The organism is Enterobacter cloacae complex sp. IR5458, assembly GCF_049238025.1.
GTDB classification, from domain to species: Bacteria; Pseudomonadota; Gammaproteobacteria; order Enterobacterales; family Enterobacteriaceae; genus Enterobacter; species Enterobacter kobei.
Map to the genome: position 1 here is coordinate 57,672 of NZ_JBMKIF010000005.1, position 56,252 is coordinate 113,923.

Sequence of the window (56,252 nt, forward strand, 5' to 3'; positions counted from 1 at the left end):
ATATCCAGTCTCGTCTGGGTAACAGCTTCCGTATTACCGGTATTAGCAACCCGAACGAAGCGCGTCAGCTCTCTCTGCTGCTGCGTGCCGGTGCGCTGATTGCGCCAATTCAGATTGTTGAAGAACGTACCATTGGTCCAACGCTGGGCATGCAGAACATCCAACAGGGTCTGGAAGCGTGTCTGGCCGGTCTGGTGGTCTCTATCCTCTTCATGATCTTCTTCTATAAGAAGTTTGGTCTGATTGCGACCAGTGCGCTGGTCGCCAACCTGGTGCTGATCATCGGCATTATGTCCCTGCTGCCAGGGGCGACGCTGACCATGCCGGGGATTGCGGGTATCGTTCTGACCCTTGCGGTGGCGGTCGACGCCAACGTACTGATTAACGAACGTATCAAAGAAGAGTTGAGCAACGGTCGCTCTGTTCAGCAGGCGATTGACGAAGGTTATAAAGGCGCGTTCAGCTCTATTTTCGATGCGAACGTAACAACACTGATTAAGGTTCTTATCCTGTATGCAGTGGGTACTGGCGCGATCAAAGGCTTTGCGATTACTACCGGTATCGGTGTCGCAACGTCAATGTTTACCGCTATTGTCGGCACCCGTGCCATCGTGAACCTGCTGTACGGCGGCAAGCGCGTCAAAAAGCTGTCTATCTGAGGAGTGCGTTGTGGCACAGGAATATACTGTTGAACAATTGAACCATGGCCGTAAAGTCTGGGACTTTATGCGCTGGGACTACTGGGCCTTCGGCATTTCAGGTTTACTGCTGATTCTGTCCATCGTCGTTATGGGCGTGAAAGGCTTTAACTGGGGTCTGGATTTCACCGGTGGTACGGTTATCGAGATCTCCCTGGAAAAACCGGTCGATATGGACCAGATGCGTCTGTCTCTGCAGAAAGCGGGCTTTGAAGAGCCGCTGCTCCAGAACTTCGGCAGCAGCCGTGACATCATGGTGCGTATGCCGCCGGTACACGATGCTAACGGCAGCCAGGAGCTGGGCAGCAAGGTTGTTAACGTGATTAACGAAACAACCAGCCAGAACGCGGCGGTCAAGCGTATTGAGTTTGTCGGCCCGAGCGTGGGTGCGGACCTGGCGCAGACCGGTGCAATGGCGCTGCTGGTGGCGCTGATCTCCATCCTGGTGTACGTCGGTTTCCGCTTCGAGTGGCGACTGGCGGCCGGGGTGGTTATCGCCCTGGCGCACGACGTGGTGATCACCATGGGGGTTCTGTCGCTGTTCCACATTGAGGTTGACCTGACCATCGTGGCATCCCTGATGTCCGTTATCGGTTACTCACTGAACGACAGTATCGTGGTATCTGACCGTATCCGTGAAAACTTCCGTAAGATCCGTCGCGGTACGCCGTACGAAATCTTTAACGTGTCGTTGACCCAGACGCTGCACCGTACCCTGATCACCTCCGGTACCACTTTGATGGTGATCCTGATGCTGTTCCTGTTCGGTGGCCCGGTACTGGAAGGCTTCTCGCTGACCATGCTGATTGGTGTCTCCATTGGTACGGCGTCGTCTATCTACGTCGCATCCGCACTGGCACTGAAACTCGGCATGAAGCGCGAGCACCTGCTCCAGCAGAAGGTTGAGAAAGAAGGGGCGGATCAGCCGTCCATTCTGCCGTAAGGCGTCGAATAGCGTGTTATCGAAATCCCGGTCGGTTGACCGGGATTTTTTTTATCTGCTCCTGACAAACACTCCTGACAGTATGCTGTCAGGAGCCCTGTCGTAGACTCTTTTCGAACCCCAACAACAGTCAGGAGGATGTATGAAAAGTGTGATTAACTGGTTTGAAATTCCCGTGGTAGATATGGATCGCGCCATCAAATTTTATGAGCCAGTCATGCAGGTACAGCTGAGACGTGAGAAAATGGACATGGCAGAGCTCGCGGTATTCCCGCATGACGATCCGGCCACCGGCGGCGCGCTGGCAAAATTTGAGGGTGTTTCGCCGTCGCAGCAGGGCGCTATTATCTATCTGCATACGGATAACCTGGCAGCTACGCTCGATCGCATTGCCTCCGCGGGCGGCGAGTGCGTGTTTGGCCCGCTGGAACTGCCGGATGGGATTGGCACCATTGCTTTGTTTATCGACAGCGAAGGTAACCGCGTCGGCCTCCATCAACCTGCCTGAGAGCGTAATACGATATGACCCGACGCGCTGACCGTTTGTTTCAGATTGTGCAGATCCTGCGGGGCAGGCGTCTGACGACGGCAGCGCATCTGGCGGACAGGCTTGGCGTCTCCGAGCGCACGGTCTACCGCGATATCCGCGATCTGTCGCTCTCCGGCGTGCCGGTGGAAGGCGAAGCGGGAAGCGGATACCGGCTGATGTCGGGTTTTGATCTGCCGCCTCTGATGCTGACAAATAAGGAGTCTGAGGCGCTGATCGTCGCAATTCGCCTGCTCAAGACCTGGGGAGGAGAATCGCTGTCGCGCGAGCTGGAGTCGGCCCAGGAGAAAGTGCTGGCGATCCTGCCTGAGGAGAGTCGTCGAAAGGCGGAGCAGACGCGGATTTATGCCCCGGATTTCTGCATGCAAAGCCACTCCCGCAGCGATTTTGACATGATTCATCAGGCAATTTCCGCCCAGCACGTGCTGGCGTTGCATTACCGTGATGAAGCCGGGCAGCTTTCAAAGCGTGAGGTTCAGCCGCTGGGCTTGTTCTTCTGGGGAGAGCGTTGGCTGCTGGCGGCGTGGTGTGAACGGCGCGATGACTATCGCTGTTTCCGGCTCGACAGATGTCTCAATATCGTGCAGACGGAGAGACGGTTTAGCGAAAGTGCGGACAGGTCTCTGGCGGATTTTTTGCGCAAGGTTAAGCAATAAAAAGCCAGCTCTTGAGCTGGCTTTTTTGCCCGGCGGCGAGGTAAAAGCAAAACGGCAACGTATGTTGCCGTTTTTAGTATTTGTTCCCTCTCCCTGTGGGAGAGGGGCAGGGTGAGGGCATCAGCCCGCACAGTCCCGCACGGGTTAGAAGTTGTAACCCACGACCAGGTAACCACCCCAACCGGTAGAACGAACGCTGAAATCGCCGTTGCCGAAGTTCAGGCTGGCATCGTCGTTCCACTGACCACCGTTGTGCCAGTAACGCGCAACCACGGAATAGTGCCAGTGATCGTAGTTCAGCGCCAGGATGTGGCTGGACGCGATAGAATCATTGGTACGTGCTTTCTTACCGTTCAGATCGCGGAAGTCGTTATCGCCCAGGTCTGAGCCCCAGTCAAAGTTGGTGAAGCCGATATAGCTCAGGTTGCCGCCCCACAGCTGAGTGATTGGCACAAAGTATTTCACTTTGAAACGGTAGCCGTCCCACTCGTTTTCGTTTGCCGCACCGTAGTTCTGCCACTGGTACTTAGCATATACGTTCAGGGACAGGCTCATTGGCAGGCCAGTATCGATGTCCGTACCCAGACCCATGTACCAGGTGCTCTGACGACCGGACTTGTTGCGGCCCATATCGTAGATGTAGTTGTTTGCGAAGTACCACTCTTTGAACGGACCAAAGCTCAGATCGGTACCGGTCAGCTTGTCGATAGAGAAGCGTGGTTCGATTTCCATAAACAGCGGAGAACCGTGGTTCCAGATACCTTTTGCATCGGTGTTACCGCCGAAGAAGACCGGAGCATCCATGTAGCCGTAGAAATCAAACCAGTCTTTCTTGGCGAATGCTTCGTATTCCAGGTAGGTATCGTTGCGGATCTGTGGTCCGAAACGGGTGTGATAGCTACCAACCACGTTAACGCTCTGGTGCCACCAGTCGGAGAGATATTGTGGTTTGTCGTTTTCCGCTGCGTTAACAGTGAAAGAGGAGGACAGTGCCAGCACGGCGCCAGCTGCGAGTAATGTTTTTTTCATAATCATGCCACTGATTGAAATTCCCTTCCGGGAGTGAAAAATGCGCGAATTGCGTTTCTAAATATTTCGTGTTTCTGCGGAGCCTATTATAGGAATCCTTGCTCACAAAAATATGTGTTGTTTCACATATCTCTCACACGCGTAATCGATTGCGTTCACGTTTGCGTACTTTAAACGGCCGGGATTGTAGCGGCAATCATTTATGTTGCCAATCCATACGAAATGTAAATGTTAGCGGAGTGACATTTCACTCCGCTCAGAAGGAAGGGTTTACTGCGCGGCGGGTTGGATGTCGTGAATGCGGATAAAGCCTAACTGTTCTGGCGTAAGGCCGCTTAACTGCAGCGGAATATCCACATCACTGGGCGCTAAAACGCTGGCCGGGGCGGTGAAGAGCTGGTTCTTCACGTTCACTTCCTGGTAATTGTCCGTCGTGCCCTGGATCTGTCCCCACTCAACGGTGCCGCTAAAAGCGGGCAGCGGATCGTTGGATTCTCCCTGAATGCGCAATGTTGCGCGCGTACCATCTGCATTCGCTGCCACATTGACCAGCGACATTTTCAGCGTGCCAATCTGGCTATTCAGCCGCGCAGGTGTGTTCGCGCCAGGCAGCAGGTATACCCCGCTGCTGGATTTGGCGTTCAGCGCGTTTTGCTGGGTGATCTTCACCGTTTCTTTGTTCAGTTTGTCCATCGCCGTATTAAGTGTATTCACACTCTGTTTCATCTGACGGACTTCGGTTTGCTGTGCACAGGCACTGAGGGTGAAGAGGCTCCCCACCAGTAAAATTCTCAGGTAACGTCTTGTCATAGCGTTTATTTCCTTGAAATAACGGATCTCCCTAATGGTAGCCAGCAACGTGCCGTCAGACATAGATCCTTTGTCTCAAAAAGCTCTTCCTTTGTTGTCAGGCCAGATCAGGGTAAAATGAAACTCAGTTAACCGGATAACAGGGATACCGTATGCATTGCCCATTCTGCTCCGCTGTGGATACCAAAGTCATCGACTCGCGTCTTGTAGGCGAAGGGTCATCCGTACGCCGTCGTCGGCAGTGTCTGGTGTGCAACGAGCGTTTTACGACCTTTGAGGTTGCTGAGCTGGTAATGCCGCGCGTGGTAAAAAGTAACGATGTGCGCGAGCCGTTTAACGAAGAGAAGCTGCGTAGCGGGATGCTGAAGGCCCTGGAAAAACGTCCCGTCAGCGCGGATGACGTCGAAATGGCGTTAAACCACATAAAATCTTATCTTCGTGGTCTGGGCGAGCGCGAGGTGCCAAGCAAGATGATCGGCAACCTGGTGATGGAGCAGCTGAAAAAGCTCGATAAGGTCGCCTATATCCGCTTCGCCTCTGTCTACCGCAGTTTCGAAGATATCAAAGAGTTTGGCGAAGAGATCGCCCGCTTACAGGATTAAGCTCATGCAGGATGAGATTTACATGGCGCGAGCCATGAAGCTGGCGCAGCGCGGGCGTTTTACTACCCATCCCAATCCGAACGTCGGGTGCGTGATCGTTAAAGATGGCGAGATCGTGGGGGAGGGGTTCCACTATCGTGCCGGCGAGCCGCACGCCGAGGTCCATGCGTTGCGGATGGCAGGCGAGAAGGCACGCGGTGCCACCGCCTACGTGACGCTGGAGCCCTGCAGCCACCACGGGCGTACCCCACCGTGCTGCGACGCGCTGATTGCTGCGGGGGTTTCCCGCGTGGTGGCATCGATGCAGGATCCGAATCCGCAGGTGGCGGGACGCGGTCTGTATCGCCTGCAGCAGGAAGGCATTGACGTCAGTCATGGGCTGATGATGCAGGACGCCGAAGCGATCAACAAAGGCTTTCTGAAGCGCATGCGCACCGGGTTCCCGTATATCCAGCTTAAGCTGGGCGCTTCGCTGGACGGTCGTACGGCGATGGCAAACGGTGAAAGCCAGTGGATCACCTCGCCCCAGGCAAGGCGCGATGTGCAACGTCTTCGCGCGCAAAGCCATGCTATCCTCACCAGCAGTGAAACCGTTCTGGCTGACGATCCGGCTATGACCGTGCGCTGGGACGAACTGAATGCCGATACTCAGGCGCTTTACCCGCAGGAGAACCTGCGTCAGCCGCTGCGTATTGTCATTGATAGCCAGAACCGCATAACGCCGGAACATCGCATCGTGCAGCAGCCGGGTGAAACCTGGATTGCCCGTACCAAAGAAGATACGCGCGAATGGCCAGAGGGCGTGCGTAGCATTATGGTACCTGAGCACAACGGTCGCCTCGACTTAGTGGTGCTGATGATGCTGCTCGGCAAGCAGCAGGTGAACAGCATCTGGGTAGAAGCGGGACCCACGCTCGCGGGTGCGCTGTTGCAGGCCGGGCTGGTGGATGAACTGATTGTATACGTTGCGCCTAAACTGTTAGGCCACGACGCGCGCGGCCTGTTTGTGCTGCCTGGTCTTGAAAAACTGGCCGACGCACCGCAACTCACATTCAGCGAGATTCGTCCTGTAGGCCCGGATGTCTGCCTCCATTTAACGACAGCGTAATTGCTCCTGAAATAGGGAAGCAGTGCGCAAAGTATTATGATAAAATCCGCCCCCCTGCGGGGCCAAATGAACCCGTAAAGGAAGAGTATGAACATTATTGAAGCTGCTGTAGCTACCCCGGACGCTCGCGTCGCCATCACCATTGCGCGTTTCAACAACTTCATCAACGACAGCCTGCTGGAAGGTGCGATTGACGCCCTGAAACGTATCGGTCAGGTGAAAGATGAGAACATTACCGTTGTTTGGGTTCCAGGCGCTTACGAGCTGCCACTGGCAGCGGGCGCGCTGGCGAAAACCGGTAAATACGACGCGGTGATCGCGCTGGGTACTGTTATTCGTGGCGGCACTGCGCACTTCGAATACGTTGCGGGCGGTGCAAGCAATGGTCTGGCACACGTTGCGCAGGATGCTGAAATTCCTGTCGCGTTCGGCGTGCTGACCACCGAAAGTATTGAACAAGCCATCGAACGTGCTGGCACCAAAGCCGGTAACAAAGGTGCAGAAGCTGCACTGACCGCGCTTGAAATGATCAATGTATTGAAAGCCATCAAGGCCTGATTTTTTTGTAAGGGGAATTCCGTGAAACCTGCTGCTCGTCGCCGCGCCCGTGAATGTGCCGTTCAGGCACTTTACTCCTGGCAGTTGTCCCACAACGACATCGCCGATGTTGAGTACCAGTTCCTGTCAGAACAGGACGTGAAAGACGTCGATGTTCTGTACTTCCGTGAACTGCTGTCGGGAGTGGCGACTAATAGCGCGTATCTCGATGGTCTGATGAAGCCATACCTGTCCCGTCTGCTCGAAGAGCTGGGTCAGGTGGAAAAAGCAGTGTTGCGTATCGCGCTGTTTGAGCTGTCTAAACGTGATGATGTGCCGTACAAAGTGGCCATCAACGAAGCGATCGAACTGGCAAAAACCTTCGGCGCTGAAGACAGCCACAAATTTGTTAACGGCGTTCTTGATAAAGCTGCACCTGCGATCCGTCCCCACAAAAAGTGATCCGCAAACCGGAGTCCTGCATTGCCTGACGGGCAGTGCGGCTCCGGTTTTTTCTTTTATTTGCTGAGGCATAACGTATGGCATGCGGCGAATTCTCCCTGATTGCCCGTTATTTCGACCGTGTCAGAACCTCTCGTCTTGATGTTGAAACCGGCATTGGCGATGACTGTGCACTTCTCAATATTCCTGAAAAACAGACGCTGGCAATCAGCACCGACACCTTAGTGTGCGGACGTCATTTTTTACCCGATATCGATCCTGCCGATCTGGCGTATAAAGCGCTGGCGGTCAACGTCAGCGATCTGGCCGCGATGGGTGCCGATCCGGCATGGCTAACGCTGGCCCTGACGCTGCCCGAGGTCGATGAAACCTGGCTTGAAGCCTTTAGCGATGCGCTGTTTGAACAGCTGAACTACTACGATATGCAGCTGATTGGCGGTGACACTACTGCCGGGCCGCTGTCGATGACGCTGGCGATCCATGGCTATGTGCCCCTCGGTCGGGCGCTCAAACGCTCGGGCGCAAAACCAGGTGACTGGATCTACGTGACCGGTACACCGGGAGACAGCGCTGCGGGGCTTGCTATTCTTCAGGATCGCTTGACCGTGAAGGATGCTGACGACGCGGCGTATCTGGTGAAACGCCATCTGCGACCCACCCCGCGTATTCTGCATGGGCAGGCGCTACGGGAACGGGCAAGCTCGGCTATCGATCTCTCCGACGGGCTGATCTCCGATCTTGGCCATATTCTGAAGGCCAGCGGCGTGGGCGCGCGCATCGACCTGGATCTGTTCCCGCTATCAGAGCAACTGCTTCGCCACGTGAAGCCTGAGCAGGCCCTGCGTTGGGCGCTTTCCGGTGGTGAGGATTACGAACTGTGCTTCACGGTACCTGAGCTGAACCGTGGCACGCTGGACGTGGCGTTAGCGCATCTCGGCGCGAAATTTACCTGCATCGGGCAGATCATGCCGGAGAGCGAAGGGCTGAAGTTTGTGCAGGACGGTGCCCCGGTCACGCTCGACTGGAAAGGGTACGATCACTTCGGTTAATTTTGTGCGATCTGTATTGCCGGGTGGCGGCTCCGCCTTACCCGGCCTACGGATTTCGTTCCCTCTCCCATTTTTAAGCAGCAATAAGGTTATTTAAGAACGATGTAAGGCTTTCAGCGATGCTCTGGTCCGGCTGTAAATCGCTGAGGCGTTTCCGTAAGGCCGGGGCGAGGCGCATGGATGCGCCGAGAGGGCGGGCTTTACAGGGACGTTACCTCCGCCCGTACCCGATAAGCCGGAAGGAATAAGCCGAAGGCACCGCGAAGCGGCGATTTACCGCCGGGAGCCCGGGTTGCCAGGGTGGTGGCGATTGAGCCACCCTGGCACGTTCACTGGTCATGTCGTTACAGAGTAGCAAGGAACATAAAGTGAACGGAATGACCACCACAGCCGTATGTTCCCCCTCACCCCAGCCCTTTGGGACAGGGTTAGAATGAGGGCTTATTTAAACCCCACCACCGGATGCTGCTGATACGGCGTTTCGAGCTCGGCAATCTGCTCCGGCGTCAGGGATAAATCCACTGCACTCAGCAGTTCATCCAGCTGTTCTTCCCTGGACGTCCCGATAATCGGTGCCGCGACCCCGCGCTTACTCAGCAGCCACGCCAGCGCCACCTGTGCGCGGGTGGCACCCGTATCGTCGGCAATCCCGGCTAAGCGTTCGGCAATTAACGCATCGCTGGCTTCTGTACCGTCATAGAGATTTTTTCCGACTTCATCTGAGACCAGACGAGCCGTGGTTTCCCCCCATGGACGGGTTAAACGTCCGCGCGCCAGCGGGCTCCACGGGATCACCGCCACGCCCTCCTGATAGCACAGTGGCAGCATTTCGCGCTCTTCTTCACGGTAGATCAGGTTGTAGTGATCCTGCATGGTGACAAAACGCGCCCAGCCATGCTGTGCCTGGAGATCCAGCGCCTGTGCAAACTGCGACGCATGCATAGACGACGCGCCGATATAGCGCGCTTTACCGGCTTTCACCACCTCGTTGAGCGCTTCAAGCGTCTCCTCGATCGGCGTGTTGTAATCCCAGCGGTGAATTTGCAGCAGGTCGACGTAATCCATGTTCAGGCGTCTAAGGCTGTCATCAATAGAGCGCAGGATCTGCGCGCGAGAAAGGCCCTGAGTCAGGTCACCTGACGGGTAGTACACCTTGGTGGCGACCACAATGTCATCCCGACGCGCAAAGTCACGCAGGGCACGACCGACAATCTCCTCGCTGCTGCCGTCGGAGTAGCTGTTGGCGGTGTCGAAGAAATTAATGCCGCCCTCGATAGCGCGTTTAATAATCGGACGGCTACTCTCTTCCGGCAACGTCCAGGCGTGGTTCCCTCGTTCGGGCTCGCCAAAAGTCATACAGCCCAGGCAAAGCCGGGAAACCTTAAGGTCGGTTTTTCCTAATGTGGTGTATTGCATGGTTCCGCTCCTGCTGTTTAAACAATACGTTTAAGCATAGCAGGAGCGAAAAAGGGGAGGGATTAGTCCAGCCAGGCGCGGATTTTGGCTTCAATACCGGCGGCGTCCAGGCCAATAGCCGCACGGGCTTCATCCTGGGTACCCTGAGGAATGAAATGATCCGGCAGGCCGAGGTTCAATACCGGCACGACTTTGCGGTTTGCCATCAGCACCTCGTTCACGCCGCTTCCCGCACCGCCCATGATGGCGTTTTCTTCCAGGGTGACCAGCACGTCATGCGTCTCGGCCAAATTCAAAATCAGAGATTCGTCGAGCGGCTTCACGAAGCGCATATCCACCAGGGTAGCGTTCAGCGTTTCAGCGACCTTCGCAGCTTCTGGCATCAGCGTACCGAAGTTCAGGATCGCCACTTTCTCACCGCGACGTTTCACCAGACCTTTACCGATCGCCAGTTTTTCCAGGGGTTGCAGCTCAACGCCCACCGCATTGCCGCGTGGGTAGCGAACCGCACTAGGGCCATCCTGATAGTGATAGCCGGTAAACAGCATCTGACGACATTCGTTTTCGTCGCTTGGCGTCATGATGACCATATCCGGAATACAGCGCAGGAACGACAGATCGAATGCGCCCTGGTGCGTCTGACCGTCAGCGCCGACGATGCCCGCACGGTCTATCGCAAACAGTACCGGCAGCTTCTGGATGGCCACGTCATGGATCACCTGATCGTAGGCGCGCTGCAGGAAGGTAGAATAGATAGCGACCACCGGCTTGTAGCCGCCAATGGCCAGGCCCGCTGCGAACGTCACCGCATGCTGCTCGGCAATCGCCACGTCAAAATACTGGTCAGGGTATTTTCTGGAGAACTCCACCATGCCGGAGCCTTCACGCATGGCCGGGGTGATCGCCATCAGCTTGTTGTCTTTCGCGGCGGTTTCACACAGCCAGTCGCCGAAGATTTTGGAATAGCTCGGCATACCGCCGCTGCTTTTTGGCAGACAGCCGCTGGACGGGTCGAATTTTGGTACCGCGTGGAAGGTGATCGGATCTTTTTCCGCCGGTTCGTAGCCACGCCCTTTTTTGGTCATGATGTGCAGGAACTGCGGGCCTTTCAGGTCACGCATGTTCTTGAGGGTGGTGACCAGGCCCAGCACGTCATGGCCGTCAACCGGGCCAATATAGTTAAAGCCCAGCTCTTCAAACAGCGTACCCGGCACGACCATGCCTTTGATGTGTTCTTCGGTGCGCTTGAGCAGCTCTTTAATCGGCGGTACGCCGGAAAAGACTTTTTTACCGCCTTCACGCAGCGAGGAGTAAAGCTTGCCGGAAAGCAGCTGCGCCAGATGGTTGTTCAGCGCACCGACGTTCTCGGAAATCGACATTTCGTTATCGTTGAGGATAACCAGCATGTCCGGTTTGATATCACCCGCATGGTTCATGGCCTCAAAGGCCATCCCGGCGGTGATAGCACCGTCACCAATCACGCAGACGGTGCGGCGCTGTTTATTCTCTTTTTCGGCGGCAACGGCAATACCGATGCCCGCAGAAATGGAGGTGGAGGAGTGGCCGACGCTCAGCACGTCATACTCGCTCTCACCGCGCCACGGGAACGGATGCAGGCCACCTTTCTGACGAATGGTGCCAATTTTATCGCGACGTCCGGTCAGAATTTTGTGCGGATAGGCCTGGTGGCCCACGTCCCAGATAAGCTGATCGAACGGCGTGTTATAGACATAGTGCAGCGCCACGGTCAGTTCTACCGTGCCAAGCCCGGAGGCGAAATGGCCGCTTGAGCGGCTTACGCTGTCGAGCAGGTAGCGACGCAGCTCGTCGCAAAGCTTCGGCAGGCTCTCTTTCGGCAACAGACGCAACTCCTGGGTGGAGTCAACTAACGCCAGTGTCGGGTATTTGGCAATATCAAAACTCATCAAAGGCTCATCGAGATATATAGTTTATTTATCACGCTGGATTATATAGTCCGCTAGCGCTTCCAGTGCCGAGGTATCCAGCGATTGTGCGGCCAGTACATTTAGCGACTGGCGGGCATCGTCAATCAGATCCCGGGCTTTACGTTGGGCTTGCTCAAGACCCAGCAGGGCGGGGTAGGTACTTTTGCCAAGCTGCTGGTCCGCACCCTGACGTTTACCCAATGTTGCAGTATCGCCCACCACATCCAGAATGTCATCCTGAACCTGGAATGCCAGACCGATACTTTCTGCGTATCTGTCCAGCGTCGGCAAGGCTTTGCGCCCTTGTTCACCCGCGCTCAGCGCGCCCAGGCGAACGGCAGAACGAATCAATGCCCCGGTTTTGTGGCGATGAATACGCTCCAGCTGTTCCAGATTAACCTGACGTCCTTCCGCTTCAAGATCCAGCGCTTGTCCGCCGCACATGCCGGCCACGCCGCTGGCCATCGCCAGTTCGGAAATCATTGCCAGGCGGTCACGGTCAGCCACTTCCGCCATCGGCGCATCGCTCAAAATAGAGAACGCCAGCGTTTGCAGGGCATCGCCCGCCAGAATGGCATTCGCTTCGCCAAACTTGATATGGCAGGTAGGTTGACCGCGACGCAGGTCGTCGTCGTCCATCGCCGGTAAATCATCGTGGATCAGCGAATAGGCATGGATGCACTCAACGGCGGCAGCCGGGGCGTCCAGCGTGTTATCGCTGATACCAAACATATTGCCTGTGGCGTACACCAGGAACGGGCGCAGGCGCTTTCCACCCAAGAGTGCGCCATAGTGCATAGCCTCAACCAGAGGAGTGTTCTGAAAAGGCTGTGGTGCAATAAAACGGCGCAGGGCGTCGTTGGCGCGAACTACACGCGCCTGAAGCTCGTTGGCAAAATCCATTTACTCGGCGTCCGGTGTGAAAGGCGTAGTTTTCGCGTCTTCGCTGTCGGAAAGCAGGATCTGCACGCGCTGCTCGGCCTGCTGCAGTTTGACCTGCCCCTGTCGCGCCAGCTGCACGCCACGTTCGAATTCGTTGAGCGCCTCTTCCAGCGGGAGATCGCCGCTCTCAAGACGGGTAACGATTTGCTCCAGTTCACTCAGCGCAGTTTCGAAACTGGCCGGTGCGTCGTTCTTCTTCGGCATAGTGAATTGACTCTTATATTCTTCGCCCCGACATGGTAACGGACTCGGGCGGATAAGCAAATAACGCGCAATGTGCACAGGAGCGGCGCGATGGTGGTATACTTGCGCGCCTGGATGCAGCCACGGGTGTGGGCTGCTGTACTCTTTTCCATTACAAGCCTTAATACGCTTGCCTAAGAAACATTGCCGCCATGAAGTTTATCATTAAATTGTTCCCTGAAATCACCATCAAAAGCCAATCTGTGCGTTTGCGCTTTATTAAAATTCTCACCGGGAACATTCGTAACGTATTAAAGCACTACGACGAAACGCTCGCCGTGGTGCGCCACTGGGACCACGTTGAAGTCCGTGCGAAAGACGAAAACAAACGTCAGGATATTCGCGACGCGCTGACCCGTATTCCGGGGATCCACCATATTCTGGAAGTGGAAGACGTCCCGTTCAGCGATATGCACGATATCTTCGAGAAAGCGCTGGTTCAGTACCGCGATCAGATCGAAGGCAAAACCTTCTGCGTACGCGTGAAACGTCGCGGTAAGCACGAATTCAGCTCCATTGAAGTGGAACGTTACGTTGGCGGCGGTTTGAACCAGCACGTCGAGTCTGCGCGCGTGCGTCTGACGCACCCGGACGTGACGGTTAACCTGGAGATCGAAAACGATCGCCTGCTGCTGGTGAAAGGGCGTTATGAAGGTATCGGCGGTTTCCCGATCGGCACCCAGGAAGATGTCTTGTCTCTGATCTCCGGCGGCTTCGACTCCGGCGTTTCCAGCTATATGCTGATGCGCCGCGGCTGTCGCGTCCATTACTGCTTCTTTAACCTGGGCGGTGCGGCGCATGAAATCGGCGTTCGCCAGGTCGCGCACTACCTGTGGAACCGTTTCGGCAGCTCCCACCGCGTGCGTTTTGTGGCGATCAACTTCGAGCCGGTGGTGGGCGAAATTCTTGAGAAAGTGGACGACGGCCAGATGGGCGTTATCCTGAAGCGCATGATGGTACGTGCGGCATCCAAAGTGGCTGAGCGCTACGGCGTGCAGGCGCTGGTCACCGGCGAAGCGCTGGGGCAGGTCTCCAGCCAGACGCTGACCAACCTGCGTCTGATCGACAACGTCTCTGATACGCTGATCCTGCGTCCGCTGATCTCCCACGATAAAGAGCACATCATCGATCTGGCACGTGAAATCGGCACCGAAGATTTTGCCCGTACCATGCCGGAATACTGCGGTGTGATCTCAAAAAGCCCGACCGTCAAAGCGGTGAAGGCGAAGATCGAAGCCGAAGAAGAGCACTTCGATTTCAGCATCCTGGATAAAGTGGTGGCGGAAGCGTCCAATATTGATATCCGCGAAATCGCCCAGCAGACCGAGCAGGACGTCGTCGAAGTGGAAACCGTAAGCGGTTTCGGCGCTAACGATGCGATTCTGGATATCCGCTCTATTGATGAGCAGGACGACAAGCCGCTGCAGGTGGAAGGCGTTGAAGTGGTGTCGCTGCCGTTCTACAAGCTGAGCACCAAATTTGGCGATCTCGACCAGAGCAAAACGTATCTGCTGTGGTGTGAGCGTGGGGTGATGAGCCGCCTGCAGGCACTGTATCTGCGCGAGCAGGGCTTTGCGAATGTGAAGGTGTATCGCCCGTAGTTTTTTGCCCGGGAATGCGGCCTGATGCCCTCACCCCGGCCCTCTCCCGCGGGGAGAGGGAGAAAACATAAAAAACGGCAACCTTTGGTTGCCGTTTTGCTTTAACCTGGCGCCACCCGGCTTTTTTACGCACTACTCTTCATAGTAGTTATAAATTCCCGCCGGCATCACCAGCGATGATGCCACCTCGTACGCTTTTTCGCGCCCGACCAGCAGGTCAATAATCTTCAAACCAAAATCAATCGCGGTGCCGGGGCCCTGGCTGGTCAGCAGGTTGACGCGTGGATCCCACACGACGCGTTTGTCCACCCACTGGTCTTCCGGGATGGTCTGCTTCAGACCGGGGTAGCCGGTCATATTGCCGATAGGGAAAATATCGTGCGGAACCAGCACTGTTCCGGCGGCGGCACAGATGGCGGCGACGATACGACCCGATAAGTGGAACTGACGCACGGTCTCGACCAGCAGCGGGCTGTCGCGAAAATATTCCGCACCCTTCAGGCCACCGGGCAGGACGATGATGTCGTAATCCCCGTCGGCCACCTGCACAAGCGGCGCATCCGCAAGCAGTTTCACGCCGCGCGAGCAGGTCACCGCCAGACTGCCATCGCTGGCAACGCTGGCGACCGTCACCTCAATACCGCCGCGCACCATCAAATCAATCGTGGTGACCGCTTCTATCTCTTCGCTACCAGGGGCGAGGCAGATCAGTGCCGACGCGCTCATATTCACTCTCCTTACGTTTAACCAGGTCATACAAACGGGCGTTTTCCGGCACGGCGATGCCATGTGCACGGGCACGTTTTAGCAGATAGCCGGTAATGTAGTCGATTTCTGTGTGGCGCAATGCCCGGACGTCCTGCAACATTGAGGAGATATTTTCTGCCGTACTCTCAATAACCTGCTCGACATAACCGCGCAAATCCTCTGCCGAGGTATGCAAGCCTTCCCGCTCAATGACCGACGCGACTTCAGCACACAGTGATGCAACCTCCTGCGGATGGTTTTTCAGCTCCCCATTCGGGCAGTTCCACAGTGCCGTCAGCGGATTGATCACGCAGTTCACGGCCAGCTTGCGCCAGAGTTGAGGGCGAATAGTGTTATGCCAGGCGACGTCCGGCAATACCTTCTGCAGCACATCGGCAAGATAACTGTAGTCGCCATCCTGTGTTCTGGCCGGTCCCATATGGGTCACGCCGCTGGCGACGTGCACGATGATGTTGCCGTCGCGACGGGCTGCGTGCGTGGTTGTCGCCATCAGCAGGGGCTGAGGGATGCCTTTCAGCTCATCAATGGTTCCCATGCCGTTATGCAGCAGCAGTATAGGGGAAGTGGAGGGGAGTTGCGCAGCCAGCGTCTTCACCGCGTCTGAGACCTGCCACGCTTTAAGCGTCACCAGTAACAGGTCACTTTGCGCCAGGAAATCGGGATCGTTCGCGGTGAGGGATTCGTTAAAGATGCTTCCGTCTTCACCAATCAGGTTTACACTGCAATAGGGCTGGGGCACGCGCAGCCAGCCCTGAACCTCATGTCCGTGCTTGCACAGCGCGGTCAGCCATAGCTGACCAAGCGCTCCGCATCCGAGCACTGTAATTTTCATTGTTCCTCCTCACCTGCAACTGCGCCAGGTGTTACAGCTTAATTATACAGCTAAGCTTCTGTTGAGTTATGCCTCGTAGCGGGTATTATGCAACGCAACAAAAGTGAAGGGAGAAGAAAAGATGCCATCTTTCGATATTGTTTCCGAAGTTGATATCCAGGAAGTTCGCAACGGCGTTGAGAACGCAACCCGCGAAGTTGAGTCACGTTTCGATTTTCGTAGCGTTGAGGCGTCGTTTGAGCTGAACGACGCAAATAAGACCATTAAGGTGCTGAGCGAGTCTGATTTCCAGGTGAATCAGCTGCTCGACATTTTGCGCGCCAAGCTGTTAAAACGCGGCATTGAAGGGACCTCTCTGGATGTGCCGGAAGAGTTTGTGCACAGCGGTAAAACCTGGTTCGTTGAAGCTAAACTGAAGCAGGGCATTGAGAGCGCGGTGCAGAAGAAGATCGTGAAGCTCATTAAAGACAGCAAGCTGAAGGTGCAGGCGCAGATCCAGGGTGAAGAGATTCGCGTCACCGGCAAGTCCCGCGATGACCTGCAGTCCGTGATGGCGCTGGTGCGTGGCGGCGATCTGGGACAACCGTTCCAGTTTAAAAACTTCCGCGATTAATACCCAAAAGCCCGGTTCAACCGGGCTTTTTTCATGCTTTCAGGGCCTGCTCCACTTCGAAGCGGTTGGTCATTTTGCTGTCTATCTTGACGTAAGCGCTGCGCTCTTCCGGGACAATCAGGACCTCCGTCACACCCTCTTTTGCTTCCAGACGCTGTTTCAGCGCGTCGCTAATCTGAACATCATCCGGGATTTCTACCCGCAGGCTGCTCACGTAGCGCGGCTCTTTCATGGTACTGGCGACCAGCAGCCAGACTGTCGCCAGCAGTGCGCCCGCGAGAAACACGGTTTGAGAGTCAAACAGACCGTCCACCCAGCCGCCAAGCGAGCCGCCAATGGCCACGCCGAGGAACTGGCTGGTGGAGTAGATGCCCATCGCCGTGCCTTTGTAACCGGCAGGGGACTCTTTGCTGATCAGCGACGGCAGCAGGGCTTCCATCAGGTTAAACGCCAGGAAGAACAGCTGCACGCCGGCAATCAGCTCCCAGAAGTGCGGGCCGGCACCCCAGAGCACAATCTCAGCTATCAGCAACAGTGCTACGCAGCCAATAAAGACGCGCTTCATCTTGCGCTTCACTTCAGCATAGATAATGAATGGCACGACGGAGACAAATGAAATCAGCATCGTGACCAGATAGATTTTCCAGTGCTCGGCTGCCGGGAAGCCCGCAGCGGCCAGCTGGCCGGGAAGGGCGACAAAGGTCGACATCAGCAGGATGTGCAGACACATAATGCCGAAGTTAAGCTTCAGCAGGCGTGGCTCAACCAGCACTTTGCTGAAGCAGCCCTTTACCATTCCCGATTCACGGTTGAGGACGTGGTTTTTGCTGTCCGGGACGACCCACAGGGTTAAGGCAATACCGAGGGTTGCCAGCACGGCAATCATCCAGAACAGCGCGTGCAGGCCAAGCGCATGGGTGATTATCGGGCCCAGTACCATCGCAATGGCGAAGGTGACGCCAAAGCTAACGCCGATGAACGCCATCGCTTTAGTCCGGTTCTGTTCGCGGGTGAGATCGGACAACAGCGCCATCACGGCGGCAGCAATCGCGCCGGAGCCCTGAAGGGCGCGGCCAAGAATAATTCCCCAGATGGAGTGGGAGAGGGCGGCAATCACACTGCCCAGAACAAAAATAAGCAGGCCACCGACAATCAGCGGCTTGCGGCCAACCCGGTCAGAGAGCAGGCCAAACGGGATCTGGAAGACCGCCTGGGCCAGACCGTAAATGCCAATGGCCAGACCAATCAATGCCTCGCTCGCCCCCTGCAGCGCCATGCCGTAGGTGGTCAGAACAGGCAGGACCATAAACATGCCGAGCATCCGTAGCGAGAAGACAGTCCCTAAGCCCCAGGTCGCGCGTAGCTCGCCTGGCGTCATTTTATAATCGTTCATTACCACCTCAGTTCAAAAGCAGGCCATAGTGTAGTGCGGGGAAGGGGCGGGGTAAATAAGGGCTTATTTAACAAATATTACATGCGTTATTAATTGATTTTGTGAATAAAAAAGGGTGCCGAAGCACCCTTTTATTAACCTGTTGTCGCTTACCAGACGTAAGTCAGCAGGTTGTGCGAATCTGGCACCATGAAATCCACGGACATCATCACGGACAGAGAAGTGATGGCGACAATGGAGAACACAAACAGCTTACGTGCCCAGACTTTGTCATCTTCCACTTTGTATCCGCGCAGCGCCATGCCAAGCCACCAGACGCTCACCGCAGCCGCTACCGCCAGATATTTATACCCGGCGTAACCACCCAGAGAGAGCATCAGCGTTGCCACGGCAAAGGCGATGATGTAAAGCGTGATGTGGTTCTTGGCAACAGAAATGCCCTTCACGACCGGCAGAACCGGGATGTTCGCTGCCTGATAATCCTTAAAGCGGAAAATCGCGATGGCATAGGAGTGCGGCATCTGCCACAGGCTAAAGATAGCCAGCAGGATCAGCGCACCGCTGTCGAACTCGTTCGTGACGGCGCAGTAGCCAATCACCGGCGGCGCAGCGCCGGAGAGAGAACCAATCAGCGTGCCGTAGACGGAGTGACGTTTCATATACAGGCTGTAGACGCCCACATAGACCACGAACCCCATCACCCCTAGCCAGCAGGCCAGTGGGTTAGCACCAAACCACAGCAGCATAAAGCCAGCAATACCCAGCAAGGTGGCGTACACCAGCGAGACGGAAGGGGCGATCAGGCCTTTCACCAGCACCCGATTTTTGGTCCTTTCCATCTTCTTGTCGATATCCATGTCGATGTAGTTGTTAAATACACAACCGGACGCAACAACCAGTGACACACCGACCAGCGTGTAAATAAAGAGGGCGTAATCAATGCTGCCTTTAGAGGCCAGCAGGAACCCTCCGATCACGGAGATCAGGTTGCCAAAGATGATGCCTGGTTTCGTTACTTGCAGGTATTGCTTAAACATACTCGCCGCTCTTAGTGAACCATCATGTTGTAGTTGAGGTTCCACATAATCCAGATGGAACCGACTACCAGGATAGCGATGATAATCACGGTAAAGATAAAGGCCGTCATGTTCCAGCCTTCATCGGACTTGGTGTTCATGTGCAGGAAGCAAACCAGATGCACCAGAATCTGAATCACCGCGGTCACCAGGATTGCTCCCAGGATAACCGGTTTAGACGCAGAACCGCTCATCACCATCCAGAACGGGATCACCGTCAGGATGATCGACAGGATGAAACCTGTCATGTAGGTTTTTACGCTGCCATGGGAAGCGCCATGATCGTTAGAATGACTCATTACATCGCCCCCATCAGATAGACAACAGAGAACACACAGATCCACACCACGTCCAGGAAGTGCCAGAACAGGCTCAGGCACAGGATACGGGTACGGTTAGTGCTGGTCAGGCCGCGACGGGAGATCTGGAACATCAGTACTGCCATCCAGATCAGACCCGAGGTCACGTGCAGACCGTGGGTACCGACCAGCGCGAAGAACGCGGACAGGAAGCCACTGCGATCCGGACCAAAGCCTTCCATAATCAGGTGATGGAATTCATAGATTTCCATCCCGATAAATCCAGCACCAAACAGCCAGGTCAACGCCAGCCAGGAGACAACCTGGCTCTTGTTGTTTTTGTACATGGCGATAGCCGCCATGCCGTAGGTGATAGAGCTGAATAACAGCAGTGCGGTTTCAACCAGAACGAACGGCAGTTCAAAGATGTCCTTGCCGGTCGGGCCGCCCGCTGTGCCGTTCACCAGAACGGCATAGGTCGCGAACAGACAGCAGAACAGAATGCAGTCGCTCATCAGGTAGATCCAGAAACCGAAGACTTTGGTCGGTCCTGTATCGTGGTGCGCATGTTCATGCGCGTGGGCAGTTGAGTGCGCCAGAGTATCAGTTGCCATTTTTCAGCCCCGCTTTAGAAATCTCGTCGAAATGCTGATTTTCCAGCTTTTCAACTTCACGGACTGGTACGTAGTAGTCCACGTCCTCGTCAAAGCTCTTCACAATCCAGCTGATTACGATGCCAGCGAAGCCAACAATCGCCATCCACCAGATGTGCCAGATCATTGCGAAACCAAATACCGTAGCGAAGGCGGCAATGACAATGCCCGCACCGCTGTTTTTCGGCATATGGATCTTTTCGTAATGAGCAGGTTGCTTGTACGCTTCACCTTTTTCTTTCATTTCCCAGAATGCGTCACGTTCATGAACCTGCGGCACGATGGCAAAGTTATAGAAAGGCGGTGGAGAAGAGGTCGCCCACTCCAACGTACGGCCACCCCATGGGTCACCGGTCAGGTCACGGTTCTGATCGCGGTCGCGAATAGACACGTAGAACTGAATCAGCTGAGACGCGATACCGCAGGCAATCAGCACCGCACCGCCCGCTGCAACCATCAGCATTGGGTGGAACTGCGGATCGATCTGCTGGCTCAGACGACGGGTCATACCCATGAAGCCCAGCACGTACAGCGGCATAAATGCCACGAAGAAGCCGATGATCCAGAACCAGAACGCGCGTTTACCCCATTTCTCGTTCAGCGTGAAGCCGAACGCTTTTGGCCACCAGTAGGTTACGCCCGCGAAGCAGCCGAAGACCACGCCACCGATGATAACGTTATGGAAGTGCGCAATCAGGAACAGACTGTTGTGCAGAACGAAGTCAGCACCTGGTACCGCCAGCAGTACACCGGTCATCCCACCTACGGAGAAGGTCACGATGAAGCCGATGGTCCACAGCATCGCTGAGTGGAACACGATACGGCCCTGGTACATGGTGAACAGCCAGTTGAAGATCTTCACCCCGGTCGGGATGGCGATAATCATGGTGGTGATACCGAAGAAGGCGTTTACGTTCGCGCCCGCACCCATGGTGAAGAAGTGGTGCAGCCAAACGATGAACGACAGAACGGTAATACACACGGTTGCCCACACCAGAGAGGTGTAACCAAACAGACGTTTACGCGAGAAGGTTGCTGCGATTTCGGAGAACACACCGAAGACAGGCAGAACCAGGATGTACACTTCCGGGTGACCCCAGGCCCAAATCAGGTTGATGTACATCATCATGTTGCCACCCATATCATTCGTGAAGAAATGGGTGCCCAGGTAGCGGTCCAGGGTCAGCAGCGCGATGGTGACGGTCAGAATTGGGAAAGAGGCAATAATCAGGATGTTGGCGCACAGAGATGCCCAGGTAAATACCGGCATCTTGAACATGGTCATGCCAGGGGCACGCATCTTGATAATGGTCACGAAGAAGTTGATACCGGTCAGGGTGGTACCGACACCGGAGAGCTGAAGCGCCCAGATCCAGTAGTCAACGCCAACGCCCGGACTGTACTCAATTCCTGATAGCGGCGGGTATGCCAGCCAGCCGGTCTGCGCGAATTCGCCCACACCCAGTGACAGGTTAACCAGGATAACGCCGACAACCGTGAACCAGAAGCTCAGGTTGTTCAGGAACGGGAACGCCACGTCGCGCGCGCCGATTTGCAGCGGAACGACCACGTTCATCAGACCGATAACCAGCGGCATCGCTACGAAGAAGATCATGATAACGCCGTGAGCGGTAAAGATCTGATCGTAGTGGTGCGGCGGCAGGAAGCCGGCTTCACCCGCAGAAGCGAGTGCCTGCTGGCTACGCATCATGATCGCATCCGCAAAGCCACGAATTAACATGACGATACCGACGATGCAGTACATGATACCGAGTTTTTTGTGGTCAACCGAAGTCAGCCACTCGTTCCACAGGTAGCTCCACTTACCGAAGTAAGTGATCAGGGCCAGTAAGGCCGCGCCACCAATGATAATTGCAGCCACCGTAACCACGATAATCGGTTCATGGTAGGGCACTGCATCCAGTGTCAATTTTCCGAACATTTTCTTCCTCGGCCCCTTAGTGAGCGGTTTCCGCGTGGCTCATGTCCATGCCTTCCATACCTTCATGCGCGCTGTGCTCGCCTTCAGGCTGGGTCATGTCCATGCTCTTGCCGTGATCCATAAATTTGCCAATGACATCTTTGAACAAATCAGGTTTCACATTAGAGAAGTACTCCACCTTGTTGTATTCGCTAGGTGCAGCCACTTTTTCGAACGCCGCCATGTCAGACATGGTGTTTGGAGACTGCTTCGCTTTTTCAACCCACTGGTCGAAAGCGGCACGGTCTGGCGTTGCAATAGCTTTGAACTTCATACCTGAGAAGCCCGGGCCGCTATAGCTGGCGGAGATACCATCATAGGTGCCTGCTTCATTCGCGATCAGATGCAGGTTAGTCTGCATACCGGCCATCGCGTAGATCTGGCTACCCAGACGTGGGATGAAGAAGGAGTTCATTACGGAGTTGGAGGTCACTTTGAACTGAACCGGAGTGTTCGCCGGGAAGGCGATTTCATTCACGGTAGCAATACCCTGCTCTGGATAGATGAAGAACCATTTCCAGTCCATGGAGACCACTTCAATGGTAATAGGTTTCTCATCGTGAACCAGTGGTTTGCTTGGCTCAAGTGCGTGAGTGGTTTTCCAGGTCAGTACGGCAAGGAACAGGATGATCAGAATAGGTACCGTCCAGACCACAGCTTCCACTTTATTGGAGTGTGACCAGTTAGGGCTATACTTCGCATCTTTATTGCTCGCACGATACTTCCAGGCGAAACCAACAGCCATCAAAATGGCAGGAATAACCACAATCAACATCAGGCCAAAAGCCGTCAGTATCAGTGAACGTTGTTCCAGTCCAATCTGTCCTTTGGGGTCTAGTAGTGCAGAATCGCAGCCACTGAGTAATACAGTGCCCGCGAATAATGACAACCATCCCAAACTTTTATTGTATTTCCCGAGTCTCATTTAACGACCTCAATTCCACGGAGTCTGGTGGCGTTTAAAGTGTGCGGGCATTTTACGGGAAGGTTACATTACTGTAAACATCATTAGGCCTGTGTCAGGAAGGTGTTACCGGGTTCTGCCGCACGTGTCACAAGTGTTGCAAATTATGTCGGTTTTTATGACAGAAGCCGCATGGCGTGGGCTTTATAACGAAAGGACCCCCAAGCATACCCTAAAAGGGGCAATTGGTATAACCATTGTTAAAAATAAACAAAAAATTAACAATTAATTATCAATAAAAAGACATCTAAAAAACGAAAAATCAAACTATCGGATGCTGAATCGTTTTATGAAAAATAGCGTTTTGGAACTGGAGCCAATAATTTCCAAATCCTATCCCGCACAAAACAACAAATATTTTTTTGGGGGGCCGCTGGCTATTTCGCCGTTATAATTTCGGTTAGTGATTACAACGGGAAATAACCTTTCGCATTTTTCTTCAGGTCATCTGCGTTTTACGCAACGCCATGAAATCGAGCAGACCCCCGGTCAGGATCCCGGCAATAGCCAGCAGGGCGCCAGCGTCCAGCAGAAGCGCTTCGAACGGGAGTGCCAGTGACGTGCTGGCGTTAATAATCAGCACCACAAGCCAGAGTGCCAGAGCAACGCAGCCCACCATTAACAGACGTAACGCAAAACGGTAGGCGGTATGATATTCGGTGCGCGGCATAAAGTGTTCGGTCCGCTGCGTATATTCCAGCGTCTGACGGCAGACCAGCAGCAATAAAATTCCCGGCACGGCAGCCACGACAGAGAAGAGATAAAACGTTGGCCAGCCGTGGGCTTCCACGAACCAGCCCGCAATCGGTCCAACGTACACGCGACCCACGGCAGAGAGCGCCGAGAGCAGCGCAAACTGCGTAGCGGAAAATGATTTATTGCAAAGCGTCATCAACAGGGCAACAAATGCCGCGGTGCCCATGCCGCCGCAGAGGTTCTCGAAGAACACCGCCGCGGCCATGCTGATCATATGTTTGTCGGTAATCGACAGCAGCCAGTAGCCCGCGTTAGAGGCTCCCTGAAGGATGCCGAAAATCAGCAGCGCGCGAAACAGGGTCAGGCGCTGCATCAGCACGCCGCCATACAGCGCGCCCATAATCGTCGCAAACAGTCCCAGCGTTTTGTTTACCACACCCACTTCACCGGCATCAAAACCGACACCGCGTATCAGGAAGGTGGTGGTCAGGCTCATGGCGAACGCATCCCCCAGCTTATAAAGGACGATGAGCAGCAAGATCAGCCAGGCATTGTTGCGACCAAAAAAGTCGCGCAGCGGTTCGGCCACGGCCTGCTCCAGCGAGCGGGGGACCGGAATGACATCGCTCGGTTCGGGAGCAAAGATCGTCGCGATAATGCACGGGATAAGCAGGGCGGCCATCAGCCAGTACATACCCTGCCAGCCGAGGTAACGGTCAGCCAGCCACAGTGCCAGTCCCCCGGAGACCAGCATCCCGAGGCGATAGCCCAGCACGCTGATTGCGGCACCGGCGCCGCGCTCTTCCGCAGGCAAAACGTCCGTCTTCCAGGCGTCAAAGACAATATCCTGGGAGGCGGAACAGAAGGCAATCACGACCGCAAGCGCGGCCATCCAGCGAAGCTGTGTGGTCGGCTCAAGAAAACCCATCGCCGCAATGGCCAGCAGCAGCAAGACTTGCGTCATCACTAACCAGCCGCGACGACGTCCCAGGAAAGGTGGCGTGTAGCGATCCATGACCGGAGACCACAGGAACTTAAAGACATAGGCCTGACCGACGAGCGAGAAGAAACCGATGGTTTTGAGATCGATATTCTCGACCGTCATCCACGCCTGAAGCGTGCCGGAGGTGAGCGCGAGAGGTAAGCCCGAGGCAAAGCCGAGGATCAGCAGAATCGCTGATTTCGGTTGCTGGAAAATGCGTAAGTAATGGCTGGACATGTTCTTATGAACTGACCCGGTGAAGCACCGGGTCAGTCGGCAGGATTAACGTGCGTTCTGCTTGATGAAGTCGTGGATGCTGGTGTCCTGCGCCATGTCGGAAATGGTATCCGTCAGCACGCTGTTAACCGCATCAGCAATATTTTTATTCGATGCCTGGAACGCGCCTTCGACAGAGTAGCTCGCACGGTAGTTTTTGGTCATCTTATTACCGTTTTTCGCGGTAGCAATGATGGCGATATCCGCTTTGGTCGCGATGTTGTAACGCACGTTGCCCTGAGACACGTCTGCGTACAGGTTGTTAACGATGATCTGCAGATCAACCGCACCGCTTGGGCCAATCATATAGCCGCGAGCGGTCATTTGCTTCTCGAGCACTTCCTGCAGCAGGAAACGCAGGTCGCGGGACGCGGTCAGGGTTACCTGCTGGTTATCGCGGGTCACTTTTGCCAGAGCCTGGTCCTGACGCTGATCGGCACCGTTAATGCTCACGGTGACGCCCATCAGGCTTGGATCCTGCTGAGGCAGCGTAATTTTTGGTGAGACATCAATGGTGGTAGGCGGGGTTGCACAGCCTGCCAGCATAAAAAGGGCTACCAACGGAAAGAAGAGTTTTTTTAACATTTTCGGGTTCTCAACGAATCGTAAGCATATAAAGAGAAAAATTGCCGTCATCATAACATCGCCAACGGCGAGGGGAAGTGGTCAACGCATGTAAATTCATCGCCTTGTCCGAAAACTGACCAGCTTACCCAATTTCCCCTCTCGCGAATGATGAAAGGTATGAGTCTCGCAGTGAACTTCATTCGTTTGAATGAGAAAATCAGACGAAAGCTAAATATTTGTTGTCAAGGTGTAATGGAAACGGTAAAAGCGGCTAACATTTAAAGGGATGGGTGACATCCTGGCGTTGTCGGAGGAGTAATTTCATGATGATACGTGAGCAGATAGAAGATAAATTAAGGGCAGCGTTCAACCCTGTGTTCCTCGAAGTCGTCGACGAGAGCTATCGTCATAACGTGCCGGCAGGTTCTGAAAGCCACTTTAAAGTGGTTCTGGTTAGCGATCGCTTCACGGGAGAACGTTTCCTGAACCGACACCGCTTGATCTACAGCACCTTGACGGAAGAACTCTCCACCACCGTGCATGCGCTGGCACTGCATACCTACACCATTAAGGAATGGGAAGGCTTGCAGGATACGGTTTTCGCATCACCGCCGTGTCGCGGTGCAGGCACCATCGCCTGATAAATCGGATTTGCAACGGCTGGAGCTTTTCCAGTATGTTGCTTACAGATTTCCTCAAAACGGCCTCCGGGCCGTTTTGTTTTGTCTGAGTTTTGAGCGGATGGAGCGATTTTAAGGCTAAAAATAGCCTTAAAGTGTGAAAAAAGCCGCAGCAACATGCCCCAACCGTTCTCGACTCACCTAAGTGATGCCGCTATAATGCCGCGTCTTATTGAATGTCTTCGGGATGATTCTGGCGACAGGGAATGTGAATCTGCACTAAGAGAGCATCCCGGTATAACAGACAGATTCAGAGTTGACCGAGCACTGTGATTTTTTTGAGGTAACAAGATGCAAGTTTCAGTTGAAACCACTCAAGGCCTTGGCCGCCGTGTAACGATTACTATCGCTGCTGACAGCATCGAAACTGCTGTGAAAAGCGAGCTGGTCAACGTAGCAAAAAAAGTACGTATTGACGGCTTCCGTAAGGGCAAAGTTCCAATGAATGTTGTTGCTCAGCGTTATGGCGCCTCTGTGCGTCAGGATGTGCTGGGTGAACTGATGAGCCGCAACTTTATTGATGCGATCATCAAAGAAAAAATCAATCCGGCCGGCGCGCCAAACTACGTTCCAGGCGAATACAAACTGGGCGAAGACTTCACTTACTCCGTAGAGTTCGAAGTGTACCCGGAAGTTGAGCTGAAAGGTCTGGAATCTATCGAAGTTGAAAAACCGATTGTCTCCGTGACTGACGAAGATGTTGACGGCATGCTGGACACCCTGCGTAAGCAGCAGGCGAACTGGAAAGATAAAGAAGGCGCTGTTGACGCGGAAGACCGTGTGACCATCGACTTCACCGGTTCTGTTGACGGCGAAGAGTTCGAAGGCGGCAAAGCGTCTGACTTCGTACTGGCAATGGGCCAGGGTCGTATGATCCCAGGCTTCGAAGACGGTATCAAAGGCCACAAGGCTGGCGAAGAGTTCACTATTGACGTGACCTTCCCTGAAGAATACCACGCTGAAAACCTGAAAGGTAAAGCAGCGAAGTTCGTGATCAACCTGAAGAAAGTGGAAGAGCGCGAACTGCCAGAACTGACTGAAGAATTCATCAAGCGTTTCGGCGTGGAAGATGGTTCAGTTGCTGGCCTGCGTACCGAAGTGCGTAAAAACATGGAGCGCGAGCTGAACGGTGCTGTGCGTAACCGTGTGAAATCTCAGGCGATTGAAGGTCTGGTGAAAGCGAACGACATCGACGTTCCAGCAGCCCTGATCGACAGCGAAATCGACGTGCTGCGCCGTCAGGCTGCACAGCGTTTCGGTGGCAACCAGCAGCAAGCGATGGAACTGCCACGCGAGCTGTTTGAAGAGCAAGCGAAACGTCGCGTTGTTGTTGGCCTGCTGCTGGGCGAAGTTATTCGTACCCACGAGCTGAAAGCTGACGAAGAGCGCGTGAAAGGCCTGATCGAAGAGATGGCTTCCGCATACGAAGATCCATCAGAAGTGATCGAGTTCTACGGTAAGAACAAAGAGCTGATGGACAACATGCGCAACGTCGCACTGGAAGAGCAGGCTGTTGAAGCGGTTCTGGCGAAAGCGAAAGTGACCGAAAAAGCGACCTCTTTCAACGAACTGATGAACCAGCAGGCGTAATAACGCCCTAACGGTTTAAAGTTTGACCAAAAAACCCGTTGCCCTCCGGCGACGGGTTTTTTTTATCGCAGCTTTAGTCCTGGAAGGGTGCTAAAACGCCCTTTCAGTGTTAGCGTTACAACAAAAGGTTGTTATGCTTGAAATAGGGCGTGGCGAACCCCATAAGTATGTAATCACGATGATTGAGACTGGCTGATAATCCGTCCATAAGGTTACAATCAGTACAGCAGGTGTTTTCAATTTTGAACCAGGAGACGGAAATGTCATACAGTGGCGAACGAGATAACTTTGCACCCCATATGGCGCTGGTGCCAATGGTTATTGAACAGACCTCACGTGGTGAGCGTTCTTTCGATATCTATTCCCGTCTGCTCAAGGAACGCGTTATCTTTCTGACCGGCCAGGTAGAAGACCATATGGCTAACCTGATCGTAGCGCAGATGCTGTTCCTGGAAGCGGAAAACCCGGAAAAAGACATTTACCTGTACATCAACTCGCCAGGCGGTGTGATTACGGCGGGTATGTCCATTTATGACACCATGCAATTCATCAAGCCAGATGTCAGCACGATCTGTATGGGTCAGGCTGCATCCATGGGTGCCTTCCTGTTAACCGCAGGGGCGAAAGGTAAGCGTTTCTGCCTGCCTAACTCCCGTGTGATGATTCACCAGCCGCTGGGTGGTTACCAGGGGCAGGCGACGGATATCGAAATCCACGCCCGCGAAATTCTGAAAGTAAAAGCGCGCATGAATGAACTTATGGCGCAGCATACAGGTCAATCTCTCGAGCAGATCGAGCGCGATACCGAGCGCGATCGCTTCCTCTCTGCTCCAGAGGCAGTTGAGTACGGCTTAGTCGACTCCGTATTGACCCATCGTAATTGATGCCCGCGACGCGAGTGTGCCGCTATACTAAGGTAGGGCGGCACGCTGCTTTAAGCAGTACGCGTCTTAGAATGGCATTTGCGTCGTCATGTGCGGCACAAAGAACTTAAAAAGAGGTTTGGACTCATGACAGATAAACGCAAAGATGGTTCGGGCAAACTGCTGTACTGCTCTTTTTGCGGCAAAAGCCAGCATGAAGTGCGTAAACTGATTGCCGGGCCGTCCGTGTATATCTGCGACGAATGTGTTGATTTATGTAACGACATCATTCGCGAAGAGATTAAAGAAGTTGCGCCGCACCGTGAGCGTAGCGCATTGCCAACGCCGCATGAAATTCGTCATCACCTTGACGACTATGTCATCGGACAAGAGCAGGCGAAGAAAGTGCTGGCGGTAGCGGTATATAACCACTACAAACGTCTGCGTAACGGCGATACCAGTAATGGCGTAGAACTGGGTAAAAGTAACATCCTGCTGATCGGACCGACGGGTTCCGGTAAAACGTTGCTGGCGGAAACCCTGGCGCGCCTGCTGGATGTTCCGTTTACCATGGCCGATGCCACCACCCTGACCGAAGCCGGTTATGTGGGTGAAGACGTTGAGAACATCATTCAGAAACTGCTGCAGAAGTGCGATTACGACGTACAGAAAGCACAGCGCGGCATTGTTTATATTGATGAGATCGACAAGATCTCCCGTAAATCAGACAACCCGTCCATCACCCGCGACGTGTCGGGTGAAGGCGTGCAGCAGGCGCTGCTGAAGCTGATCGAAGGTACGGTTGCCGCCGTTCCACCGCAGGGGGGGCGTAAGCATCCTCAGCAGGAGTTCCTGCAGGTTGATACTTCCAAGATCCTGTTCATCTGTGGCGGTGCGTTTGCCGGTCTGGATAAAGTCATTTCCCACCGTGTTGAAACCGGCTCCGGCATTGGTTTCGGCGCAACGGTAAAAGCCTCGTCCGAAAAACCGAACGAAGGCGAACTGCTTTCGCAGGTTGAACCTGAAGATCTGATCAAATTCGGTCTGATTCCTGAGTTCATTGGCCGTCTGCCCGTTGTGGCAACGCTGAATGAGCTGAGTGAAGAGGCGCTGATTCAGATCCTGAAAGAGCCGAAAAATGCGCTGACCAAGCAGTACCAGGCGCTGTTCAATCTGGAAGGGGTTGACCTGGAATTCCGTGACGAAGCGCTTGATGCGATTGCTAAGAAAGCGATGATCCGTAAAACCGGTGCGCGTGGTCTGCGTTCAATCGTTGAAGCGGCGCTGCTCGACACCATGTACGATCTGCCGTCGATGGAAGATGTTGAGAAAGTGGTTATCGACGAGTCCGTAATCAGCGGCCAAACCAAGCCGCTGCTGATTTACGGTAAACCGGAAGCCCAGCAGGCATCTGGCGAATAATTCACCAAATCATACAAGCAGTTAATTAAAAAGGGGGGATTTTATCTCCCCTTTACTTTTTCCGTATTCATAGCGTTGAATGTGTGGGAAACATCCCCATATACTGGATACATGTTAATGGTTATGTGAAGTACAGTGACATGACCAGCTTACCTGGCGGACACTAAACTAAGAGAGAGCTCTATGAATCCTGAGCGTTCTGAACGCATTGAAATCCCCGTATTGCCGTTGCGCGATGTGGTGGTTTATCCGCACATGGTCATACCCTTGTTTGTAGGGCGGGAAAAATCTATCCGTTGCCTCGAAGCCGCCATGGATCATGATAAAAAAATCATGCTGGTGGCACAGAAAGAAGCATCGACGGATGAGCCGGGTGTAAACGATCTTTTCACCGTCGGGACCGTGGCCTCTATTTTGCAGATGCTGAAGCTGCCTGACGGCACCGTGAAGGTGCTGGTCGAAGGGCTGCAGCGTGCGCGTATTACCACTCTGTCAGATGACGGCGAACACTTCTCTGCCAAGGCAGAGTACCTTGATTCGCCTGAGCTTGATGAGCGCGAGCAGGAAGTGCTGGTGCGCACCGCAATTAGCCAGTTTGAAGGCTATATCAAGCTGAATAAAAAAATCCCACCAGAAGTGCTGACGTCGCTGAACAGCATCGACGATCCTGCGCGTCTGGCGGACACCATCGCAGCACACATGCCGCTGAAGCTGGCTGACAAACAGTCCGTGCTGGAAATGTCCGACGTTAACGAACGTCTGGAATACCTGATGGCGATGATGGAGTCTGAAATCGATCTGCTGCAGGTTGAGAAACGTATTCGCAACCGCGTCAAAAAGCAGATGGAGAAATCTCAGCGTGAGTACTATCTGAATGAGCAAATGAAAGCGATTCAGAAAGAGCTCGGCGAGATGGACGACGCGCCGGACGAAAACGAAGCGCTGAAGCGTAAAATCGACGCGGCGAAGATGCCGAAAGAGGCGAAAGAGAAAGCCGAAGCAGAATTGCAGAAGCTGAAAATGATGTCTCCAATGTCGGCTGAAGCAACCGTCGTACGCGGCTACATTGAGTGGATGGTGCAGGTTCCGTGGAACGCCCGCAGCAAGGTCAAAAAAGACCTGCGTCAGGCGCAGGAGATCCTGGATACCGACCACTACGGCCTGGAACGCGTGAAAGACCGCATTCTTGAGTACCTCGCGGTACAAAGCCGTGTAAACAAAATCAAAGGCCCAATTCTGTGTCTGGTAGGACCGCCGGGGGTGGGTAAAACCTCTCTGGGACAGTCCATCGCCAAAGCGACCGGACGTAAGTATATCCGTATGGCGCTGGGTGGCGTTCGCGATGAAGCGGAAATCCGCGGTCACCGTCGTACCTACATCGGTTCTATGCCGGGTAAACTGATCCAGAAAATGGCGAAAGTGGGCGTTAAAAACCCGCTGTTCCTGCTTGATGAGATCGACAAAATGTCTTCGGACATGCGTGGCGATCCGGCCTCTGCGCTACTGGAAGTACTTGATCCAGAACAGAACGTGGCGTTCAGCGATCACTACCTGGAAGTGGACTACGACCTGAGCGATGTGATGTTCGTGGCAACCTCCAACTCCATGAACATTCCGGCCCCGCTGCTGGACCGTATGGAAGTGATCCGCCTCTCCGGTTACACCGAAGACGAGAAGCTGAATATCGCGAAACAGCACCTGCTGCCGAAACAGATTGAGCGTAACGCACTGAAAGCCAACGAGCTGACCGTCGAGGACAGCGCGATTATCGGCATCATTCGCTATTACACCCGTGAAGCGGGCGTGCGTAGCCTTGAGCGTGAAATCTCTAAACTGTGCCGCAAGGCGGTGAAACAGCTGCTGCTGGATAAGAGCCTGAAACACATTGTGATCAACGGCGACAATCTGCATGCCTACCTGGGCGTTCAGCGCTTTGACTATGGCCGTGCGGATAATGAAAACCGCGTAGGCCAGGTGACCGGTCTGGCATGGACGGAAGTGGGCGGCGATCTGCTGACCATCGAAACCGCCTGTGTACCGGGTAAAGGCAAGCTGACCTACACCGGCTCGCTGGGTGAAGTGATGCAGGAGTCCATTCAGGCGGCGCTGACCGTGGTGCGCGCGCGCGCGGAAAAACTGGGGATTAACCCGGATTTCTACGAAAAACGCGACATCCACGTTCACGTCCCGGAAGGGGCGACGCCGAAAGATGGTCCAAGCGCGGGTATTGCCATGTGTACGGCGCTGGTCTCCTGTCTGACAGGCAACCCGGTACGCGCTGATGTGGCAATGACCGGTGAAATCACCCTGCGTGGTCAGGTTCTGCCTATCGGCGGGTTAAAAGAAAAACTGCTGGCGGCACACCGTGGTGGGATCAAAACCGTATTGATTCCTTACGAGAATAAACGCGATCTGGAAGAGATTCCGGACAACGTAATTGCCGATCTGCAGATTCATCCTGTTAAGCGAATTGAGGAAGTTCTTACTCTCGCATTGCAGAATGAACCGTCCGGAATGCAGGTTGTAACCGCAAAATAGTGACCTCGCGCAAAGAGCGTCAATAAAAACAAGGCTGGTAAGGCATTTCGCACTTGCCAGCCTTTTTTTGTATAGCTAATTTAGATTGCTGATTAGGTCAGCCATCAACAACGGGTGTTGTAAGGTCATGGCAGGCCTGATATAACTGCTGCGCGGTCGCGTTGTGAAGGACTCAGGCGCGATATAAATTATAAAGAGAGGAAGAGAACAGTGAATAAATCTCAACTGATTGACAAAATTGCTGCTGGTGCTGATATTTCTAAAGCTGCAGCTGGACGTGCGTTAGATGCATTAATTGCTTCTGTTACTGAATCTCTGCAGGCTGGAGACGACGTTGCACTGGTAGGCTTCGGTACTTTTGCTGTTAAAGAGCGTGCTGCCCGTACTGGCCGCAACCCTCAGACCGGTAAAGAGATCACCATTGCTGCTGCTAAAGTGCCGGGTTTCCGTGCAGGTAAAGCGCTGAAAGACGCAGTAAATTGATTGCTTTCCCGTTTCAGGGAAGCCGGAAAGTACAAGGGCGCATCATTTGATGTGCCTTTTTTGTTTGTCCAGACCTGATTTGTGCGAGTTTATGCGAGTTGTGGGCTGACAATCGCCCCGTTTTCTTGTCACAATACGCCTTTACGCGCGACGGGCAGGATTTTCCGTCAGCGTCAGGTAACCAGTCACCTACAGCGGAGTGTTGTTACACCATGATGGACAGCTTACGCACGGCTGCTAACAGTCTCGTGCTCAAGATTATTTTCGGTATCATTATCGTGTCGTTCATATTGACCGGCGTGAGCAGTTACCTTATTGGCGGTGGCGCGAACTATGCCGCAAAAGTGAATGGCCAGGAGATCAGCCGTGGTCAGTTCGAGAATGCTTTTGCCGGTGAACGTAACCGTATGCAGCAACAGCTGGGCGACCAATTCTCTGAACTGGCGGCGAATGAAGGGTATATGAAGACCCTGCGCCAACAGACGCTGAACCGTCTTATCGACGAAGCGTTGCTGGATCAGTATGCCAAAAAGCTGGGTCTTGGCATCAGCGATGAGCAGGTGAAAAAAGCGATCTTCGCCACTCAGGCCTTCCAGTCAAACGGTAAATTCGACAACGCACGTTACAATAGCATCGTCAACCAGATGGGTATGACGGCTGACCAATACGCTCAGGCGTTGCGTAACCAACTGACCACTCAGCAGCTTATCAACGCCGTTGTGGGCACCGATTTCATGCTCAAAGGTGAGACGGAAGAGCTGGCCGCGCTGGTGGCGCAGCAGCGCGTTGTCCGTGAAGCGACCATTGATGTTAACGCCCTGGCGGCCAAACAGCAGGTCAGCGACGCGGAACTGAACGCCTGGTACGAGCAGAACAAAAATACCTTCGTTTCTCCAGAGCAGTTCCGCGTGAGCTACATCAAGCTGGATGCTGCCGGGCTGCAGGAAACGGCGTCTGATACAGAAATTCAGTCTTACTACGATCAGCATCAGGATCAGTTCACTCAGCCGCAGCGTAACCGCTACAGCGTGATTCAGACTAAAACCGAGGCTGACGCCAAAGCGGTACTGGATGAGCTGAATAAAGGGGCTGATTTCGCCACCCTCGCGAAAGCAAAATCCACCGATATTATCTCTGCCAAAAACGGCGGTGATATGGGTTGGCTGGAAGACGCAACCACGCCGGACGAACTGAAAAATGCGGGTCTGAAAGAGAAAGGCCAGCTTTCTGGTGTCATTAAGTCTTCCGTTGGTTTCCTGGTCGCGCGTCTGGACGACATCACCGCGGCGAAAACCAAGCCGCTGGCTGACGTTCGTGATGATATCGCGGCGAAAGTGAAACAGGAAAAAGCGCTGGATGCCTACTACGCACTTCAACAGAAGGTGAGCGATGCCGCCAGCAACGACAACGAATCGCTGGCGGGTGCAGAGCAGGCTGCTGGGGTGAAAGCGGTTGAGACGGGCTGGTTTGGTCGTGATAACCTGCCGGAAGAGCTGAACTTTAAACCGGTTTCAGACGCCATCTTTAACGGTGGTCTGGTGGGCGAGAACGGCACGCCAGGCAGCAACTCTGACATCATTACCGTCGACGGTGACCGTGCGTTCGTGCTGCGCGTCAGCGAGCACAAGCCGGAAGCGGTCAAACCGCTGGCAGAAGTGAAGGATCAGGTTGCCGCTCAGGTTAAGCACAACAAAGCGGAACAGCAGGCGAAACTGGATGCTGAGAAGATTCTGGCTGATCTGAAAGCGGGCAAAGACGATGCGCTGAAAGCGGCAGGCCTGAGCTTCGGTGAAGCGAAAACGCTGAGCCGTACCGGTCAGGACCCCATCAGCCAGGCTGCGTTTGGCCTGACTCTGCCTGCGAAGGACAAACCAAGCTTCGGCACCACCACCGATATGCAGGGTAACGTTGTTCTGCTGGCGCTGGACGAAGTAAAAGCCGGTACCCTGCCAGAAGCGCAGAAGAAGGCGATGGTTCAGGGCATTACCCAGAACAATGCTCAGATTGCTTTCGAAGCCATGATGAGCAACCTGCGTAAAGATGCCAAAATCAAGCTGGGCGATGTGATGACTCAGCAGCAATAATTACGTCTCTGCTCGCAGATTTTCGTAACGCTCTGCAAAAACTAAAGGCCGCTTTCGCGGCCTTTTCCATTTCTGCAATCTGCTGTTTGTAGCTGTTTTTCCGGGCGGCTATCGTGACGTGGCTGTCAACAAACAAGGAGAAAACAGCATGAAATGTGGAATCAAATCACTGTTAATTGCGCTGGCTATTGCCACCACCGGGATGACCACGAGCGCGCTGGCCTCGACGCCCGCTGCCAAAGCACAGACGGTGCAGAGCAAGTCTGACGCCTCAGCGTCAGTGCAAGGGCAATCCAAAGCGGCTGATGCCGGTAAAACGGCGGATGATGACGGTACGCGGGTCAGTATCAATTCGGCCTCTGCGGAAGATCTCGCCCGCGCAATGAACGGTGTCGGCCTGAAAAAAGCACAGGCCATCGTCAGCTACCGCGAAGAGTATGGTCCTTTCAAAACTGTTGACGACCTCAAACAGGTGCCGGGCATGGGCAGCGCGCTGGTGGAGCGTAACCTCTCACACCTGACGTTGTAATCTCACAATTACTTGCACTGCGGCGATAATTTGCCAGGATAAAGAGGTCATACCAGTTATGACCTCTGATCCTATAACAACAGTAAAGGCTATTGCGCTATGCAGACAAAAATCAAAGTACGCGGTTACCACCTTGATGTTTACCAGCACGTTAACAACGCCCGCTATCTTGAGTTCCTTGAAGAAGCGCGCTGGGACGGGCTGGAAAACAGCGAAAGCTTTCAGTGGTTGACCGCGCATAACATCGCGTTCGTGGTCGTCAATATCAACATCAACTACCGCCGCCCGGCCGTGCTGGGTGATGTACTCACGGTGACCAGTCAGGTGCAACAGCTCAACGGCAAGAGTGGTGTATTAAGCCAGGTGGTGACGCTCGATCCTGAAGGGCAGGTGGTGGCTGATGCACTGATCACCTTTGTCTGTATCGATCTGAAAACCCAGAAGGCTCTGCCGCTGGAAGGGGCGTTGCGGGAGAAGCTGGAGCTGATGATCGTTTAGAAATTTTGTCTTTTATAAAAGACAAAACGTTTTTCCAGGGATAGAATCATGGACAGGGACTACGTTGTTGAACGCTACCGTACCCGTGACGGAAAAGTGCCATTTGAGGAGTGGGTAGCGAAGATGAAGCGAAAGGATCCGGATGTTGTTTTCCGGATCCTTGTACGGGTTAACCGTGCGATAAAACGTAATTTTGGCGATTACAGATATCTCAGGGAAGGTATCTGGGAGATGCGCATCGACAGTGGTCCCGGCTACAGGATCTATTTTGCGGTAGAAAATCGGCAGGTTTTATTGTTACTTGTGGGTGGTGACAAAAAGAGCCAGAAAGCAGATATTCAACTGGCGATAGACTTCTGGAACGATCATCAATCAAAAGGATAATCAGATGAGTGCCGCTGAACGAAAATATTCAAGTTCTGTTAGTCACCATGATGCTGTTGTGAAAATGCTGCGGGAGGATCCCTCCTGTGCTCAGCTTTATCTGCAAACAGCCCTGGAGGAGATCTATGAAGACCAGGGGATCCCTGCCTATCTCATTGCACTCCGTCAGGTCATCGAAGCCCGAGGTGGCATAGGTGAAATCTCCGCCAAATCCGGTCTGTCCCGCCAACAGTTATACCGAACCTTATCTGACAACGGCAACCCAACGCTGACGACGCTAATGAAAGTGACCCGTGCTGCCGGCGTAAAACTGTTCGACAGCACGGTTAAGTAGCGTTATTTAAGCCCGGTCTTTTGCTTCATTGCGGCCATCACGCCAACTTTATCGGCCAGATAGTGGTTCAGCCCGTTAGCGCGAAGATTACAGGCCGCGCACTGGCCGCAACCGTCGCCTTTGATGCCGTTATAGCAGGTGAGGGTTTCACTGCGAACCAGATCCAGCTTGCCCCAGTAGTCCGCCAGGGCCCAGGTTTCGGCTTTATCCAGCCACATCAACGGCGTCTCAAAGCGCGTCTCTTTCGCCATGCCCAGATTGACGGCGTGGTTTAATGCTTTCACGAATTCGTCACGGCAGTCAGGGTAGCCGGAGAAGTCTGTTTCGCATACGCCGGTGATTACCGCTTCGGCTTTCACCTGGTAGGCGTAGATCGCCGTCAGGGTCAGAAACAGAATATTGCGGCCCGGTACGAAGGTATTCGGAATGCCGCTGGCATCGGGTTCATAATCCGGTACAGGAATGCTGTCGCGGGTGAGGCTACTGACAGCCAGTTCATTTAACAGCGTAACGTCCAGCACCTTGTGCGCGCGTGCCCCCAGTTTGAGGGCCAGTTCACGGGCAACGTCGATTTCAGCGCGGTGGCGCTGACCATAATCGAAGGTCACACAGTGAACTTCATCATACTGATGAAGGGCCTGAACCAGGCAAGTAGTAGAGTCTTGTCCTCCGCTGAACACGACGACGGCACGTTTCATAAATCATCTCAACAGTTACGGTAAAAACGTTATGTTACCGCCTGGCTACGGCGGCGACCAGCTTCTTCACGATTTGGGGGCAGGCAGCCAGGCTTCGGTAAAATCAAACCAGCCGCGGGTGTTAAGGCGTATCCCGTTTACGCCTGGCGGCGCGCTGATTTGATACTGATAATTAAAGAGCGGCGTCAACACCGCATCCTCCATTAAGCGGCTGAAAATGGCTTGCAGCCCCGCGTGTCGGTCCCGGGACTCGGCTTGGGCCTGCACCGCATCCAGCGTGGCTTGCAAATGGGCGTAAGCCGGTGCGCTTAACACATGCGGCCAAAGCGCATCACAGCGGAGCCACTGCTCAAGCGTATACGCTGGCGCTTCGCCAATCAGCTTATCTCCCATCATGATGTCTGCATCGGCAAGCTGCTGGCATCCATCCCACGTCTTCGCGTCGTGAAAGATGACGGTCAATTCACAACCCTGCAGGGCGAGGTACTCCTTCAACTGGCTGGCCATGGTATGAAGCTCAACGGGCAGATGATAAACCAGCGTCAACGCCTCAGGGAGGGCAATGTCCGTTAAATCAGGCCATTCCGGGATTGTCCAGCCGGGAAGCAGTTCATGAGTTGGCGTGATGAGCCCTTCATTGAGCGGAAGCGTGTGCAGAAGCCTGGAGAGATGAATGATATTAATCAACCGCTTTGCCTGGATCTCACTCAGCCGCGCGCTCTGTTTCAGCGTGAGATAACAGAAGCCCAGGCTGGTGCTGCTGCTCACCAGCCGCAGGCTTTCGAGCTCATCGGCCTCGCCAATGGCGATTTGCACCGGGTGGCGACAGCTGGTACCCAGCCTGTAATCAAAAAGCTGGGGAGTGATCCAGTACTCGATGGCCTTAAGCAGCGGATGACTCAGGTGGTACTGCTCATGGCTTTCCAGGCGTACCAGGTCGGGCTCAAAGAGAGTCAGCCGGAAGGGACCACTGCCGACGACCGGGCGATCGGGATGCGCCAGACGGCTACAGTAGGTTGCCAGCCTGTGCGCCAGCCAGTAGTCCGGTTGATGTAAAACAAACGTCAGACATTGCGGATGTGTGGTTTCGACAGACAAGACGCTCTGAAAAAGCGTGCGCATAATGGGCTGCGCTAACAACGCCGTCAGGCTTCGCTGGAGTTGCGCCGTTTCTATTTTATCGCCGTCATGCCAGTGCAGCGTGGAGCGAATATAGAAATGCCAGCGCAGCCCGTCAGCAGAGACCTCCCAGTGATGCGCCAGATCGCCGGTGGGTTCACTGCTGTTACCGTTAAATCGCGTCAAGCCTGAGAACACCTGTCCTGCCAGATGTTGCTCGGCCCGGCCCGGTAAAAAACCCGGCTGAAGGGGTTCCAGCGAGCGATAGTAGGGGATGCGCAGCGTCGGCGTGTCGTTTTGCCATTGCCCACCCAAAAACGGATGCAGTAACGAACGCAGCTCGTCAGGCGCAAGCTGGGCCAGCTCCAGCGCGTTATGCTGCTGTCCGCTCTTCAGCGCTTCTTCCATCATCATATTGCGCAGCGACTCAGGGGTGGCATGGAACGTCAGTTCGCCGCGCTTGCCGCGACCAGACTGCGCGCGCCAGCTCAGCCAGCCCGCCTCCTGAGCCTGACGCAGCAGCGTTCGGACATGCCGCTCGCTACAAAAACAGCGGGCTGCCAGTTCGCTGATAGTGACCTGCTGCGTCGCACCTTCGGACGGCTGCCATAAACGGTGATACTGGTTAAGACGGTTAAGCTGACGCATAGAAACCCGGAACAATAATTATCATCTATTCACTATTACTTCCGTATATCTCACCTGATACTGATGCACAAGTTAATCGCATCACATTTCAGGAGTCATCATGGCCCGCCTCGCTGCATTTGATATGGACGGCACGCTGTTAATGCCGGATCACCGTCTGGGAGAGAAAACGCTGAGTGCCCTGAAGCGCCTGCGCGAGCGAGATGTCACTCTGACATTTGCCACCGGCCGACATGTTCTGGAGATGCGCCATTTACTGGGCGCGTTTTCTCTTGATGCTTTTCTGATCACCGGAAACGGAACGCGCATTCACACCGTCGAAGGTGAGGTACTGCACCGCCAGGATCTTAACCCGGAAGTGGCGGATATCGTCCTGCACAGCACCTGGGACACACAGGCCAGTGTCCACGTTTTTAACGATCAAGGCTGGTTTACCGGAAGCGAAATCCCCGAGTTACTGCATGCGCATGTCTATAGCGGTTTTAAATATCAGCTTATCGATCTGCGCCGGATCCCCGCCCACGCGGTGACCAAGATCTGCTTCTGTGGCGATCACGACGATCTGCGACGCCTGCGCATCCAGTTAAATGAGGCGCTCGGCAACCGGGCGCATCTGACCTTCTCGGCGGTAGATTGTCTGGAAGTATTACCCGTGGGCTGTAACAAAGGTTCCGCCCTGGCGGTACTGAGCGACCATCTGGGCTTAACGCTGCAGGATTGTATGGCATTTGGCGACGCCATGAATGACCGAGAGATGCTGGGCAGCGTGGGGCGCGGCTTGATTATGGGGAATGCGATGCCGCAGCTGATTGCCGAGCTTCCTCATCTGCCCGTTATCGGACACTGCGGTAACGAAGCGGTGTCCCATTTTTTGACTCATTGGCTGGACAACAACAACCTCCCTTATTCCCCCGAATAGCGAGCGCCTTCCAGCAAGCCAGACGTCGGTCTGGCTTTTTTTTATTTCAGCAGCTGTGCAATCTGCACTTTCCACTGCGTGATGTCGCCGATGTTAGCCTGTACCCATTCTGCATTGTAGTAGGTCTCAAGGTAGCGCTCGCCGCTGTCGCACAGCAGCGTGACGATGGAGCCGGTACGCCCTTCCTCACGCATGCGTGCCGCCAGCTGCAGTGCGCCCCACATATTGGTGCCTGTCGATGCCCCGACTTTGCGGCCAAGCTGGGTTTCCAGCCAGTGTGCGGTTGCCACGCTGGCGGCATCCGGCACGCGAAGCATTTCATCCACTACATCCGGGATGAATGACGGTTCTACGCGCGGGCGGCCAATTCCTTCAATTTTACTGCCTGACGGGCTGCGAAGATCGGCATCGCGGCTCTGCCAGTAGTCGAGGAACACCGAGTTTTGCGGGTCAACCACCATCAGTTGGGTATCGTAGCCCTGACAGCGAATGTAGCGTCCTATGGTGGCTGAGGTGCCACCGGTACCGGCGCTCATCACAATGTACGACGGCACGGGGTGCGGCTCGTGGGTCATCTGGCGGAAAATACTGTCAGCGATGTTGTTATTGCCGCGCCAGTCCGTTGCGCGTTCGGCGAAGGTAAACTGGTCCATATAGTGGCCGTTGAGCTCACGGGCCAGCATTTCAGAGGCGGCGTAGATTTCGCAGGCACTCTCAACGAAGTGGCAGCGACCACCGTAAAATTCGATCTGCTCGATTTTGCGTTTTGCAGTGCAGGAGGGCATCACCGCGATAAACGGCAGGCCCAGCAGGCGGGCAAAATAGGCTTCGGACACGGCGGTTGAACCGGACGAGGATTCAATAATGGGAGTGGCTTCTTTGATCCAGCCGTTACATAAACCGTATAAAAACAGTGAGCGCGCCAGGCGATGCTTCAAGCTGCCGGTCGGATGGGTGCTTTCATCCTTCAGATAGAGCTGAATACCGTCAAATCCCGGCAGGCAAAGGCGGATCAGGTGGGTATCCGCCGAACGCTGGTAGTCGGCATTGATTTCGCTGATGGCATGTTTAACCCAGGTGCTATTCATCGTAATTATCCGTTTGTCATTTTGTGCCCAGCATAGCGAAAAGCACAGAAAAAATTGTTGCTATCTGGCCTTTAAAATAGAATGAAGGGAGAAAAATTTTCTCTGTGAGGTGGGTATGCTAGATAAAATTGACCGTAAGCTCCTTTCCTTGCTGCAAAGTGACTGTACCCTCTCTTTGCAGGCGCTGGCAGATGCCGTTAATCTGACCACCACACCGTGCTGGAAGCGCCTTAAGAAGCTCGAAGATGATGGCATTTTGCTGGGGCGCGTCGCGCTGCTCGATCCCGAAAAACTGGGGCTTGGGTTGACGGCATTTGTGCTGATTAAAACCCAGCACCACAGCAGCGAGTGGTATTGCCGCTTTGTTACTCAGGTCTCTGAGATGCCCGAGGTGCTCGGTTTCTGGCGAATGGCCGGCGAGTACGATTACCTGATGCGCGTCCAGGTGGCAGACATGAAGCGCTATGATGACTTCTACAAGCGGCTGGTGAACAGCGTCCCGGGCTTATCAGACGTCACCTCAAGCTTCGCCATGGAACAGATTAAGTACACCACAGCTTTACCCATTGAATAACTTCGTAAAAAACCTTCAGGAACAAACCGCGTGCGATTATTTGCCCAATTAAGCTGGTACTTTCGTCGGGAGTGGCAACGCTACCTCGGTGCAGTGGCCCTGCTTATTATCATTGCCATTCTGCAGCTGATCCCGCCGAAAGTGGTGGGGTACGTCGTGGATGGCGTCACCGAACAGCATTACACCACCGCACGGGTGTTGATGTGGGTCGGCACGCTGGTGCTGACGGCCGTCATTGTTTATCTCCTGCGCTACGTCTGGCGCGTGCTGCTGTTTGGTGCGTCCTATCAGTTGGCCGTTGAGCTGCGTGAAGATTTTTACCGCCAGCTGAGCCGACAGCATCCCGAATTTTATCTGCGCCATCGCACCGGGGACCTCATCGCCCGTGCCACGAACGATGTCGATCGCGTGGTCTTCGCCGCCGGAGAAGGGGTATTAACGCTGGTGGACTCGCTGGTGATGGGCTGTGCGGTATTGATTGTCATGTCCACGCAGATCAGCTGGCAGTTGACCCTTCTGGCGCTGCTGCCGATGCCGCTGATGGCATTGGCGATCAATCGCTACGGCGAACAGCTGCACGAGCGCTTCAAACTGGCGCAGGCGGCATTTTCGTCACTGAACGATCGCACTCAGGAGAGCATGACCAGCATTCGCATGATCAAAGCCTTTGGTCTGGAGGGCCGGCAGTCCGCGCTGTTTGCCGCCGATGCGGCAGACACGGGGGCGAAGAACATGCGCGTCGCGCGCATTGACGCCCGTTTTGACCCGACAATCTATGTTGCGATTGGCATGGCCAACCTGCTGGCTATCGGAGGCGGTAGCTGGATGGTGGTACAGGGGACGTTAACCCTGGGACAATTGACCAGTTTTGCGATGTATCTCGGGCTGATGATCTGGCCGATGCTGGCTTTAGCCTGGATGTTCAACATTGTGGAGCGGGGCAGCGCCGCCTACAGCCGCATTCGCGCCATGCTGGCCGAAGCGCCGGTGGTGACTGACGGCAGCGAAGCGGTCCCGGAAGGGCGTGGCGTAATGAAGGTCGACGTCCGTCAATTTGTCTATCCGCAGACGGCGCATCCGGTACTGGAGAACGTCAGCTTTACGCTTCAGCCCGGCCAGATGTTGGGTATTTGTGGTCCGACGGGGGCCGGAAAAAGTACCGTCCTCTCTCTGCTCCAGCGCCACTTTGACGTCACCGAAGGGGATATTCGTTTCCATGATATTCCCCTGAAGAACCTGCTGCTGGATGAGTGGCGTGGCCGCCTGGCGGTGGTCAGCCAGACGCCGTTTTTATTTTCGGACACCGTGGCGAATAACATTGCCCTCGGATGCCCTGCGGCGACGCAGGAGGAGATCGAGCATGTGGCGCGTTTAGCCAGCGTGCATGATGATATTTTGCGTCTGCCGCAGGGGTACGAAACGGAAGTCGGGGAGCGTGGCGTTATGCTGTCCGGCGGGCAGAAACAGCGTATTTCGATTGCCCGTGCGCTGCTACTGAATGCCGAAATCCTGATCCTGGATGATGCGCTCTCCGCTGTGGATGGCCGTACCGAGCACCAGATCCTGCATAACCTGCGTCAGTGGGGCGACGGTCGCACGGTGATTATCAGCGCTCACCGTTTGTCGGCGCTGACCGAAGCCAGCGAAATTCTGGTATTGCAGCACGGGCACATTGCCCAGCGCGGGCAGCATGAAAATCTTGTTGAGCAACCGGGCTGGTATCGCGATATGTATCGCTATCAACAGCTTGAAGCGGCGCTGGACGATGCCCCCGAACAGAATGAGGAGGCCGCTAATGCGTAAGCTCGGAACGATGTGGCCGACGCTCAAACGTCTGCTGGCCTACGGCTCGCCGTGGCGTAAACCGCTGTCCGTGGCCGTGCTTTTACTCTGGATAGCGGCGATTGCAGAAGTGAGCGGGCCGCTGCTCATCAGTTACTTTATCGACAATATGGTCGCCAAAAGCTACCTGCCCCTGGGGCTGGTGGCGGGTTTAGGCGTCGCTTACGTTGGGTTACAGCTGACGGCTGCAGGGCTGCACTATGCGCAGTCGCTGCTGTTTAACCGCGCAGCCGTCGGTGTCGTTCAGCAGCTGCGTACGGATGTAATGGACGCCGCGCTTCGCCAGCCGCTCAGCGAGTTTGATATTCAGCCGGTCGGGCAGGTTATCTCCCGGGTAACCAACGATACCGAGGTGATCCGCGATCTGTACGTCACCGTGGTGGCGACGGTGCTCCGCAGCGCGGCGCTGATTGGTGCGATGCTGGTGGCAATGTTCAGTCTCGACTGGCGCATGGCGCTGGTGGCGATCACGATCTTCCCGGCGGTGCTGATCGTCATGGTCATCTACCAGCGCTACAGCACGCCAATCGTGCGTCGGGTACGAGCCTATCTGGCCGACATCAACGATGGCTTCAACGAAGTCATCAACGGCATGAGCGTTATCCAGCAGTTCCGCCAGCAGGCGCGCTTTGGTGAACGGATGGGCGAAGCCAGCCGCTCGCACTATATGGCACGCATGCAGACGCTGCGGCTTGACGGTTTTCTGCTGCGTCCGCTGCTGAGCCTTTTCTCTGCGCTGGTGCTTTGCGGTCTCCTGATGCTGTTTGGGCTGAGCGCTAACGGTACGATTGAAGTGGGGGTGCTGTACGCCTTTATTAGCTATCTGGGGCGCCTTAACGAACCGCTGATCGAACTCACCACCCAGCAGTCTATGCTGCAACAGGCGGTGGTCGCCGGTGAGCGTGTTTTCGAGCTGATGGACAGGCCGCGACAGGCCTACGGCAACGATGAGCGGCCTTTGCAAAGCGGTGCCATTGATTTTGATAATGTCTCGTTTGCCTATCGCGAAGACCGGCTGGTGTTGCAGGATATCTCACTTGATGTTCCGTCGCGTGGTTTCGTGGCGCTGGTGGGCCATACGGGAAGCGGTAAGAGCACCCTTGCCAGCCTGTTAATGGGGTACTACCCGGTTACGCACGGTGAAATCCGGATCGACGGACGTCCGCTCGCGTCTCTTAGCCACAACGTGTTGCGTAAAGGCGTCGCGATGGTGCAGCAGGATCCGGTCGTCCTGGCCGATACCTTCTATGCGAACGTGACCCTGGGGCGGGACTACACGCAGGAGCAGGTCTGGGAGGTACTGGAAAAAGTGCAGCTGGCGGATCTGGCGCGCGGGTTTAGTGAGGGGATCAATACGAAGCTGGGCGAGCAGGGGAACAATCTCTCCGTCGGGCAAAAACAGCTCCTCGCCCTGGCGCGGGTGTTGATTGAAACGCCGCAGGTTCTGATTCTGGATGAAGCGACAGCCAGTATTGACTCCGGTACCGAGCAGGCCATCCAGCAGGCGCTGTCGGCCGTGCGTGACCATACGACGCTGGTGGTGATTGCCCACCGTCTTTCCACCATCGTTGATGCCGATACCATTCTGGTGCTACATCGCGGCCAGGCCGTTGAACGGGGTACGCACCGTGAACTGCTGGAAGCCAAGGGACGTTACTGGCAGATGTATCAGCTTCAGCTGGCAGGCGAAGAGCTGGCGGCCAGCGTGCGTGAGGAAGAATCGCTGAGCGCCTGATGCACCAAAATGAGGCGACGCGCTAACAGTCATTCCTGTTGGTGCAAAACGGAAACGCACCCTGCACCGGCATGGTGCGTTTTTTTTCACCGGTTCGTTTATCAAGGCCGTGTAGCGCTCTTTGCACCGCAGTTCCTTCTGGTTTTCATTTCTGGCACACCCCTTGCAATACCTTCTGCGTAAGCTGCGGCCATTACCGAATTCTGACTGGAGGGGATCTATGAAGCTGGTTACGGTTGTAATCAAACCATTCAAACTCGAAGACGTGCGTGAAGCGTTGTCTTCCATGGGTATTCAGGGACTGACTGTCACCGAAGTGAAAGGCTTTGGTCGTCAGAAGGGTCATGCCGAGCTTTACCGCGGGGCGGAATACAGCGTTAACTTTCTGCCAAAAGTAAAAATTGATGTCGCGATTGCTGACGATCAGCTTGATGAAGTCATTGATGTCATTAGCAAAGCGGCCTACACAGGCAAAATTGGCGACGGCAAAATTTTCGTTGCCGAACTGCAGCGCGTCATTCGCATTCGTACCGGCGAATCTGACGAAGCGGCACTGTAAGTAACTCCTGGCACACAGTGATAGGGATCGAGAAAATGAAGATAGCAACACTTAAAACGGGTCTGGGTTCGCTGGCACTGCTGCCGGGCCTCGCGCTGGCTGCCCCTGCGGTGGCAGATAAAGCCGATAACGCCTTTATGATGATCAGCACCGCGCTGGTGCTGTTCATGTCAATTCCGGGGATTGCCCTGTTCTATGGCGGTCTGATCCGTGGCAAAAACGTTCTCTCCATGCTGACCCAGGTAGCCGTGACCTTCGCACTGGTCTGCGTGCTGTGGGTGGTTTACGGTTACTCGCTGGCCTTTGGCACTGGCAACGCCTTCTTCGGTAACTTTGACTGGGTGATGCTGAAAAATATTGAGCTGACCGCGCTGATGGGCAGTTTCTACCAGTATATTCACGTTGCGTTCCAGGGCTCGTTCGCCTGCATCACCGTCGGGCTGATTGTAGGCGCGCTGGCCGAGCGTATTCGTTTCTCTGCCGTTCTGATCTTTGTGGTGGTCTGGCTGACGCTCTCCTATGTGCCGATTGCGCACATGGTCTGGGGCGGCGGTCTGCTGGCAACGCACGGCGCGCTGGACTTCGCGGGCGGTACCGTCGTACATATCAACGCCGCGGTAGCGGGTCTGGTTGGCGCATACCTGATCGGCAAACGCGTGGGCTTCGGTAAAGAAGCGTTTAAACCGCACAACCTGCCGATGGTCTTTACCGGTACCGCGATCCTCTACTTTGGCTGGTTTGGCTTCAACGCCGGGTCTGCAAGCGCAGCAAACGAAATCGCCGCGCTGGCCTTCGTGAACACCGTCGTGGCCACAGCCGGTGCGATCCTCTCCTGGGTCTTCGGTGAGTGGGCGGTGCGCGGTAAACCTTCCCTGCTGGGTGCCTGTTCTGGCGCAATCGCGGGCCTGGTCGGTATCACGCCTGCCTGTGGTTATGTGGGTGTCGGTGGTGCGCTGCTGGTAGGTTTGGTTGCAGGTCTTGCAGGTCTGTGGGGCGTTACGGCACTGAAACGCGTGCTGCGCGTTGATGACCCTTGCGATGTATTTGGTGTGCACGGTGTGTGCGGCATCGTCGGCTGTATCATGACCGGTATCTTCGCCGCGAAATCGCTGGGTGGCGTGGGCTATGCAGAAGGTGTCACTATGGTTCATCAGGTACTGGTGCAGCTGGAAAGTATTGCTATCACTGTGGTGTGGTCTGCCGTTGTCGCTTTTATTGGCTACAAGCTGGCGGACATGACTGTGGGTCTGCGCGTACCGGAAGAGCAGGAGCGCGAAGGTCTGGATGTGAACAGCCACGGTGAGAATGCGTATAACGCATAACCAACAGCAAAACGGCAATCTCGATTGCCGTTTTTAATGTTTATTCCCTCTCCCTGTGGGAGAGGGCCAGGGTGAGGGCATCAGGCCGCACGTTATTAACCGCGATTACGCATTACCCCTTCCTGCACCGTTGAAGCGACCAGCACGCCGTCCTGCGTATAAAACTCTCCACGCACAAACCCGCGAGCGCTCGATGCCGACGTACTCTCCACGCTGTAAAGCAGCCACTCATTCATGTTGAAGGGACGGTGGAACCACATGGAGTGGTCGATGGTCGCGACCTGCATCCCTTTTTCGAGGAACCCGACGCCGTGCGGCTGCAGCGCCACCGGCAGAAAGTTAAAATCTGACGCATACCCGAGCAGATACTGATGCACGCGGAAATCTTCCGGCACGGTACCGTTGGCGCGGATCCAGACCTGACGTTTCGGCTCGGCGGTGTGACCCTTCATCGGGTTATGGAACTCGACGGGGCGGATCTCCAGCGGTTTATCGCACAGAAATTTCTCTTTGACCTGTGGCGGAAGCAGATGCGCCAGCGCACGGGCGATATCGGTCTCTGATTTGAGCGTGTCTGGCGACGGTGCCGGCGGCATCGTTTTCTGATGCTCGTATCCCGGTTCCGGTGCCTGGAACGAGGCGGTCATATAGAAGATGGGCTTACCGTTCTGAATGGCCGCCACGCGGCGGGCACTGAAACTATTACCGTCACGCAGAACTTCAACATCATACACAATCGGTTTTGCGCTATCGCCAGGGCGTAAGAAATAGCTGTGGAACGAATGCACCAGACGGTCTGCCGGGACGGTCTCCTTTGCCGCGTACAGCGCTTGTCCAACGACTTGCCCACCGAAGACCTGGCGCAAGCCTAAATCTTCACTCTGTCCGCGAAAGAGTCCTTCCTCAATTTTTTCCAGATTCAGTAATGTCAGCAGATTGTTCAGTGCCTGACTCATAGTTGTCCTCAATAAACGCCGTAGCGAAAGATAGGCAGAGTATAACGCAGAAATGTAAGTGGTCCGATGGGTAGAATAATCTTAATATCGGCACGTTTTCAGGCATTAATCGGTGATCTGTGCCACACTTGAATATGTTATGTGATTGAAACGACATCGGATGGGATCGATCCCGCTGGTGCATTGATGATAAGGAGACTTCAATGAAACTCGTGCCTATGCTAAGTGGTGTAGCTATTGCGGTGGCGTTGTCCGCCTGTGCCGGTAAGAGCGCCCAGGTGCCGGTACCTGCAGCCGATCCGAACGGGATTAATACCCTTTCACAGCAATCCATTCAGCAGCCTAATGTTTCCGGTACCATCTGGATCAAACAGAGAGTCGCTTTGCCGCCGGATGCGGTATTAACGGTAACGCTGTCTGATGCTTCTCTGGCCGACGCGCCGTCGAAAGTCCTGGCTCAGCGTGCGGTTCGTACTGAAGGTAAGCAGGCGCCATTTAGCTTCGTGCTGCCATATAACCCGTCAGACGTACAGCCGAATGCCCGTATCCTGCTGAGTGCCGCGGTAACGATCAACGATAAGCTGGTCTTTATTACCGATACGGTTCAGGAAGCCATTAACCACGGTGGGACTAAAGTCGACCTGAATCTGGTTCCCGTACAGCAAACCGAAGTGCCGGTTGCTCCACAGACCAATCAGCCGTCCCTTCCAACCCCACCGACCCAGATGTAATTGTTGCTATTACCCTCTCCTTCGGGGGAGGGATTAGTACACCCAGCGGTACTTTTGCAAATCAATCTGTCCCGATCCCGATACCTGCACACCCTCTGACAGTAATGCCTGGCGCTGACGCTGGAGATCCGGTCCGGTCAGCGAGATGGCACCATGACGATTCACAACGCGATGCCAGGGCAGCGTGCTTCCTTCCGGCAGCCGTTTAAGAACGCCGCCTACCTGTCGCGCCGCGCGCGGTGAACCGGCCAGCTGTGCGACATCACCATAGGTTGTGACGTAGCCTTCCGGGATTGAGGCCACAATTTGCCATACGCGCTGGGGAAAGGAGTCGTGTTCGTCCATACCTGCACCTGCGGGGATCATCTGGACAGCCATGGTAAACGAAGATTGCCCTGATTGCTGCGTCTGTTTGCGCAATAAACCAGCATCCGGTTCCGGGTCGCTTGCAATTGGGTCTTCGCACAGGGATAATGCGCCAGCGCGTTGGTTATCAACGCTCTCAATGGGGGCTCTGTTGGTTCTCCCGCAACGCTACTCTGTTCACCAGGTCAGGTCCGGAAGGAAGCAGCCAGGGCAGACGACGTGGGTGCCGGGATGTAGCTGGCAGGGCCCCCACCCATTTACGGCCTCGTACAAACCTTCTTGCGTTACCTCTCTCTGTAGTCATTATTCCACAATACTATAACGCCTATACGCTGTAATATATATTTCATCGTGCTGAAATATTATTGTCATAAACCTGTAATAATAGACTGGCATTTTATAATTGGACGTCTATTTAACACCAAAATTCAAAAAAATATAAATCTGGATAACAGTGTTAACTTCGTGTATTACATAAAGTACTTATTCCGAAGGGAAGTGACAAACATGGCTACTGCGGTTTTAAATGTTAAAATTGACGACGCGCTAAAAGAAAGGCTTCGCCACTATGCGGAAGTGAATAACGAGAATTTAAGCGTGACCACAGAGAAACTGCTGCTGCTGGCGTTTGAAGCAGTAGAAGAGGCGGGAGTATCGGAAGAAGATATTGATAATCAGCATACGGAAGAAGAGAGTGTTTCTCCTTTTACTCCTAAAGAAATCAAAGCACTACGTAAACTTCTGAAGAAGAGAAAATGAAACAACAACTGTCAACTGCCAGTGACTACAACGAGGCCTGCGATCTCTTGCGCTCAGGCTATGTGAAGCATGTACGTCTTGGCTGGAATGTTGGAAGCGATGAGTTCTTTCGTATTGCATCTGACTGGTGTGATACCGGTGCAAAAATAAAGAAAGACGGTGATAACTTCGTTATTTCGCTGAAAGGTTTCCCTATTCCTCCGCAACATTAATTGTTGTCCAGTGAAAACTGCTGACTGCATATATTACAGTCAGCAGTTTTTATTTTATGATCCCCTTCAAACTTTTTATTCTTAAACCAGACTGCGTTTGATGGCTGGCTCATTTGAATGTAATGCACGCCATAAGGGTTTAATCCGCAGTAACGCCGCTTCCATTTCCGCTGGCTCCAGCGAGAAGGGCATGCGCAAAAAGCGGTCAAACGCCCCCGATAAGCCAAACCGTGTGCCCGTTCCCAGGTTAATCCCGATGATTTCTGCCCGCGCGGCAAGCTGTGTCGCCAGCATGCCGGGAAGTTCGATCCAGTAAGAAAGTCCGCCTTCCGCCTCATGGAATCGCCACTCGGGAAAATGTTCACGCAGCAGTTCACTGCATCGATCGCACCGTTCCGCAAGCATCTTGCGGCGAGCGGGCAGAAAACGTTCGCTATTGTTGATAAGCCACAGCGTCGCCAGTTGCTCCAGCAGCGGCGAGCCCAGATCAAGTGTATCCCGCGTCTGGGCGAGGGTGGCGATGGTACGTGAAGAGGCGCGGATCCAGCCGAGACGCAGTCCGCCCCAGAAGCTTTTTCCGGCGGAGCCTAATGTCATGACGGTTGCCTCCCGGTTAAATGATGCCAGCGGTGGCGGTGGGGGCGAGTCAAACCAGAGATCGACCATCGTTTCATCTACAACCAGCGTCGTGCGGGTTTGTGCGGCAATATCGGCGATCGCTTGACGGGTGGCGATATCCATACAACGCCCGGTTGGGTTGTGAAAATCAGGCATCAGGTAAGCCAGGCGCGGTGCAGTCTGGGCAAGCGTGGCGGCAAAACCATCCGTGTCCCAGCCTGTATCCGGCAGCGACACCCCAACGGGCCGGCACTGCGCCCCCTGAATGGCGGCAATCGCCAGCGGATAGGTAGGGTGATCGACCACGACGCGATCTCCCGGCCCGGTTAACATCCGCAATATCAACGCAAAACCGCTGACGGCACCGTTGACCACCATGACTTCGTCTGCGCGGGTGGGAAGACCCCGTTCGGTATAGCGTGCCGCTATAGCTTCCCGAAGCGCAGGCAGCCCAAGCTGGTCGTAGCCCGTCAGCGAGAGGTGCTGGGTAATAGCCGTCAGCGCGTGGGTATAAGCCTGGTGGATCTCTGGCCCGGCATTGAGGGCGGCAGTGGAGAGATCCAGTGCGGCACTCGCCGCTGAAAGGGTAGGAACGGCGCGCGTATCCGGGAGGATCACGCGCGACCCGCTGCCGTGGCGGCTTTCAAGATATCCCTCCTCGCGCAGATGGGCGAGGGCGCTGCTGACGGTGGTCCGGCTCACGTCCAGCGCCGTAGCCAGCTCACGCTCACCCGGCAGTCGCGTATTTAATGCCAGTCGGCCATCAAGGATTAACAGACGCAACGCGTCAGCCAGCTGGCGCCAGAGCGGGGTGCGGGATGAGGCTTGCTGCCAGTGGCCTAAAAGGCGTACCAGAGACTGACTTCCAAAGCGGCGTGATGACATATGCAGTCCACTATTTGAAAACTGGACATTAATCATAGTGCCATTTTAGGTCAGGATGAAAGCCTGGTTATCGGGAGAAGATAAAAAATGGTACGTCGTCTGCTACAACTTTATGTCGGTTTGGGTCTGTATGGCCTCTCTACCACGATGTTTATTCGCTCGGATCTGGGGGTTGATCCGTGGGATGTATTTCACCTTGGCGTCGGGCTACAGCTGGGGATGAGTATAGGGACGGTGATCATTTTGACCGGCGCTGCGGTGCTGCTGCTGTGGATCCCCCTGCGCCAGATGCCCGGACTCGGCACGATCAGTAACGTGATTTGTATCGGTCTGGCGGCAGACGCCAGCATGGCGCTCATCCCCGAGCTGAGTTCGTTACCTGTGCGAATCGCTTTCCTGGTATCGGGCATTGTGATGAACGCGATTGCCACCAGTATGTACATTGGTGCCGGTTTCGGGCCCGGCCCGCGCGACGGTCTGATGACAGGCATTCACGCCCGGCTGGGCTGGTCCATTCGCAGCGTGCGAACCACAATCGAAGTGTCCGTCCTGCTGATTGGGTGCGTGCTTGGCGGTACGTTTGGCGTAGGAACCGTACTGTATGCCCTGACCATTGGTCCGCTTATTCAGCTCTGTATGCCCTGGTTCCGCCAGAAGTCGCGCAATGAGAACGTTCCTCAGCCGGAACGGGTTGTTTAATTTGCGAAGCGCTCACATGTTTTAACGACATCGCTGTGGCAGAATAGTCGCTTCGACTATCGCGATGCCAGAATGCATGAAAGCAATCACTCTCTATGATGTCGCCTCCCTTGCGGGGGTTTCTTATCAGACCGTTTCCCGCGTGATTAACGACGCGGAGCATGTCTCTGCCCGCACGCGGGAAAAGGTGCAGCAGGCAATGGCGGAACTGCACTATGTGCCTAACCTGCGGGCACAACAGCTGGCGGGTAAACGCACCCGTACGCTGGGTCTTATTACGACCGATCTGGCGCTGCACGCGCCTTCACAAATCGTCTCGGCGGTAAAATCCCGGGCAGCGGAACAGGGGGCGAGTGTCCTCATTTCCATGGTAGAGCAACCGCACCAGTGTCAGGCCGCGCTTCAGGCGTTGCTGGCGCAGCGGGTGGAAGCACTGCTGGTCAATGTGCCGATTGACGATCCTCACGCCGAACAGCTCAGGGCGCTGGCATCGCCCGTTCCGGTGCTGTTTCTGGATGTATCGCCCTCAGCGCAGGTAAACAGCCTCGTGTTTAACGCAGAGGAAGGGGCGCGTCTGGGCGTTGAGCATCTGCTTTCGCTGGGGCATCAGCATATTGCTTTGTTGAGCGGACCGGAAAGCTCGGTCTCTGCGCGTGCGCGTCTGGCCGGATGGCAAGCGACGCTGGCACAGGCCGGCCTTGACGCGGTTGCCGTGGAATACGGTGACTGGAGCGCGGCCAGCGGTTATGAGAAAGGGCATATGCTGCTGTCGGGTACGGTATTACCGGAGGCGATTCTGGTGGCGAACGATCAAATGGCGCTTGGGGTGATGCGCGCCTGCGCGGAAAAAGGGGTAGCGATCCCTGGCCAGCTATCGGTAGTCGGGTTTGACGATACGGCCGACAGTGCCTGGTTTTCGCCGCCGCTGACGACCGTTCGCCAGGCGTTTCGCCAGGCGGGCGAACGCAGCGTGACGTGGCTGCTGGACCCCCTCCAGGGCGATGCGTGCTGGCAGGTTCAGCTGCCGGTTACGCTGGTGATCCGTCACTCCACCGCGCGCCGCCATCCGCAGCAGGCCGAACAAGAGGATCTGGCGGAGCAGCTCAGACGCCTGGCTCTCCTGGCAGAGCAGCTTGCGCGTAAATAAAACTTTGTGATCTGACTCGCTGCTCCGCGATGGAATGCTTTACCCTCGCTCAGTGCCAGGGCATGTTAACCAAAATTGTGAGCGCTTCGCAAAGAGGTTAGTATGCCCAACACTTTATCACCGACGCTCGGTGCCATTCTGGCCCGACGGGACTGGGAAAACCCCGGCGTTACCCAGTGGAACCGGCTGGCGGCTCATGCGCCGTTACACAGCTGGCGCCATGAATCCTCGGCCCTGGACGACGAGGAGTCAGTCAGCAGACGTTCTCTTAACGGGGCGTGGCGGTTTAATTATTTTCCTGCACCCGAGCAAGTCCCGGAGGCATGGGTAACGGAAGATTGCGCGGACGCCGTTGCGATGCCCGTGCCGTCTAACTGGCAGATGCAGGGGTTTGACACGCCCATCTACACCAACGTCACCTATCCCATTCCCGTCACGCCGCCTTTTGTTCCGCAAGAGAACCCAACCGGATGTTACTCGCTCACATTTGAGGTGGATGACGCCTGGCTCCACGGCGGGCAAACCCGCATTATCTTTGACGGCGTGAACTCGGCGTTTCATCTTTGGTGCAACGGACAGTGGATAGGCTATTCCCAGGACAGCCGCTTGCCCGCCGAATTCGATCTCTCGGCGGCGCTGCGCGCCGGGGAGAACCGCCTGGCGGTCATGGTACTGCGCTGGTGCGACGGCAGTTATCTTGAAGACCAGGACATGTGGCGGATGAGCGGCATTTTCCGCGACGTCACTTTGCTGCATAAACCCGAAACGCAGATCGCCGATTACCATGTGTTGACGGACCTGAACGCTGAGCTTGACCGCGCGGTGCTGAAAGTGGCGGTCGCGCTGACAGGCGCTCGCTACGCGGAGTGCGATGTCACGATAACGCTGTGGCGCAACGGTGAACGCTGTGCCAGCGCGACCCAGCGGCCAGGCTCTGCCATTGTGGACGAGCGCGGCGGCTGGGCTGAGCGGTTAACGGTGGCGATCCCTGTCGAGCACCCTGCGCTGTGGAGTGCTGAAACGCCGGAACTGTATCGCCTGACGATTGCGCTTCTCAACTCGCAGGGTGAGGTGGTCGAGGTCGAGGCATGCGACGTTGGCTTCCGCCGCGTTGACGTCAGCAATGGCCTGCTCAAGCTCAACGGTAAACCGCTGCTGATCCGCGGCGTTAACCGACATGAGCACCACCCTGAAAACGGCCAGGTGATGGATGAAGCAACCATGCGTCGCGATATCGAAATCATGAAGCAGCACAACTTCAACGCCGTGCGCTGCTCGCACTATCCTAATCATCCGCTGTGGTACCGGCTTTGCGATCGTTATGGGCTGTACGTCGTTGACGAAGCGAATATCGAAACGCACGGTATGGTGCCGATGAGCCGCCTCGCTGACGATCCGCGCTGGCTACCTGCCATGAGCGAGCGCGTGACCCGCATGGTGCAGCGCGACCGAAATCATCCTTCGATTATTATCTGGTCGCTGGGCAATGAATCCGGCCACGGTGCGAACCACGATGCGCTGTACCGCTGGCTGAAAACCACCGACCCGACTCGCCCGGTGCAGTATGAAGGCGGCGGGGCGAATACGGCAGCGACCGATATTGTCTGCCCGATGTACGCCCGGGTCGATCAGGATCAGCCTTTCCCGGCAGTCCCTAAATGGTCAATCAAGAAATGGATCGGCATGCCGGATGAAACGCGTCCGTTGATCCTCTGCGAATACGCCCACGCGATGGGCAACAGCTTTGGTGGGTTTGCGAAATACTGGCAGGCGTTTCGCAATCATCCTCGCCTGCAGGGCGGGTTTGTCTGGGACTGGGTCGATCAGGCCCTGACGAAGCAAGACGAAAAGGGTAACGCGTTCTGGGCGTATGGCGGAGACTTTGGCGATAAGCCGAACGATCGGCAGTTTTGCCTCAATGGTCTGGTATTCCCCGACCGAACCCCGCATCCGGCGCTGTACGAAGCGCAGCGCGCCCAGCAGTTCTTTACCTTTACGCTGGCGAGCACTGCTCCGCTGGTGATTGAGGTGCAAAGCGGCTACCTGTTCCGCCACACCGATAACGAGGTGCTGAGCTGGACGATTGCACGTGATGGAGAGGTGCTGGCCGCGGGCGAGGTCACGCTCGCGATGGTTCCCGAGGGCACCCAGCGTCTGGCGCTCGATCTGCCGGCGCTGAAGGCCGGGCCGGGAGAGGTTTGGCTGAATGTTGAGGTTCGCCAGCCGCGGGCAACGCCGTGGTCACCGGCTGGCCATCGCTGCGCGTGGGAGCAGTGGCCGC

56 protein-coding genes and 1 other RNA gene (2 of these 57 cut by a window edge) are annotated in these 56,252 nt (G+C 55.1%); 35 read left to right on the forward strand and 22 right to left on the reverse strand.

Annotated features, from left to right (window positions below):
• The 4 genes from secD to ACOTYN_RS05585 all read left to right on the forward strand — a co-directional run.
• A protein-coding gene (secD, locus tag ACOTYN_RS05570; protein WP_072056570.1) for a protein translocase subunit SecD crosses the window boundary here: on the forward strand, positions 1-659 show its end. 1,189 nt of this gene lie to the left of the window's left edge; only the last 659 of its 1,848 coding nucleotides appear in the window; its start codon lies off the left edge, out of view; it ends in the stop codon at positions 657-659.
• A 10-nt stretch (positions 660-669) separates the two neighbouring features.
• Positions 670-1,641 carry a protein translocase subunit SecF gene (gene secF, locus ACOTYN_RS05575; RefSeq protein WP_014882752.1) on the forward strand — a complete coding sequence of 324 codons (972 nt, stop codon included), beginning with the start codon at positions 670-672 and terminating at the stop codon, positions 1,639-1,641.
• Between the two features lie 142 nt (positions 1,642-1,783).
• The gene (locus ACOTYN_RS05580; protein ID WP_047027716.1) at positions 1,784-2,149 is read left to right on the forward strand and encodes a VOC family protein; all 366 of its coding nucleotides are present in this window, start codon (positions 1,784-1,786) and stop codon (positions 2,147-2,149) included.
• A gap of 14 nt (positions 2,150-2,163) precedes the next feature.
• Entirely contained in the window at positions 2,164-2,844 is a 681-nt protein-coding gene (locus ACOTYN_RS05585) for a helix-turn-helix transcriptional regulator (protein ID WP_014882754.1), read from the forward strand.
• 144 nt (positions 2,845-2,988) lie between these two features.
• On the opposite strand, the gene ACOTYN_RS05590 is transcribed toward ACOTYN_RS05585, so the two are convergent.
• Entirely contained in the window at positions 2,989-3,873 is an 885-nt protein-coding gene (locus ACOTYN_RS05590) for a nucleoside-specific channel-forming protein Tsx (protein ID WP_014882755.1), read from the reverse strand.
• A 270-nt stretch (positions 3,874-4,143) separates the two neighbouring features.
• The gene (locus ACOTYN_RS05595) at positions 4,144-4,683 is read right to left on the reverse strand and encodes a DUF3251 domain-containing protein (protein WP_045269310.1); all 540 of its coding nucleotides are present in this window, start codon (positions 4,681-4,683) and stop codon (positions 4,144-4,146) included.
• A gap of 152 nt (positions 4,684-4,835) precedes the next feature.
• Between ACOTYN_RS05595 and nrdR the strand changes: the two genes are divergently transcribed.
• From nrdR to thiL, 5 genes are all read left to right on the forward strand, one after another.
• Positions 4,836-5,285: a transcriptional regulator NrdR gene (gene nrdR, locus ACOTYN_RS05600; RefSeq protein ID WP_008503337.1), complete on the forward strand. Its 450-nt coding sequence runs from the start codon at positions 4,836-4,838 to the stop codon at positions 5,283-5,285.
• A gap of 4 nt (positions 5,286-5,289) precedes the next feature.
• Positions 5,290-6,393 carry a bifunctional diaminohydroxyphosphoribosylaminopyrimidine deaminase/5-amino-6-(5-phosphoribosylamino)uracil reductase RibD gene (gene ribD / locus ACOTYN_RS05605; protein ID WP_032637351.1) on the forward strand — a complete coding sequence of 368 codons (1,104 nt, stop codon included), beginning with the start codon at positions 5,290-5,292 and terminating at the stop codon, positions 6,391-6,393.
• Between the two features lie 87 nt (positions 6,394-6,480).
• On the forward strand, positions 6,481-6,951 hold the full coding sequence (gene ribE, locus ACOTYN_RS05610; RefSeq protein WP_014882758.1) for a 6,7-dimethyl-8-ribityllumazine synthase: 471 nt from the start codon (positions 6,481-6,483) through the stop codon (positions 6,949-6,951).
• A 21-nt stretch (positions 6,952-6,972) separates the two neighbouring features.
• A complete protein-coding gene (nusB, locus tag ACOTYN_RS05615) occupies positions 6,973-7,392 on the forward strand; it encodes a transcription antitermination factor NusB (protein WP_014882759.1) in 420 nt (139 codons plus the stop codon).
• 77 nt (positions 7,393-7,469) lie between these two features.
• Positions 7,470-8,441 carry a thiamine-phosphate kinase gene (gene thiL / locus ACOTYN_RS05620; protein ID WP_071922541.1) on the forward strand — a complete coding sequence of 324 codons (972 nt, stop codon included), beginning with the start codon at positions 7,470-7,472 and terminating at the stop codon, positions 8,439-8,441.
• 441 nt (positions 8,442-8,882) lie between these two features.
• On the opposite strand, the gene ACOTYN_RS05625 is transcribed toward thiL, so the two are convergent.
• From ACOTYN_RS05625 to xseB, 4 genes are all read right to left on the reverse strand, one after another.
• A complete protein-coding gene (locus ACOTYN_RS05625) occupies positions 8,883-9,857 on the reverse strand; it encodes an aldo/keto reductase (RefSeq protein WP_014882761.1) in 975 nt (324 codons plus the stop codon).
• Positions 9,858-9,919: 62 nt separating this feature from the next.
• Positions 9,920-11,782 (reverse strand): 1-deoxy-D-xylulose-5-phosphate synthase, encoded by a 1,863-nt coding sequence (gene dxs, locus ACOTYN_RS05630; protein WP_023338120.1) that lies wholly within the window; start codon positions 11,780-11,782, stop codon positions 9,920-9,922.
• Between the two features lie 24 nt (positions 11,783-11,806).
• Positions 11,807-12,706, reverse strand: a complete 900-nt coding sequence (gene ispA, locus ACOTYN_RS05635) for a (2E,6E)-farnesyl diphosphate synthase (protein WP_014882763.1) — start codon at positions 12,704-12,706, stop codon at positions 11,807-11,809.
• Positions 12,707-12,949 (reverse strand): exodeoxyribonuclease VII small subunit, encoded by a 243-nt coding sequence (gene xseB, locus ACOTYN_RS05640; protein ID WP_008503331.1) that lies wholly within the window; start codon positions 12,947-12,949, stop codon positions 12,707-12,709.
• A 191-nt stretch (positions 12,950-13,140) separates the two neighbouring features.
• On the opposite strand from xseB, the gene thiI reads away from it, so the two are divergent.
• Complete coding sequence (gene thiI / locus ACOTYN_RS05645) at positions 13,141-14,589, forward strand: tRNA uracil 4-sulfurtransferase ThiI (protein ID WP_014882764.1); 1,449 nt, start codon at positions 13,141-13,143, stop codon at positions 14,587-14,589.
• A 132-nt stretch (positions 14,590-14,721) separates the two neighbouring features.
• Here the strand turns inward: thiI and yajL are convergent, their stop codons facing one another.
• On the reverse strand, positions 14,722-15,315 hold the full coding sequence (gene yajL, locus ACOTYN_RS05650; protein WP_071922540.1) for a protein deglycase YajL: 594 nt from the start codon (positions 15,313-15,315) through the stop codon (positions 14,722-14,724).
• Entirely contained in the window at positions 15,278-16,189 is a 912-nt protein-coding gene (gene panE, locus ACOTYN_RS05655; protein ID WP_014882766.1) for a 2-dehydropantoate 2-reductase, read from the reverse strand. Before panE ends, yajL begins: the two co-directional genes overlap by 38 nt.
• Positions 16,190-16,310: 121 nt before the next feature.
• On the opposite strand from panE, the gene ACOTYN_RS05660 reads away from it, so the two are divergent.
• Positions 16,311-16,802: a YajQ family cyclic di-GMP-binding protein gene (locus ACOTYN_RS05660; RefSeq protein WP_071922539.1), complete on the forward strand. Its 492-nt coding sequence runs from the start codon at positions 16,311-16,313 to the stop codon at positions 16,800-16,802.
• A gap of 31 nt (positions 16,803-16,833) precedes the next feature.
• On the opposite strand, the gene ACOTYN_RS05665 is transcribed toward ACOTYN_RS05660, so the two are convergent.
• The 8 genes from ACOTYN_RS05665 to ACOTYN_RS05700 all read right to left on the reverse strand — a co-directional run bounded on the left by ACOTYN_RS05665 (position 16,834) and on the right by ACOTYN_RS05700 (position 25,707).
• Positions 16,834-18,195, reverse strand: coding sequence for an MFS transporter (locus ACOTYN_RS05665; RefSeq protein ID WP_023332232.1), 1,362 nt, complete (start codon positions 18,193-18,195; stop codon positions 16,834-16,836).
• Between the two features lie 149 nt (positions 18,196-18,344).
• Positions 18,345-19,232, reverse strand: a complete 888-nt coding sequence (gene cyoE, locus ACOTYN_RS05670; protein ID WP_014882769.1) for a heme o synthase — start codon at positions 19,230-19,232, stop codon at positions 18,345-18,347.
• Positions 19,233-19,243: 11 nt separating this feature from the next.
• Positions 19,244-19,570: a cytochrome o ubiquinol oxidase subunit IV gene (locus tag ACOTYN_RS05675; protein ID WP_006176899.1), complete on the reverse strand. Its 327-nt coding sequence runs from the start codon at positions 19,568-19,570 to the stop codon at positions 19,244-19,246.
• Positions 19,570-20,184, reverse strand: coding sequence for a cytochrome o ubiquinol oxidase subunit III (locus ACOTYN_RS05680; RefSeq protein WP_008503324.1), 615 nt, complete (start codon positions 20,182-20,184; stop codon positions 19,570-19,572). The genes ACOTYN_RS05675 and ACOTYN_RS05680 overlap by 1 nt, the downstream gene beginning before the upstream one ends.
• A complete protein-coding gene (cyoB, locus tag ACOTYN_RS05685) occupies positions 20,174-22,165 on the reverse strand; it encodes a cytochrome o ubiquinol oxidase subunit I (RefSeq protein WP_071922538.1) in 1,992 nt (663 codons plus the stop codon). The genes ACOTYN_RS05680 and cyoB overlap by 11 nt, the downstream gene beginning before the upstream one ends.
• A 16-nt stretch (positions 22,166-22,181) precedes the next feature.
• The gene (cyoA, locus tag ACOTYN_RS05690; RefSeq protein WP_014882770.1) at positions 22,182-23,129 is read right to left on the reverse strand and encodes a cytochrome o ubiquinol oxidase subunit II; all 948 of its coding nucleotides are present in this window, start codon (positions 23,127-23,129) and stop codon (positions 22,182-22,184) included.
• Between the two features lie 478 nt (positions 23,130-23,607).
• Complete coding sequence (gene ampG / locus ACOTYN_RS05695) at positions 23,608-25,083, reverse strand: muropeptide MFS transporter AmpG (protein WP_047624466.1); 1,476 nt, start codon at positions 25,081-25,083, stop codon at positions 23,608-23,610.
• 45 nt (positions 25,084-25,128) lie between these two features.
• Positions 25,129-25,707, reverse strand: a complete 579-nt coding sequence (locus ACOTYN_RS05700) for a lipoprotein (RefSeq protein ID WP_014882772.1) — start codon at positions 25,705-25,707, stop codon at positions 25,129-25,131.
• A gap of 305 nt (positions 25,708-26,012) precedes the next feature.
• Between ACOTYN_RS05700 and bolA the strand changes: the two genes are divergently transcribed.
• From bolA to ACOTYN_RS05755, 11 genes are all read left to right on the forward strand, one after another.
• Positions 26,013-26,330: a transcriptional regulator BolA gene (bolA, locus tag ACOTYN_RS05705; RefSeq protein WP_013095855.1), complete on the forward strand. Its 318-nt coding sequence runs from the start codon at positions 26,013-26,015 to the stop codon at positions 26,328-26,330.
• A gap of 330 nt (positions 26,331-26,660) precedes the next feature.
• A complete protein-coding gene (gene tig / locus ACOTYN_RS05710; protein WP_071922537.1) occupies positions 26,661-27,959 on the forward strand; it encodes a trigger factor in 1,299 nt (432 codons plus the stop codon).
• Positions 27,960-28,219: 260 nt separating this feature from the next.
• Complete coding sequence (gene clpP, locus ACOTYN_RS05715; RefSeq protein ID WP_014069126.1) at positions 28,220-28,843, forward strand: ATP-dependent Clp endopeptidase proteolytic subunit ClpP; 624 nt, start codon at positions 28,220-28,222, stop codon at positions 28,841-28,843.
• A gap of 126 nt (positions 28,844-28,969) precedes the next feature.
• Positions 28,970-30,244: an ATP-dependent protease ATP-binding subunit ClpX gene (gene clpX / locus ACOTYN_RS05720; RefSeq protein WP_014882774.1), complete on the forward strand. Its 1,275-nt coding sequence runs from the start codon at positions 28,970-28,972 to the stop codon at positions 30,242-30,244.
• A 183-nt stretch (positions 30,245-30,427) separates the two neighbouring features.
• Positions 30,428-32,782 carry an endopeptidase La gene (gene lon / locus ACOTYN_RS05725; RefSeq protein WP_014882775.1) on the forward strand — a complete coding sequence of 785 codons (2,355 nt, stop codon included), beginning with the start codon at positions 30,428-30,430 and terminating at the stop codon, positions 32,780-32,782.
• Positions 32,783-32,992: 210 nt separating this feature from the next.
• Positions 32,993-33,265 (forward strand): nucleoid-associated protein HU-beta, encoded by a 273-nt coding sequence (hupB, locus tag ACOTYN_RS05730; RefSeq protein ID WP_002444653.1) that lies wholly within the window; start codon positions 32,993-32,995, stop codon positions 33,263-33,265.
• A gap of 212 nt (positions 33,266-33,477) precedes the next feature.
• Positions 33,478-35,349: a peptidylprolyl isomerase gene (gene ppiD / locus ACOTYN_RS05735; RefSeq protein ID WP_023332234.1), complete on the forward strand. Its 1,872-nt coding sequence runs from the start codon at positions 33,478-33,480 to the stop codon at positions 35,347-35,349.
• A 148-nt stretch (positions 35,350-35,497) separates the two neighbouring features.
• Positions 35,498-35,878: a helix-hairpin-helix domain-containing protein gene (locus ACOTYN_RS05740; protein ID WP_071922536.1), complete on the forward strand. Its 381-nt coding sequence runs from the start codon at positions 35,498-35,500 to the stop codon at positions 35,876-35,878.
• Between the two features lie 99 nt (positions 35,879-35,977).
• Positions 35,978-36,376, forward strand: a complete 399-nt coding sequence (locus ACOTYN_RS05745) for a YbgC/FadM family acyl-CoA thioesterase (RefSeq protein WP_014882778.1) — start codon at positions 35,978-35,980, stop codon at positions 36,374-36,376.
• Between the two features lie 48 nt (positions 36,377-36,424).
• Positions 36,425-36,760, forward strand: coding sequence for a type II toxin-antitoxin system RelE/ParE family toxin (locus ACOTYN_RS05750; RefSeq protein ID WP_071922535.1), 336 nt, complete (start codon positions 36,425-36,427; stop codon positions 36,758-36,760).
• A gap of 4 nt (positions 36,761-36,764) precedes the next feature.
• Complete coding sequence (locus tag ACOTYN_RS05755; protein WP_023332237.1) at positions 36,765-37,094, forward strand: addiction module antidote protein; 330 nt, start codon at positions 36,765-36,767, stop codon at positions 37,092-37,094.
• Positions 37,095-37,096: 2 nt separating this feature from the next.
• Here the strand turns inward: ACOTYN_RS05755 and queC are convergent, their stop codons facing one another.
• On the reverse strand, positions 37,097-37,792 hold the full coding sequence (queC, locus tag ACOTYN_RS05760) for a 7-cyano-7-deazaguanine synthase QueC (protein ID WP_023332238.1): 696 nt from the start codon (positions 37,790-37,792) through the stop codon (positions 37,097-37,099).
• A 66-nt stretch (positions 37,793-37,858) separates the two neighbouring features.
• Positions 37,859-39,559, reverse strand: coding sequence for an SgrR family transcriptional regulator (locus ACOTYN_RS05765; protein WP_045269158.1), 1,701 nt, complete (start codon positions 39,557-39,559; stop codon positions 37,859-37,861).
• 100 nt (positions 39,560-39,659) lie between these two features.
• On the opposite strand from ACOTYN_RS05765, the gene cof reads away from it, so the two are divergent.
• Positions 39,660-40,478 carry an HMP-PP phosphatase gene (gene cof, locus ACOTYN_RS05770; protein ID WP_014882783.1) on the forward strand — a complete coding sequence of 273 codons (819 nt, stop codon included), beginning with the start codon at positions 39,660-39,662 and terminating at the stop codon, positions 40,476-40,478.
• 41 nt (positions 40,479-40,519) lie between these two features.
• On the opposite strand, the gene ACOTYN_RS05775 is transcribed toward cof, so the two are convergent.
• Positions 40,520-41,566, reverse strand: coding sequence for a PLP-dependent cysteine synthase family protein (locus ACOTYN_RS05775; RefSeq protein ID WP_045269157.1), 1,047 nt, complete (start codon positions 41,564-41,566; stop codon positions 40,520-40,522).
• 115 nt (positions 41,567-41,681) lie between these two features.
• On the opposite strand from ACOTYN_RS05775, the gene ACOTYN_RS05780 reads away from it, so the two are divergent.
• From ACOTYN_RS05780 to amtB, 5 genes are all read left to right on the forward strand, one after another.
• Positions 41,682-42,140 (forward strand): Lrp/AsnC family transcriptional regulator, encoded by a 459-nt coding sequence (locus ACOTYN_RS05780; protein ID WP_008503307.1) that lies wholly within the window; start codon positions 41,682-41,684, stop codon positions 42,138-42,140.
• Positions 42,141-42,170: 30 nt separating this feature from the next.
• Positions 42,171-43,943 carry a SmdA family multidrug ABC transporter permease/ATP-binding protein gene (locus ACOTYN_RS05785; protein WP_332956750.1) on the forward strand — a complete coding sequence of 591 codons (1,773 nt, stop codon included), beginning with the start codon at positions 42,171-42,173 and terminating at the stop codon, positions 43,941-43,943.
• Positions 43,936-45,717 carry a SmdB family multidrug efflux ABC transporter permease/ATP-binding protein gene (locus ACOTYN_RS05790; protein WP_014882786.1) on the forward strand — a complete coding sequence of 594 codons (1,782 nt, stop codon included), beginning with the start codon at positions 43,936-43,938 and terminating at the stop codon, positions 45,715-45,717. The genes ACOTYN_RS05785 and ACOTYN_RS05790 overlap by 8 nt, the downstream gene beginning before the upstream one ends.
• Positions 45,718-45,937: 220 nt before the next feature.
• Positions 45,938-46,276, forward strand: coding sequence for a P-II family nitrogen regulator (glnK, locus tag ACOTYN_RS05795; RefSeq protein WP_008503304.1), 339 nt, complete (start codon positions 45,938-45,940; stop codon positions 46,274-46,276).
• A gap of 35 nt (positions 46,277-46,311) precedes the next feature.
• Positions 46,312-47,598 (forward strand): ammonium transporter AmtB, encoded by a 1,287-nt coding sequence (gene amtB / locus ACOTYN_RS05800; RefSeq protein ID WP_014882787.1) that lies wholly within the window; start codon positions 46,312-46,314, stop codon positions 47,596-47,598.
• A gap of 95 nt (positions 47,599-47,693) precedes the next feature.
• Here amtB and tesB read toward each other — a convergent pair whose 3' ends face one another.
• On the reverse strand, positions 47,694-48,554 hold the full coding sequence (tesB, locus tag ACOTYN_RS05805; RefSeq protein WP_014882788.1) for an acyl-CoA thioesterase II: 861 nt from the start codon (positions 48,552-48,554) through the stop codon (positions 47,694-47,696).
• Positions 48,555-48,757: 203 nt separating this feature from the next.
• On the opposite strand from tesB, the gene ACOTYN_RS05810 reads away from it, so the two are divergent.
• Positions 48,758-49,285 (forward strand): YbaY family lipoprotein, encoded by a 528-nt coding sequence (locus tag ACOTYN_RS05810; RefSeq protein WP_014882789.1) that lies wholly within the window; start codon positions 48,758-48,760, stop codon positions 49,283-49,285.
• 33 nt (positions 49,286-49,318) lie between these two features.
• Here the strand turns inward: ACOTYN_RS05810 and ACOTYN_RS05815 are convergent, their stop codons facing one another.
• Positions 49,319-49,630, reverse strand: coding sequence for an MGMT family protein (locus ACOTYN_RS05815; RefSeq protein WP_014882790.1), 312 nt, complete (start codon positions 49,628-49,630; stop codon positions 49,319-49,321).
• 170 nt (positions 49,631-49,800) lie between these two features.
• Here ACOTYN_RS05815 and ffs point away from each other — a divergent pair.
• The 3 genes from ffs to ACOTYN_RS05830 all read left to right on the forward strand — a co-directional run bounded on the left by ffs (position 49,801) and on the right by ACOTYN_RS05830 (position 50,622).
• Positions 49,801-49,897, forward strand: an RNA gene (gene ffs, locus ACOTYN_RS05820) — signal recognition particle sRNA small type.
• Between the two features lie 261 nt (positions 49,898-50,158).
• Entirely contained in the window at positions 50,159-50,410 is a 252-nt protein-coding gene (locus tag ACOTYN_RS05825) for a hypothetical protein (RefSeq protein ID WP_023310587.1), read from the forward strand.
• A complete protein-coding gene (locus tag ACOTYN_RS05830; RefSeq protein ID WP_023310588.1) occupies positions 50,407-50,622 on the forward strand; it encodes a hypothetical protein in 216 nt (71 codons plus the stop codon). Before ACOTYN_RS05825 ends, ACOTYN_RS05830 begins: the two co-directional genes overlap by 4 nt.
• Positions 50,623-50,703: 81 nt before the next feature.
• On the opposite strand, the gene ACOTYN_RS05835 is transcribed toward ACOTYN_RS05830, so the two are convergent.
• Positions 50,704-52,125 carry a PLP-dependent aminotransferase family protein gene (locus ACOTYN_RS05835; RefSeq protein ID WP_332956748.1) on the reverse strand — a complete coding sequence of 474 codons (1,422 nt, stop codon included), beginning with the start codon at positions 52,123-52,125 and terminating at the stop codon, positions 50,704-50,706.
• An 87-nt stretch (positions 52,126-52,212) separates the two neighbouring features.
• Between ACOTYN_RS05835 and ACOTYN_RS05840 the strand changes: the two genes are divergently transcribed.
• From ACOTYN_RS05840 to ACOTYN_RS05850, 3 genes are all read left to right on the forward strand, one after another.
• Positions 52,213-52,824 (forward strand): YczE/YyaS/YitT family protein, encoded by a 612-nt coding sequence (locus ACOTYN_RS05840; protein WP_014882793.1) that lies wholly within the window; start codon positions 52,213-52,215, stop codon positions 52,822-52,824.
• Positions 52,825-52,900: 76 nt separating this feature from the next.
• Entirely contained in the window at positions 52,901-53,971 is a 1,071-nt protein-coding gene (locus ACOTYN_RS05845; RefSeq protein ID WP_071922532.1) for a LacI family DNA-binding transcriptional regulator, read from the forward strand.
• Positions 53,972-54,073: 102 nt separating this feature from the next.
• On the forward strand, positions 54,074-56,252 hold the 5' portion of the coding sequence (locus tag ACOTYN_RS05850; RefSeq protein ID WP_071922531.1) for a beta-galactosidase. It continues 914 nt past the right edge of the window; only the first 2,179 of its 3,093 coding nucleotides appear in the window; the start codon lies at positions 54,074-54,076; the stop codon falls past the right edge of the window.

Bases quoted from the DNA above. Each gene is read 5' to 3' on its own strand.
- tesB (WP_014882788.1), bottom strand. From the start codon at position 48,554: ATGAGTCAGGCACTGAACAATCTGCTGACATTACTGAATCTGGAAAAA.
- ACOTYN_RS05680 (WP_008503324.1), bottom strand. From the start codon at position 20,184: ATGGCAACTGATACTCTGGCGCACTCAACTGCCCACGCGCATGAACAT.
- ACOTYN_RS05595 (WP_045269310.1), bottom strand. From the start codon at position 4,683: ATGACAAGACGTTACCTGAGAATTTTACTGGTGGGGAGCCTCTTCACC.
- cyoE (WP_014882769.1), bottom strand. From the start codon at position 19,232: ATGTTTAAGCAATACCTGCAAGTAACGAAACCAGGCATCATCTTTGGC.
- thiL (WP_071922541.1), top strand. From the start codon at position 7,470: ATGGCATGCGGCGAATTCTCCCTGATTGCCCGTTATTTCGACCGTGTC.
- yajL (WP_071922540.1), bottom strand. From the start codon at position 15,315: ATGAGCGCGTCGGCACTGATCTGCCTCGCCCCTGGTAGCGAAGAGATA.
- ACOTYN_RS05825 (WP_023310587.1), top strand. From the start codon at position 50,159: ATGGCTACTGCGGTTTTAAATGTTAAAATTGACGACGCGCTAAAAGAA.
- amtB (WP_014882787.1), top strand. From the start codon at position 46,312: ATGAAGATAGCAACACTTAAAACGGGTCTGGGTTCGCTGGCACTGCTG.
- ACOTYN_RS05830 (WP_023310588.1), top strand. From the start codon at position 50,407: ATGAAACAACAACTGTCAACTGCCAGTGACTACAACGAGGCCTGCGAT.
- ACOTYN_RS05840 (WP_014882793.1), top strand. From the start codon at position 52,213: ATGGTACGTCGTCTGCTACAACTTTATGTCGGTTTGGGTCTGTATGGC.
- ACOTYN_RS05780 (WP_008503307.1), top strand. From the start codon at position 41,682: ATGCTAGATAAAATTGACCGTAAGCTCCTTTCCTTGCTGCAAAGTGAC.
- ACOTYN_RS05845 (WP_071922532.1), top strand. From the start codon at position 52,901: ATGAAAGCAATCACTCTCTATGATGTCGCCTCCCTTGCGGGGGTTTCT.
- ACOTYN_RS05755 (WP_023332237.1), top strand. From the start codon at position 36,765: ATGAGTGCCGCTGAACGAAAATATTCAAGTTCTGTTAGTCACCATGAT.
- ribD (WP_032637351.1), top strand. From the start codon at position 5,290: ATGCAGGATGAGATTTACATGGCGCGAGCCATGAAGCTGGCGCAGCGC.
- ACOTYN_RS05665 (WP_023332232.1), bottom strand. From the start codon at position 18,195: ATGAACGATTATAAAATGACGCCAGGCGAGCTACGCGCGACCTGGGGC.
- clpX (WP_014882774.1), top strand. From the start codon at position 28,970: ATGACAGATAAACGCAAAGATGGTTCGGGCAAACTGCTGTACTGCTCT.
- lon (WP_014882775.1), top strand. From the start codon at position 30,428: ATGAATCCTGAGCGTTCTGAACGCATTGAAATCCCCGTATTGCCGTTG.
- xseB (WP_008503331.1), bottom strand. From the start codon at position 12,949: ATGCCGAAGAAGAACGACGCACCGGCCAGTTTCGAAACTGCGCTGAGT.
- tig (WP_071922537.1), top strand. From the start codon at position 26,661: ATGCAAGTTTCAGTTGAAACCACTCAAGGCCTTGGCCGCCGTGTAACG.
- ACOTYN_RS05740 (WP_071922536.1), top strand. From the start codon at position 35,498: ATGAAATGTGGAATCAAATCACTGTTAATTGCGCTGGCTATTGCCACC.
- ACOTYN_RS05675 (WP_006176899.1), bottom strand. From the start codon at position 19,570: ATGAGTCATTCTAACGATCATGGCGCTTCCCATGGCAGCGTAAAAACC.
- cyoA (WP_014882770.1), bottom strand. From the start codon at position 23,129: ATGAGACTCGGGAAATACAATAAAAGTTTGGGATGGTTGTCATTATTC.
- ACOTYN_RS05815 (WP_014882790.1), bottom strand. From the start codon at position 49,630: ATGGACGAACACGACTCCTTTCCCCAGCGCGTATGGCAAATTGTGGCC.
- ACOTYN_RS05580 (WP_047027716.1), top strand. From the start codon at position 1,784: ATGAAAAGTGTGATTAACTGGTTTGAAATTCCCGTGGTAGATATGGAT.
- clpP (WP_014069126.1), top strand. From the start codon at position 28,220: ATGTCATACAGTGGCGAACGAGATAACTTTGCACCCCATATGGCGCTG.
- ACOTYN_RS05625 (WP_014882761.1), bottom strand. From the start codon at position 9,857: ATGCAATACACCACATTAGGAAAAACCGACCTTAAGGTTTCCCGGCTT.
- nrdR (WP_008503337.1), top strand. From the start codon at position 4,836: ATGCATTGCCCATTCTGCTCCGCTGTGGATACCAAAGTCATCGACTCG.
- ACOTYN_RS05745 (WP_014882778.1), top strand. From the start codon at position 35,978: ATGCAGACAAAAATCAAAGTACGCGGTTACCACCTTGATGTTTACCAG.
- bolA (WP_013095855.1), top strand. From the start codon at position 26,013: ATGATGATACGTGAGCAGATAGAAGATAAATTAAGGGCAGCGTTCAAC.
- ACOTYN_RS05660 (WP_071922539.1), top strand. From the start codon at position 16,311: ATGCCATCTTTCGATATTGTTTCCGAAGTTGATATCCAGGAAGTTCGC.
- glnK (WP_008503304.1), top strand. From the start codon at position 45,938: ATGAAGCTGGTTACGGTTGTAATCAAACCATTCAAACTCGAAGACGTG.
- ACOTYN_RS05590 (WP_014882755.1), bottom strand. From the start codon at position 3,873: ATGAAAAAAACATTACTCGCAGCTGGCGCCGTGCTGGCACTGTCCTCC.
- ispA (WP_014882763.1), bottom strand. From the start codon at position 12,706: ATGGATTTTGCCAACGAGCTTCAGGCGCGTGTAGTTCGCGCCAACGAC.
- ACOTYN_RS05775 (WP_045269157.1), bottom strand. From the start codon at position 41,566: ATGAATAGCACCTGGGTTAAACATGCCATCAGCGAAATCAATGCCGAC.
- cof (WP_014882783.1), top strand. From the start codon at position 39,660: ATGGCCCGCCTCGCTGCATTTGATATGGACGGCACGCTGTTAATGCCG.
- ampG (WP_047624466.1), bottom strand. From the start codon at position 25,083: ATGTCCAGCCATTACTTACGCATTTTCCAGCAACCGAAATCAGCGATT.
- ACOTYN_RS05810 (WP_014882789.1), top strand. From the start codon at position 48,758: ATGAAACTCGTGCCTATGCTAAGTGGTGTAGCTATTGCGGTGGCGTTG.
- ACOTYN_RS05790 (WP_014882786.1), top strand. From the start codon at position 43,936: ATGCGTAAGCTCGGAACGATGTGGCCGACGCTCAAACGTCTGCTGGCC.
- ACOTYN_RS05585 (WP_014882754.1), top strand. From the start codon at position 2,164: ATGACCCGACGCGCTGACCGTTTGTTTCAGATTGTGCAGATCCTGCGG.
- ACOTYN_RS05765 (WP_045269158.1), bottom strand. From the start codon at position 39,559: ATGCGTCAGCTTAACCGTCTTAACCAGTATCACCGTTTATGGCAGCCG.
- queC (WP_023332238.1), bottom strand. From the start codon at position 37,792: ATGAAACGTGCCGTCGTCGTGTTCAGCGGAGGACAAGACTCTACTACT.
- panE (WP_014882766.1), bottom strand. From the start codon at position 16,189: ATGAAAATTACAGTGCTCGGATGCGGAGCGCTTGGTCAGCTATGGCTG.
- ACOTYN_RS05750 (WP_071922535.1), top strand. From the start codon at position 36,425: ATGGACAGGGACTACGTTGTTGAACGCTACCGTACCCGTGACGGAAAA.
- dxs (WP_023338120.1), bottom strand. From the start codon at position 11,782: ATGAGTTTTGATATTGCCAAATACCCGACACTGGCGTTAGTTGACTCC.
- thiI (WP_014882764.1), top strand. From the start codon at position 13,141: ATGAAGTTTATCATTAAATTGTTCCCTGAAATCACCATCAAAAGCCAA.
- ACOTYN_RS05700 (WP_014882772.1), bottom strand. From the start codon at position 25,707: ATGTTAAAAAAACTCTTCTTTCCGTTGGTAGCCCTTTTTATGCTGGCA.
- ribE (WP_014882758.1), top strand. From the start codon at position 6,481: ATGAACATTATTGAAGCTGCTGTAGCTACCCCGGACGCTCGCGTCGCC.
- ACOTYN_RS05835 (WP_332956748.1), bottom strand. From the start codon at position 52,125: ATGTCATCACGCCGCTTTGGAAGTCAGTCTCTGGTACGCCTTTTAGGC.
- ppiD (WP_023332234.1), top strand. From the start codon at position 33,478: ATGATGGACAGCTTACGCACGGCTGCTAACAGTCTCGTGCTCAAGATT.
- cyoB (WP_071922538.1), bottom strand. From the start codon at position 22,165: ATGTTCGGAAAATTGACACTGGATGCAGTGCCCTACCATGAACCGATT.